A 41,518-nucleotide genomic window follows, 5' to 3' on the forward strand; every position below is an offset into this window, starting at 1 on the left:
CCGGGAAGGCGCATGAGGGCCTCCTTCTCCTCAGGCACCTCTCCCCCGTACTCCTCCACGAGCCTCCTCGCCAGGGCCACGAGGTTCTTCGCCTTGGTGCGGTAAAGCCCGATCCTCCGGATGTAGGGCTCCACCTCCTCGGGGGTGGCGGCCGCCAGGGCCTTGGCGTCGGGAAAGCGGGCGAAGAGGGCCGGGGTGGCCTCGTTCACGCTCTTATCGGTGGCCTGGGCCGAGAGGACCGTGGCCACGAGGAGCTGGAAGGGGTTCTCGTGCCTGAGTTCCGTGCGGGCCCCGGGGTAGGCGGCCTTGAGGGCCTTTAAGACCTCCCGGGCCCGGGCCTTCTTCTCCTTTCGCCCTTCCTTAGGGCACGCCACGCCCCCCACTCTACAATGAGGGGGTGGAAAGGCCCAAGCTCGGCCTCATCGTCCGGGAGCCCTACGCCAGCCTCATCGTGGACGGGAGGAAGGTCTGGGAGATCCGCAGGCGCAGAACCCGCCACCGGGGGCCCTTGGGCATCGTCACGGGGGGGAGGCTCATCGGCCAGGCGGACCTCGTGGGGGTGGAGGGGCCTTTCAGCGTGGAGGAGCTCCTCGCCCACCAGGAGAAGCACCAAGCGGAGGAGGCCTTCCTCCGGGCCTACGCCGAAGGGGCTCCCCTCTTCGCCTGGGTCCTGGAAAACGCCTTCCGCTACGAGAAGCCCCTCTACGTCCCCAAGGGAGCGGGCCGGGTCATGTTCGTGGACCTCTCCGAGGTACGGTGGTGAGCCCTCCGTAGCCCACGTAGACCAGGAGGTCCGGGTCCAGGGCGGCCACCACCTCGGGCTGGTGGGTGGCGGCCACCAGGGTGATCCCCGCCTCCCGGCAGAGCTTCCCCAGGCCCAGGGCCACCCGCCTCGCCGTGGGCACGTCCAGGTAGGCGGCGAACTCGTCTATGAGGAGGAGGTCGGGGCGCTGGGCGAGGAGGAGGGCCAGGCGGAAGCGCTCCCTCTGCCCGGTGGAAAGCTCCTTGGGCCTCGCCCGGTAAAGCACGGCGTCGGAAAGCCCCACCCGGTTCAGGACCTCTATGGCCGCCCCCACGTCCCTAAGCTTCCGGTAGAGGGCCTCGAGGATGAGCGCCTCCCCCAGCTCCACCTCCACCTCCCCCGGGATGTAGGCCACCACCCGCCCCCCGGGAAGGCGCACCTTGCCGAGGTCGGGGGCCTCCCCCAGGAGGAGGCGGAGCAGGGTGGTCTTTCCCGCCCCGCTCGCCCCCGCCAGGACCACGAGGCTTCCCGGAGGGATCTCCAGGCTCGCCTCCCCGGAGCACCGCCCGCTCCACCACCCGGGCCTTCACCCCGAAGGCGAGGAGGGCCTCCTGAACCTCTTCGGAAAGCCCCGAAAGGTCCAGGTGGCTCCGGTAGGCCTTGTGGACCCCGGCAAGGCGGATGGGGCCAGGAAGCCCCGAGACCCGCCCGAACCGGGGCCTATAGAGCCTTCCCCCGTGGGCTTTGGCGTAGGGGTCCTCCCGCAGGAAGCGCTCCAGGTAGGCCTCGGCTTCCTCCGTGAGAGGGTAGAAGAGGACGGGCCTTCCCGAGGCGGTGTCAAAGAGGTAGCGGAAGCCCACCTTCTCAAAGAAGGGGTGGTAGCGGGCCATCTGGGCAATGGTGTAAACGAGGTGCTTTGGCCTTCTCCCCTCCGGCGCCCCCCGCTCCCTCGCCCACTCCAGGGCCACCCGCACGAGAAGCGCCCCGAAGCCCTCGGAGCGGTAGTCGGGGTGGACCACCACCCGGGCGATGCGACAGGCGGCGGTCTCCACCCGGTCCAGGGCCCTCTGCCAGTCCGCCCCGCCCTCGTAGGTGGGGTGGAACCAGTCCCGGGGAAAGATCCTCTCCCGGATATCCCGCTCCCCGCCCTCGGGGGTCCTGCGGTGCATGCGGGGGATGGGGGGTCTAGGCGCAGGTAGCCCAGGATCCGGGGCTCAAAGGGGAGGCGCTCCAGGAGCTCCAAAACGAGAAAGCGGCTCGCCGGGGTGGAGCCCCGGATCTCTTTAAGCCTCGCCTCCCCGCCGCAGTCGCAGAGGGGCTTGGCGTTGGCGGGGAGGGTCTTGTGGCACCGGGTGCAGACCCAGAGGGCCACCACCTCCTTCTCCGAGGCGTAGTGGAACTGCTCCAGCTCGGCGATGGCTTCGTAATCCCCCTCGTAGGTGGCCTCCCGCACCTTGAGGCGGTAGCGGTAGGCCTCGCCCCCTAAGGGGCTTTCCCGCACGTGCTCTAGGGTCTTGGCGAAGGGGGGCCAGAGGGGGAAGGCGCCCTCCAAGGCGTACTCGTCAAAGCCGAGGACGGGCTTCTTGAGCTCGGTGCGAAGCCTCACCCTCTCCCCCGGCCTCAGCCACTTGGCGGCGTCCCCCGACATCCTGAGGAGGACCCCCCCGGAAAGAAGGGCCTCGCCGTACCAGCGCCAGTAGACTCGGCGTCCTAAAACCCGGAGCATTCAGTACGCCTTGGCGAAGACCACCCGCTTTCCGTAGGCGGAGGGCCTGCCGCAACGGACGCAGAAGCCGTCTTCGGGTTCGGCCTCAAAGGGCACGCAGCGGGTGGTGGCGGTGGTCTCCTCCTGGATGCGCTTCTCGCAGGCCTTGTCCCCGCAGTGGAAGGCCAGGGCGAACCCTTCCTGCACCGCCTCCTTGAAGGCCTCGTAGGTGTCCACCTTGCGGGTGTGGGCCTCCCGGAAGGCCAGGGCCCTCTGGTAAAGCTCCTCGTGGAAGGCGTCAAGCTTCCCGGGCAGGACCTCGAGGAGGGCGGTGAGGGGCAGGGTCTCCTTGCCCCCGAGGCGGCTCGCCAAGACCGCCTGGCCCCCTTCCAGGTCCTTGGGCCCGAGCTCCACGCGGAAGGGCACCCCCTTGAGCTCCCACTCGTGGAACTTGTAGCCCGGGGTGTGCTGGTCCCGATCGTCTAAGTGGACCCGAAGGCCCCGGGCCCTTAGGGCTTGATGGAGGTCCCAGGCGGCCTTCAGGACCCCCTCGCGGCTTTCCTCCTTGTAGATGGGGACGATGACCACCTGGATGGGGGCGAGGCGTGGGGGCAGAACAAGGCCCCGGTCGTCCCCGTGGGTCATGATGATGGCCCCGATGAAGCGCCAGGAGAGGCCCCAGCTCGTGGTGTGCACGTACTTCACCTGAAGGTCCTTGTCCTGGAACTTGATGTCAAAGGCCCGGGCGAAGTTCTCCCCCAGGTAGTGGCTGGTGCCCGCCTGGAGGGCCTTGCCGTCCTTCATCATGGCCTCGATGGTGGTGGTGTAGACCGCCCCGGCGAACTTCTCCTTCTCGGTCTTGAGGCCCTCTATCACCGGGATGGCGGCGTACTCCCGGGCGAGCTTGGCGTAAATGGAGAGCATCCGCCGCACCTCCTCTTCCGCCTCCTCCCGGGTGGCGTGGGCGGTGTGCCCCTCCTGCCAGAGGAACTCGCTCGTGCGGAGGAAAGGCCTCGTGCGCATCTCCCAGCGCACCACGTTTCCCCACTGGTTCAAAAGCTGGGGCAAGTCCCGGTAGCTTTTGATCCACTTGGACCACATGTAGCCGATGACCGTCTCCGAGGTGGGCCGCACCGCCAGGGGCTCCTCTAGCTCCTCCCCTCCCGCGTGGGTCACCACGGCGAGCTCGGGGGAGAAACCCTCCACGTGCTCGGCCTCCTTCTTGAGGAAGCTCATGGGGATGAAGAGGGGGAAGTAGGCGTTCTGGTGGCTGGTCTCCTTGAACATGCGGTCCAGAACCTGCTGGATGTTCTCCCAAATGGCGTACCCGTAGGGGCGGACCACGATGGTGCCCCGCACGGGCCCGTAGTCGGCGAGCTCGGCCCTTTGGATGACCTCGAGGTACCACTCGCTGAAGTCCTGGCTCTGGGGGGTTAGACCCTTCTCCTTCGCCATACCCGCCCATCTTACCCCAGTAAAATGGCGCCATGGACCTCTTCCCCGTCTTCAAGGAGCTCGCCCAGAAGACCCCGAGCAAAATCCTCCTCATCGTCTTGGACGGCGTGGGGGGGCTTCCCCTGGAGCCGGGGGGCCCCACGGAGCTGGAGGCCGCAAAGACGCCCAACCTAGACCGCCTGGCGGAGGAAAGCGCCCTGGGCCTCCTCACCCCCGTCTACCCCGGCCTCGCCCCGGGTTCCGGCCCAGGCCATCTCGCCCTATTCGGCTACGACCCCTTCCGCTACGTGGTGGGCCGGGGGGCGCTTTCCGCCTTGGGCCTTGGGGCCGACTTCCGGGAAGGGGACGTGGCCCTAAGGGGGAACTTCGCCACCTTAGACCCTGAGGGCAAGGTGGTGGACCGGAGGGCGGGAAGGCCCAGCACCGAGGAGAACCAAAGGGTCATCGCCAGGCTCAAGGAGGCCATCCCCCGCATAGAGGACGCGGAGGTCCACTTCTACACGGAAAGCGAGCACCGCTTCCTGGTGATCCTCCGGGGGGAGGGCCTGGAGGACAAGGTGACGGACACGGACCCCCAAAAGACGGGCCTACCCCCCCTAAAGGCCCAGGCCCTGGACGAGGCCTCGGAGAAGACGGCCAGGCTCGTCAACCTGCTTTCGGAGAGGATCCGCGAGGTCCTCAAGGACGAGCCCCGCATGAACGGGGCCCTCTTCCGGGGGGCCTCCAAGAAGCCCAGCTTCCCCCGGATGCAGGAGGTCTACAAGCTCACCCCCGCCGCCATCGCCAGCTACCCCATGTACAAGGGCCTGGCCAGCCTGGTGGGCATGGAGGTCCTTCCCGTGGAGGGGGAGGGGGACGCCCTGGAGGGGAAGCTCAAGGCCCTAAGGGAGAACTGGGGGCGGTACGACTTCTTCTACTTCCACGTGAAGAAGACGGACGCCATGGGGGAGGACGGGAACTTCTGGGGGAAGGTGGAGAAGATTGAGCTCTTTGACGCCCTCCTCCCCGAGATCCTGGCCCTAGGCCCGGACGTCCTCGCCATCACCGGGGACCACTCCACCCCCGCCCTCCTCAAGGCCCACTCCTGGCACCCCGTCCCCCTCCTCCTGAAGGCCCCCTACCTGCGGGCGGACGGGGCTAGGCGCTTCACGGAGAGGGAGGCCCTAAAGGGCAGCCTCGGCCACCTCCGGGGGGTGGAGCTCATGCCCCTTCTCCTCGCCCACGCGGGGAAGCTCCTCAAGTACGGGGCCTAAAATGGGAAGATGATCCGCCACCGCCTGAGCCTCGAGGAGTTCCAGGCCCTCTTGGAGAAGGCCCCGGAAGGGCTCCGCCTGGAGCTTCTGGAGGGTGAGGTCTACGAGATGGCTCCCATCGGCAGCGGACACGCCAGCCTGGTGACCTACCTAGCCAAGCAGCTGGAAAGGCTCTACGGGGACCGGGCCTTGGTCTACGTGCAAAATCCATTGCGCCTCTCCCCCCACTCCCTTCCCCAGCCGGACCTGGCCTTGCTCAAACCCCGGGAGGACTTTTACCGGGCGAAGCTCCCCGAGCCCGAGGACGCCCTCCTGGTGGTGGAGGTCAGCTTCTCCACCCGGGAGGTGGACCTTAAGAAGCTCGCCCTTTACGCCCAAAGCGGCATCCCCGAGGTGTGGTTGGTGGAGGAAGGGGGCAACCTGGAGGCGTACCGGGAACCCCGGGGGAGCCACTACCGCCACCGCCTCCTTTTGGAGCCGGGGGAGGAGGTGGCCCCCCTCCTCCTATCCCACCCCCCTCTCCTCTGGGACCCCCCTAGAGGTACCCCGCCCGCGTGAGCTCCTCCTTGACGGCCTCGAGGACCCTTTCGTAGGCCTGGTCCAGGTCCAGGCCCTTCAGGGTGGCCCCGGCGGCGGGGACGTGCCCGCCACCCCCGAGCTTCAGGGCGATGTTCTGGGCCGAGACCCCACCCCGGGAGCGGATGGAGACCTTCACCCCCTCTTCCCGCTTGCGGAGAAAGACCGAGACCACGCTCCCCTCCACGTAGCGGATGAGGCCCACGAAGTCGTCGGAGTCCTCCTCCTCCCGCTGGGCCTCTTCGGGGAGGTGGGCGGTGACCAGGAGCCCCCCGAAGTGGAAGGCCACCGTGGAGAGCACCTGCCCCATGAGGCGGAAGTAGGAGGGCGGGCGGAACTGCAGGCGGTCGGTGAGCTCGGCGAGCTTCACCCCGTAACCCAAAAGCTCCGCCGCCACCCGAAGGACCTCGGGGGTGGTGTTGGCGAAGCGGAAGTTCCCGGTGTCGGTGAGGATGCCCGTGAGGACGGGGGTGGCGATCTCCGCCGTCCACGCCACGCCCAAGAGGTCAATGAGGTCCTTCACCATCTGGGCGGTGGCCGCCTTGGAGGGGTCCACCACGTGGAGGTGGCCGAAGCGGGGGTTGGTGCCGTGGTGGTCTATGTTGATGACGAAGCCCTCCACGGGGACCCCCACGACCCGGGAAGGCTCGGCGCTGTCCAGGGCCACCAGGGTGGCCCCCACGGGAAACCGCTCCACGGGGTCGGAGTACTCCTCCTCCTTGGGCAGGAAGCGGAGGAACCTCGGGGGCTCGGCGACCCAATAGGCCTCCTTGCCCAGGGACTTGAGGGCCCGGTAAAGCCCCAGGGAGCTTCCGATGGCGTCCCCGTCCGGGTCCACGTGGGTGGCGATGTAGATGGGGCCCTCCACCGCCTTCAAGACCTCGGCCACCAGGCGCATCTTTTCCCAGTACTGGGGTTCAGGGGCGTTCCCGTCCACGAAGCTAAGGTATCACGCCCTAAAGGTTCCACCCCCCCGCCACCTCCAGCACCTGCCCCGTGAGGTAGGGCTCGCGGACGAAGAAGAGCACCGCCCGGGCGATCTCCTCCAGGAGGGCCAGGCGGGCCATGGGGATCTCGTGGAGGGGCTTGGAAACGGAGTTTTCCGCCACCCCCGGGGCCACCACGTTGGCGGTGATGCCCATGGCGGCGAAGCGCTTGGCAATGGCCTTGGTGTAGAGGATGACCCCCGTCTTGGCGATGGCGTAGGGGGTGGTATGGGTCCGGGCGAGAAGGTTACCCGCCCCGGCGTAGCCCAGGTTCACGATGCGGCCATGGCCCTGTTCCACCATGAGGGGAAGCACCTTCTGGGTGAGGAGGAAGGTGGCGGTGAGGTTGGTGTCCAGGATCCAGCGCCACTCCTTTAGGCTCACCTCCTCTATGGGCTTAAAGAGGTAGTCCCCCACGTTGTTCACCAGCACGCCCACGCCCCCTAAGTGGTAGCGGACCTCCTCCACCAAAGAGGCCACCTCCTCCTCCCGGGTGAGGTCGGCCCGCACCTTGATGGCCTTGACGCCCAAGGCCTCCGCTTCTTGACGGGTGGCCTCGGCCAGGGCCTCGGAGGTGCGGTAGTGGACGGCCACGGCGTAGCCTTCCCGGGCCAGGGCCAGGAGGATGGCCCGGCCGATGCCCTTGGCGCTTCCCGTCACCAACGCGGTCCTCATCCTCCCTCCAGGTAGCGCTCCAGAAGGACCCGGGTGAAGGTGTTCAAGGGGTAGGCCAGCCCCGCCTCGGGTTCCACCCAGGCCCACTCCAGGATCTCCTCGCCCGGGCGCACCTCCCCTTCCGCCTGGGCGAAGTAGTTGAGGAGGAGCATGTGGGTGGGCTTGTGGAACTCGAGGCTAAAGCGGGCTTCCTGCACCAAGGCGAAGCGGATATGGGCAAGCTCCAACCCCACCTCCTCTCGGAACTCCCGCCTCAGGGCCTCCTCCAGGCCCTCCCCCCACTCCACCTTCCCCCCGGGCACCCCCCAAAGCCCCCGCCACTTGGCGGTGCGCACCAGGAGCACCCGCCCCTCCCGCTCCACCAGGGCCCCTACCGTGGGGATGGGATACTGCGGGCGATCCTCCATAGGTACCAAAGCCCAAGATACACGCCCTGGAGGAGGACGAAGGTGAGGTAGGCCGCAGGCTGGTGGAGGGCCAGGAACACCCCCAGGAAGAAGAGCTGGGTGGAAAGCCCTAGGTTCACCACCCCGCTCAAGGCCCACTCGTCCCAAAAGCGGTGGGGGGCGAGGCCGAGCCGCCTCACCAAAAACTCCTCCAGGGCGGCGATGCCCCGGTCCTGGGGCAGGAAGAGGAGGCGGTAAACCCCCCGCAAGAGGGCGAGGAGGGGGGTCTCGGGGTCCGGGGGCTCCTGGGGAAGGGGAAGCCCCCGGTGAAGGCGGTAGAGCCTCTCCAGGTTGAAGTCGTAGGACTGGACGAAGGTGAAGACCAGAAAGGCCAAGAGGGCCTCTTCCCACTCCCCCGTCCTCCCCCCGAGGGCCAGGAAGAGGAAGAGGTTCCCCAAGAAGTCCAGCTCGGTGTCCAGGTACCGCCCGAGCTCCGTGACCTCCCCTCTCAGGCGGGCCAGCTGCCCATCGGCGTTGTCCAGCACGGTCTTGACCTGCAGGAGGAGGGCCGCAAGCAGGTCCTCTCCCCTAAGGAGGAGCCCGGCGGCGAGGAGGACCAAGAGGGTGTGGAAGAGGACCAGGTGGGGGGGCCGGACGGGGGTGGGGAGGAGGAGGCGCACCACCAGGTGGGCCAGGGGGCGGTAGAGGACCAGGTTCAAGAACTCCTGGACGGGTCTTTCCTTGGCCCCGGGGACCATGGCTAGTCCCTCACGCGCTCCAGGATCCAGGCCACCACCTCCTCCAGGGTGAGGTCGCTGGTGTCCAGGAGGAGGGCGTCGGGGGCGGGGGCGCTTTGGGCCTTGTCCTTTTCGTCCCTCCTGAGGAGGTCCTGAAGGATGGCCTCGTAGGCCTGAGGCCGCTCCTTGGCCCGCCTCTTTGCCCGCACCTCCGGCCGGGCGGTGAGGTAAAACTTGTGGGGGGCCTGGGGAAAGACCGCCGTGCCCATGTCCCGGCCCTCGGCCACGAAGGGGGGGGGCACCTCCTTGAGCCGCTGGTTCACCCAGGCCCGCACCCCAGGAAGCCGGGCCACTTCCGAGACCACGCGGTCCACCTCGAGGGTGTGGAGGAAGGGGGTGAGGTCCTCCCCGTCCGCCAAGACCCGGTTCTCCCTTCCCGGGACCAGGCGCACCTGAAACCGCCGCAAAAGCCCCAGGAGCCCCGCCTCGTCCCCCGGGTCCACCCCCGCCCTCAGGGCGAGGAAAGCGGCCGCCCGGTAGAGGAGGCCGCTGGAGAGGTAAGGCACCCCTAGAGCCTCCGCCACCCGCCGGGCCACGGAGCTTTTTCCCGAGGCCGAGGGGCCGTCTATGGTCACGATGCCGCGCATAACCCCTTCAGGTCCCGGAAGAAGCCAGGGTAGGAGATCTCGGCCCACTCCGGCTCCCAGACCCTGACCCCCACGGGCAGGCCCGCCACGGCGAAGGCCATGGCGATGCGGTGGTCGTGGAAGGGCTCCACCTCTCCGGGCCGCACCCCCCCGCCCCGGATCCTAAGCCAGTCTGGCCCCTCCTCCACCTCCACCCCCAGGGCCCGGAGGTTCCTGGCGATGGCCGAAAGGCGGTCCGACTCCTTCACCCGGAGTTCGGAAAGGCCCGGGATATGGGTCTCCCCTTCCGCCCAGGCGGCGGCGGCGGCCAGGGCAGGCACCTCGTCCACCATGAGGGGGATGAGGCCGGGGTCCACGGCCACGCCCTTCAGGGGGCTATGCCGGGCCCGCACCCACCCCACGGGCTCCCCCGCCTCTCCCTCGAGGACCCGCCACTCCAGGTCCGCCCCCATGGACCTTAGCACCTGGAGGAGCCCGGTGCGGGTGGGGTTCAGACCCACCCCCTCCACCACCACCTCCGAGCCCGGGGTGACGAGGGCCGCCACCAGAAAGAAAGCGGCCGAGGAGAAGTCCCCGGGCACCACCAGGTCCCTTGCGGGAAAGGGCCCGGTCCTACGGGTGCGGATGCGGTTCCCCTCCACCCCAAGGGGCAGGCCGAAGTGGCGGAAAAGCCTCTCCGTGTGGTCCCGGGTGGGGACGGGCTCCACCACCTCCGTCTCCCCCTCGGCGAAAAGGCCCGCCAGGAGGAGGGCGCTCTTCACCTGGGCGCTGGGCACGGGGAGGGTGTAGCGGATGCCCCTCAAGGGGCCGCCCCGCACGGCGAGGGGCGCCCTTTCCCCTCCCTCGCGCCCGTCCACCCTGGCCCCCATGGCCCTCAAGGGTTCCACCACCCGGCCCATGGGCCTCCGGCGCAGGGAGGCGTCCCCGGTGAGGACGGCGAAAAGCCCCTCTTGCCCGGCGAGAAGGCCCAGGAGGAGGCGCATAAGGGTCCCGGCGTTGCCGCAGTCCAAGACGTCCTCGGGCTCCTTCAGGCGGAGGCCCCGCCCCCGCACGAGGAAGTGGGGGCCCTCCTCCACGATCTCCGCCCCCAGGGCCCGGAGGGCTCGGGCGGTGGAGAGGGTGTCCCCCGCCTTCAAGGGGTAAAGGAGCCTCCCCTCCCCCTCGGCCAAGGCCAGGAGCATGAGGCCCCGGTGGGTCACGGACTTGTCCCCCGGGACCCGCAAAACCCCCCGTAGGGGACCGCAGGGGGCGAGGTCTAAAAAGGGCCGGTCCATGACTCCATAGTCTTGGGGCGGGAAGGGGGTCTGGTCAAGGGCGGGCCTTGGTTAGAATAGAGATCAAGCATGGCCCTGGCCTGGTCAAGCCCGGTCTACCTGGAAAGGAAAAGGCTTTTAGACCTCCTCCCCGAGGAGCCGGGCTTTTGCGTCCACCTCGAGGCCCCGGCGGGCTTTGGCAAGAGCGTCCTGGCGGGGCAGCTTGCCTCTAGGCTAGGCCTCCGCACCCTCTGGGCCAGCGCCCTTTTGGGGGAGCCAAGGGCCCTCCTGGCCCAGGCCCTGGGCCTTCCCCGGGAGGCCCCCTGGGGGGCGGTGGCGGCCGCCCTGGGGGAGGCACCCACCCTGGTGGTCCTCGAGGACCTCACCGGGGAGGAGGCCCTTTCCCCCCTCCTCCGCACCCTCCCCTGCCTTCTGGTTCTGACGAGCCGCAAGCCCCTCCCCTACCCCGAGCTTCCCAAGCTCCTGGCCGTGGGGAGGCTGGTCCACCTAAAGGCCCCGGACCTGGCCTTCACCGAGGAGGAGGCGGAGGCCCTCTTCGGGGGGCGGGAGGGGTGGCGGGAGGCCCACCGGGCCACGGGGGGATGGGCCCTTCCCCTCTTCCTCTCCGCCTTCACCGGAAGGCCCCCGGAGGCCCAGGCCCTCCTCCAGGGCCTAAGGGAAAGCCTTTCAGAGGAGGAGTTCCAAGAAGGGCTCCTCCTCGCCGCCCTCCCCCTTTTGCCTCTCTCCTGCGCCCTCCCCCACACGGAAGCCCTCTTCCAGAAGGGCCTTCTCCAGAAGGTGCCTGCGGGCTACCGGCTCCACCCCCTGCTCAAGGAGATGGCCCTAGGCCTCCTCAAGGAGGAGGTGCGGGGGGCGGTGCGCCGGGCAGAAGGGAGGCTTCCCCCGGAGCTTTGGGCCGAGGCCCTCTTTGGGGCCGGGCTTGAGGAGGAGCTCCTCCGCCTCCTGGAAAGGCCCCTCACCCTTCCCCTCCCGGCGGAGCGCCTCCTGGCCTGGCGCCCCCTCCTGGAACGGGGAGGACCCCGGGCCCGGCTCCGCCTGGGAGAGGCTCTCCTTCAGGTGGGGAGGAGGGAGGGGTTCGGCCTCCTCGCCCCCCTGGCGGCCTCCCCGGACCCGGGCGTGGCCCTTTACGCCCTGGGCCAGCTGGCCTACTACCAGGCCGAGCCCCTCCTGGGGAAGAACCTCCTCGAGGCCCGCGCCCACCTGGAAAAGGGCCTCGCCCTCCTGGACCGGGTGGAGGGGGAGCTCGCCGGGCGCTTCCTCAACGACGCCGCCCGCGTCCCCTACGAGGAGGGGAACCTAGAGGAAGCCCAGGCCCTCCTGGAAGAGGCCCTAAGGCGGCTTCCCATGGGAAGCCCCTACCGCCTCGCCCCCCTCACCAACCTGGCCTTCCTGCGCTTTGAGCGGGAAGGAAGCCTCCTCGGGCGCATCGCCGCCTTGGAGGAGGCGGTGGGGCTTTTAGGCCCCCTCGCCCCCGCCAACCTGGCGGGGCACCTCCGGGACCTGGGGCGGCTTTACCTCCTCTTGGGAGAAGGGGAAAAGGCCCGGGGCTACCTGGAAAGGGCCCTGGAGGCCGAGGGCCACCCCTTGGCCGCCCTCGAGGCCCGGATGCTCCTCGCCCACCTGGAGAAAGACGCCGAGGCGCTTTCCCGCCTGGTGGCCCAGGCGGAGCTCTGGGAAAGCCCCTACCTGGTGGAGCGGGGAAAGGCCCTCCTCGCCGAGCTCCGCCGGGAGGCAAGCCTCCTCGAGGGCCTCACGGGCTTTTTCCCCTCCCTCGCCCGGGCCCTCCTCCAGGAAGACCCGGCCCTCCTTCCCCCCTACCCCGAGGAGCGGGAGGAGCGCCTCCTTTGGCACGCCGCCCGCTACCGCCTCTTGCGGCGAGAGGAAGACCTCGAGGCCCTCCTCTCCCTCACGGACGCCGGAGAAAGGGTCCTGGTGGGCCTCGTGCCCCTAGGGCTCCTCCCCCGGAAGCGGCCGGAGCTCGCCCGGCGCTACCCCCTCCTGGAGGTGCTCCAAAGCGGCTGGAAGGAGGCCATCCTCCTGAGGCTTCCGGAGATCCCGCCCCTTAAGGTCTTCGCGCTGGGCCGCTATCGGGTGGAAACCCCCTTGGGAGAGGTGGCCCTGAGGGGCAGGGCCAGGGAGGTCTTCGCCCTCCTCCTCCTCGGGCTTCCCCGGGAGGAGATCGCCTTCGCCCTCTGGCCCGACCTCTCCGAGGAGGCGGCCCTCAACAACCTCTACGTGTGGCTCGCCCGGCTCAAGAAGCTCCTGGAACCCTGGGGGGTGCCCACCTACCTCCTGGAGGAGGGCCTAAAGCGGGTGGACTGCGACCTCCACGCCCTGGAGGAGGCCCTGGAGAAGGAGGAGGCGGAGAGGGTCCACGCCCTCTACCAAGAGCCCCTTTTCCCCGGCCTGGACCACCCCCTTCTGGACCGGAAGCGGGAGGAGGTCTTCCACCGGGTGCGGGCCCTTTTCCTCAAGAAAGGGGAGCCCAGGTACCTGGAGCGCCTCCTGGAGCTGGACCCCCTGGACGAGGAGGCCCTCCTCCCCCTGGTGGAAGGGTGCCTGGCCCGGGGGCAGCGGGCCCGGGCCCAAGCCCACCTGGAGCGCTACCGGAAGAGGCTCTGGGAAGAGCTCCGGGAAAGGCCTTCCCCCCGGGTGGAAGCCCTCATCCAGCGCCTCCAGGGCTAGCCCCCAGGAGAAGCCCCTCCCCTTCCAGAAGGGCCTCCTCCCCAGGCTCCAGGAGAAAGGTGGCGAAGGGCCGCAAGACCCTCTCCCCCAGGCGGGCCTCCCCCTCTAGGAGGGTGAGGAGGGAGGGAGCTTCCGGCCTCAGGGCAAGCCGCCCCCTCAAGGGGTAACGGCAGAGGCGGAAATAAGGCGTTAGAAGAAGCCTCTCCCCGCCTTCCACCGGCTGGAGGCGGACCTGAGGGATGGGGGTAGGCTCCAGAAGGGCCACCTCCAGGGCCTTTTCCAGGTGGAGCTCCCGGGGACGGCCGTAATCGTAAAGGCGGTAGGTGAGGTCCGAGGGGGTCTGCACCTCGTAGACCCTGACCCCGGGCCCCAGGGCATGGACGGTACCGGCGGGTAGGTAGACCACCTGGCCGGGCTCCACCCACACCCGGTTCAAGACCTCGTCCAGGGTGCCCGCCTGGGCCCGCCATAGCACCTCCTCCCGGGTCACGGGACGGCTAAAGCCGTAGACGATCTCCCCGGGGAAGAGGACGTACCAGGCCTCGTACTTCCCCGGCTTTCCTTCCACCCTCAGGGCGTAGGCGTGGGGCGGGTGGACCTGGACGGAAAGCCACGCCTTGGGGTCTAGGAGCTTGACCAGGAGGGGCTCCTCAGCCAGCCACACCTCGCCGATGCCGGGGCCAAAACCCAGGCTCTCCCCGCCCCAGATGCGGGGCACGGGTTGGGGCTCAAAGAAGCGCACGGGGTTTAGCATAAGGGACATGCGCGACCTGGACCGCGAGGAAACCTACCTGGTGGACCGCAGGGGCCTGGCCCTGGAGCTACGGGACCTGGTGGGCACGGGCCCCGTGCCCCCCGCCCCTTACCCCGGCCCCCACGGGGTCTTGGCCTACGGGGAAGGGTGGTTCGCCGCCCGGCTCCTCTCCCTCCCGGAATGGGTGGAGGAAGGAACCCTCTTCCTCCTGGAAGGAGGGTACGACCTAGGGGAGGCGGCGGCCATGGGCCTCTTGGCGGAGACGGGAAAGGCCGGGGTGGTGCGGGTGGGCTTCCGGGAAGGGGTGGAGGTCTACCTCCCCCCAAGCCCCCTAAGCCCCTACCGCTACCTGCGCTTCCTCCTCCTGGCCACGGGGCAGGAGGGGGCCCTAAAGGAGGTGGACGGGGCCCTGCTCCAGGAAAGGCGCCGCCTGACCCCCGAGGTCCCCCTTGGGGAAAACCCCGCCAAGTTCCTGGCCTACACCCTCCTGGAAAGGCTTCCCCTCTTCTATAGCCCCTTCTTCCGCCCCCTAGAGGAGGCCGCCCAGAGCCTCTTCGCCCGCATCGGCAAAAGCCTCTCCTTGACCCCGCCCCATAGCGCCCTGGAGTTCTTCCTCACGGGCCTCGAGGCCCGCCACGAGCAAGGTGACCCCCTGGCGGCGGTCCTCCTGGGAGGGGGGGAGGCCGCCTCCCTGGCCAAGGAGATTCTGGAGACCCGGGTGGACGCCATGGCCGAGGTGCCCGCCCCGGAGGGGAGCCGCCTCGCCCAGGCCGTGGCCCTGTGGTACCGCCTGGCCTGGACCGCCTACTACCTGGCCCTGCTCTACGGGGTGGACCCTTCGGACCAAGAGGTGCTGGAAAGGCTGAGAGAGGTGAGCTAGTGGAAGTTCCCCCCTTCCCTAGGCCGGAGAGCCTGGAGGAGGCCCTGGCCCTGCAACGGGCCCTGGCCCGTCGGGTAAAGGTGGAGGGGAGCCTGGCCGGGGCCAGGCGCATCGCCGCCCTGGACGCCTCCCACAAGCGGGGGAAGCCCCTTTTGGCCGTGGCCCTCCTTTACCACCGGGAAAGGGGGCCCCTCTTCGTGGGGAAGGGCCTTCTCCTCGAGGCGGAGCTCTTCCCCTACATCCCGGGCTTTCTCTCCTTCCGGGAGGCCCCCGCCTACTTGGAGGCCTTGAAGGCCCTCCCCGAGACCCCAGAGGCCCTCCTGGTGGACGGGCAGGGCATCGCCCATCCCAGGGGCCTGGGCATCGCCAGCCACCTGGGGGTCCACCTGGACCTGCCCAGCATCGGCGTGGCCAAAAGCCTCCTCTTTGGCCGCCTGGAGAGGCCCCTCCCTCGCGAAGCGGGAAGCGCCGTCCGCCTCCTCGCCCCGGATGGCAGGCCCATAGGCTACGCCTACCGGAGCCGGACCGGGGTCAAACCCCTCTACGTCTCCCCGGGGCACCGGGTGGGGCTGGAGGAGGCCCTGGACTTCGTCCGAAGCCTTCCCACCCGCTACCGCCTTCCCGAGCCCCTGAGGCTCGCCCACCTGGAAGCCCTCCGCGCCTTGCGCGCCTTAGACTGAGGACCGTGGAGGCCACGAAGCCCAACCCCGTCTACCGGGCCGCCTGGTACCTGGCCCGGTCCCTCCTCCACCTCCTTTTCGGCTACCGGGTAGAGGGCGCAGAAAAGGTGCCCAAGGTAGGCCCGGTGATCCTAGCGGCCAACCACCTCTCCATCCTGGACCCCATCGCCATCGGGGCAGGGGTAGGGCGGCCGGTGAGCTTCCTCGCCCGGGCCGACGTTTTCCGGCTCCCCTTCCTTTCCTGGCTCCTTCCCCGCTTGTACGCCATCCCCGTAGAGCGGGGCACGGGAGACCTCGCCGCCGTGAAAAACGCCATCCGGGCCCTGGAGAAGGGCATGGCCTTCGGCATCTTCCCCGAGGGCACCCGGAGCCGCAGCGGGAAGCTCCAGCCTTTCAAAACCGGGGTGGCGGCCATCGCCTTGCGCACGGGCGCATGGGTGGTGCCCGTGGCGGTCATGGGCACAGAGGAGGCCTGGCCCGTGGGGAAAAAGTTCTTCCGGTTTCGCCGCCCCATCCGGGTGGTCTACGGGGAACCCATCCCCGTTCCAAGGAAAAGCAGGGTCACCCATCAGGAGCTAGAAAACCTCACCCGAGAGATAGAGGCCCGGGTACGGGAACTTCTCCTCTCCCGCTACCGCTAGAGCCAATGCTTTCGTTATCATACATAGCTATACACAAGTATAAAAATGGGCAGGGGTATTGCGGAAAGCTCCTCAAGCGTGATATATTCCGCCCGGAAGGGAAAAGAGGAAGGAGGTGAAGAATGGCAGCAAAGAAGACGGTAACCAAAGCGGATCTGGTGGACCAGGTGGCTGCGGCCACGGGCCTCAAGAAGAAGGACGTGAAGGCGGCGGTGGACGCCCTCTTGGGCAAGGTGGAAGAAGCCCTGGCGGTCGGCAACAAGGTGCAGCTCACCGGCTTCGGCACCTTTGAGGTGCGCAAGCGCAAGGCCCGCACCGGCGTGAAGCCCGGCACCAAGGAGAAGATCAAGATCCCCGCCACCCAGTACCCCGCCTTCAAGCCGGGTAAGGCCCTCAAGGAAAAGGTCAAGAAGTAAGCTATTCCCTTCCCCCGGGGAGGAAGCCCTCCCCGGGTTATGCCTTCTAGCACCTACGTGCCCCACTTAGGCCCCGCCCAGGGCCCCGCCGGGCTTGACCTTGGGCACCACGCGGGGGGCCTCCTTCTCCTCCTTGGGCTCCAGGGCCTTGGGCTCCTCCAGGGGCAGTCCCTCCACCACCTTTTGGAACTCCTCGGCGGTAAGGGTTTCCCGCTCCAGGAGGGTTTCCGCCACCCGCTCCAAGACCTCCCGCTTTTCCAGGAGGAGGCTTTTCACCCTCTGGTACTGCTCCTCGATGAGGCGCCGCACCGCCTCGTCAATGCGCTTGGCCGTCTCCTCGGAGTACTGGCGGACATCGTACCCGCCCAAGTAGGTATCCTCCCGCACGGCGTAGGCCACGGGGCCGAACTCGGGGTGCATGCCCCACTCGGTGATCATCCGACGGGCGAGCTCCGTGGCCTGGCGGAAGTCGTTCTCCGCCCCCGTGGTCACGTCCTCGAAGACCAGCTCCTCCGCCGCCCTTCCCGCCAGGGCCACGGCGATCTGGTCCAGAAGCCGCTTCCTGGACCAGTGGAGCATGTCCTCCCGCCTGGGCATCATGAAGCCCAAGGCCCTTCCCCGGGGCACGATGGTCACCTTGTGCACCCCGTCGGCGTGCTCCAGGAAGTGGGCCGCCAGAGCGTGCCCGGCCTCGTGGTAGGCGGTGATCCTGCGGTCGCGGGGGGTGAGGACCAGGCTCTTCTTGGCCGGGCCCATCATCACCCGGTCGGCGGCCTCCTCGAGGTCTTTCATGGTGATCTTCTTCCGCCCCTCCCGGGCGGCGAGGAGGGCGGCCTCGTTCAGGAGGTTCTCCAGGTCCGCCCCCACGAAGCCCGGGGTGCGCTTGGCGAGAAGGGCCAGGTCCACGTCCTCCGCCAGGGGCTTTCCCCGGGCGTGGATCCTCAGGATCTGTTCCCTTCCCCGCACATCGGGGGCGTCGATGGCCACCTGGCGGTCAAAGCGCCCGGGGCGGAGGAGGGCCGGGTCCAGGACGTCCGGGCGATTGGTAGCGGCCATCACAATGATAGTGGAGTCCTTCTCAAAACCGTCCATCTCCACCAGGAGCTGGTTTAAGGTCTGCTCCCGCTCGTCGTTCCCGCCCCCCACCCCGCTTCCCCGCTTCCTCCCTACGGCGTCAATCTCGTCAATGAAGACGATGCAGGGAGCGTGGCGCTTGGCGGTCTCAAAGAGGTCCCTGACCCTGGCCGCCCCCACGCCCACGAACATCTCCACGAAGTCGGAGCCCGAGGCGGTGATGAAGGGCACCCGGGCCTCCCCCGCCACCGCCCGGGCGATGTGGGTCTTCCCCACCCCCGGGGGCCCCACCAGAAGCACCCCCTTGGGGATGCGGGCCCCCATCTCGTGGAAGCGGCCGGGGTTTTTCAGGAACTCCACGATCTCCCTAAGCTCCTCCTTGGCCTCCTCCGCCCCGGCCACGTCCTTGAAGGTGACCTTGGGGGCCTCGGTGAGGACCTTGGCCCGGCTCTTGGTGAAGCTGAAGGCCGAGTCCGAGGGCCCCGCCCGCCCGGAGCGGGAGAAGTAGAAGAGCGCCCCGATGAGGAGGCCCACCAGGAGAAGGGGCCAGAGAAAGCCCAAAGGGTTTTGCCCCTGGGGGGGTTCCACCCGCACGCTCACCCCCTGGCGCATCCAGGCCTCGAGGGCGGCGTTGTCGGGGGGGCTTGCGGCGTAGGTGGTGAAGGAAGAGCCGTCCACCAGGGTCCCCTGGATGCGGGTCTCCCCCGAGCGCACCACCACCTCCTTCACCCGGCCCGCCTTGAGGTCCTCGAGGAAGGTGGTGTAGTTCACCCCACCCCCGGAGCCGCCCGTGGTTCCCGCCAGGCTGAAGGCCCACGCCAGGAAGAGAAGGCCCAAGAGGAAGATCAGAAAGTTAAGAGGCAAACGGGACATGTCTATCCCTAAGGTACACGAAAGGGAGGAGGCCCGGGTAGCCTGGGGCACCATGATACAAATACGCTCAACTCTCTTGACAAGGTTATTCCGAATCCCTTACGCTAGAAGGGAGAGGTGCGTTATGGCCAAGGCAGTGGGCATTGACCTGGGTACCACCAACAGCGTGATCGCCGTCCTGGAAGGCGGCAAGCCCGTGGTGTTGGAGAACGCCGAAGGGGAAAGGGTCACCCCTAGCGTGGTGGCCTTCCGCGACGGGGAGACCCTGGTGGGCCGCATGGCCAAGCGCCAGGCGGTCCTGAACCCCGAGGGGACGATCTTTGAGATCAAGCGCTTCATCGGCCGCCGCTTTGAGGAGGTCCAGGAGGAGGCCAAGCGGGTCCCCTACAAGGTGGTCCCCGGGCCCGATGGGGGCGTGCGGGTGGAGGTCAAGGGCAAGCTCTACACCCCCGAGGAGATCAGCGCCATGATCCTCCGCAAGCTGGTGGAGGACGCCTCCAAGAAGCTCGGGGAAAGGATCACCAAGGCGGTGATCACCGTGCCCGCCTACTTCAACAACGCCCAGCGGGAGGCCACGGCCAACGCCGGCAGGATCGCGGGGCTGGAGGTCTTGCGCATCATCAACGAGCCCACCGCCGCCGCTTTGGCCTACGGCCTGGACAAGAAGGGGAACGAGACCGTCCTCGTCTTTGACCTGGGGGGCGGGACCTTTGACGTCACCATCCTGGAGATCGGCGAGGGGGTCTTTGAGGTGAAGGCCACCTCCGGGGACACCCACCTGGGCGGGTCGGACATGGACCACGCCATCGTCAACTGGCTCGCCGAGGAGTTCAAGAAGGAGCACGGCGTGGACCTCAAGGCCGACCGCCAGGCCCTGCAACGGCTCATTGAGGCGGCGGAGAAGGCCAAGATTGAGCTCTCCAGCACCCTGGAGACCACCATCAGCCTACCCTTCATCGCCCTGGACCCGGCCAGCAAGACCCCCCTCCACCTGGAGAAGAAGCTCACCCGGGCCAAGTTTGAGGAGCTGATCCAGCCCCTCCTCAAGCGCCTCAGGGGCCCCGTGGAGCAGGCCCTGAAGGACGCGGGCCTCACCCCCGCCCAGATTGACGAGGTGATCCTCGTGGGCGGGGCCACCCGGGTGCCCGCCGTCCAGCGGGTGGTGAAGGAGCTTTTGGGCAAGGAGCCCAACCGCTCCGTGAACCCCGACGAGGTGGTGGCCATGGGGGCCGCCATCCAGGCCGGGGTGCTCATGGGCGAGGTCCAGGACGTGGTCCTTCTGGACGTCACCCCCCTCTCCCTGGGCGTGGAGACCAAGGGCGGGGTGATGACCGTCCTCATCCCCCGGAACACCACCATCCCCACCCGCAAGTGCGAGATCTTCACCACCGCCGAGCACAACCAGACCGCCGTGGAGATCCACGTCCTCCAGGGGGAGCGCCCCATGGCCCAAGACAACAAGAGCCTGGGCCGCTTCCGCCTCGAGGGCATCCCCCCCATGCCCGCGGGCGTTCCCCAGATCGAGGTCTGCTTTGACATCGACGCCAACGGCATCCTCCACGTGACCGCCAGGGAGAAGTCCACGGGGCGCGAGGCCTCCATCACCATCCAGAACACCACCACCCTCTCCGAGGAGGAGATCCAGCGGATCATTGAGGAGGCCAAGCGCCACGCCGAGGAGGACCGCAAGCGCAAGGAGCACGCCGAGCTCAAGAACGCCTTGGACTCGGCCCGCGTCCAGGCGGAAAGGGTCCTCCAGGAGAAGCAGGGGGCCCCGGAGGCCAGGGCCCGCCTCGAGGCCGCCATCCAAAGGGCCAAGGAGCTCGTGGAGCGGGACGCCCCCGACCCCGAGCTCAAGGCGGCCACGGAGGAGCTCCTTAAGGCGGTGGAGGAGTACGAGAGGGGCGCCCAGGCGGCCTCGGGCAGGGGACCGGACGACGTGATCGACGCCGACTACAAGCCCGCGGACTAAGGCGCAAGGCCGGGGCCCCGCCCCTCTTAGGGTGGGGCCCTTTTAGGGAGGGCCCATGGAGGAGCGGAACCACGAGAACACCCTGGAGAAAGACCTAGAGGCCGTGGGCCAGGAGGCCCAGGCCCTGGAGGAGCGCCTGAAGGCGGCGGAGGAGGAGCTGAAGGGCCTCAAGGACAAGTACCTCCGCCTCCTCGCCGACTTCGACAACTACCGCAAGCGCATGGAGGAGGAGCTCAGGGCGCGGGAGCGGGAGGGCGTGCTCAAGGCCCTGAGGGCCCTCCTTCCCGTCCTGGACGACCTGGACCGGGCCCTGGAGTTCGCCGAGGCGAGCCCCGAGAGCATCCGCCAAGGGGTGAAGGCGGTCCGGGACGGCTTCTTCCGCATCCTGGCCGGTCTCGGCGTGGAGGAGGTGCCCGGGGAAGGGGAGGCCTTTGACCCCAGGTACCACGAGGCCGTGGGCCTCCTCCCGGGGGAGCCGGGGAAGGTGGCCAAGGTCTTCCAGCGGGGCTTCCGCCTGGGCGAGGCCCTGGTGCGCCCGGCCCGGGTGGCCGTGGGCGAGGAGAAGCGGGAAGAGGCGGACCTGGAGTAGCCTATGGCGGCCAAGAAGGACTACTACGCCATCCTCGGGGTGCCCCGGAACGCCACCCAGGAGGAGATCAAGCGGGCCTACAAACGCCTGGCCCGCCAGTACCACCCGGACGTCAACAAGAGCCCCGAGGCGGAGGAGAGGTTCAAGGAGATCAACGAGGCCTACGCCGTCCTCTCCGACCCCGAGAAGCGCCGGATCTACGACGCCTACGGCACCACCACCCCGCCTCCCCCTCCACCCCCTGGGGGGTACGACTTCTCCGGGTTTGAGGTGGAGGACTTCTCCGAGTTCTTCCAGGAGCTCTTCGGCCCTGGCCTTTTCGGCGGCTTCGGGCGGCGGAGCCGCAAGGGGCGGGACCTTAGGGCCGAGCTTCCCCTCACCCTGGAGGAGGCCTTCCACGGCGGGGAGAGGGTGGTGGAGGTGGCGGGTAGGCGCGTTTCCGTCCGCATCCCGCCCGGGGTGCGGGAGGGGAGCGCGATCCGGGTGCCGGGGATGGGGGGACCTGGGGAGCCCCCGGGGGACCTCCTCCTCACCGTGCGCCTCCTCCCACACCCCCGCTTCCGCCTCGAGGGCCAGGACCTCTACGCCACCCTGGACGTGCCCGCCCCCATCGCCGTGGTGGGGGGAAAGGTGCGGGCCATGACCCTGGAGGGCCCCGTGGAGGTCACCGTCCCCCCAAGGACCCAGGCGGGCAGGAAGCTCCGGCTCAAGGGCAAGGGCTTCCCCGGGCCCGCGGGCCGGGGGGACCTCTACCTCGAGGTGCGGGTCACCATCCCCGAGCGCCCCACCCCCGAGGAGGAGGCCCTTTGGAAGAAGCTGGCGGAGGCCTACTATGCTCGTGCGTAGCGGCTGGCTTTCCCTCGAGGCCCTCTCCGAGTACGGCCTTTCCTTGGCGGCCGTGCGGGCCTACGTGGCGATCGGCTTCGTGGAGCCCTTGGAGGTAGAAGGCACCTGGTACTTCCGGGAGGAGGACCTCCTGCGCATGGCCAGGGCCGAGCGCATCCGCAAGGACCTGGGGGCCAACCTCATCGGGGCGGCCTTGGTGGTGGAGATCCTGGAAAACCGCTAGGGACATCCTTCCCCCCCGGCATCCCTTACAATCAGGGTAGCCTTTCCCTTCCTCTCCTTCGGGCTCAGGCATTTGGGGCTTCTTTCCTCATATCTCTTGACAATGCATTTGTCAAGAGATATGCTAAGAGCAGCAAGGGAGGGCAGGAGGGTATGAACCTGGAACGCTGGACCCAAGCTGCACGGGAAGCCCTGGCCCAGGCCCAGGTCTTGGCCCGGGAGATGAAGCACCAGGCCATAGACCTACCCCACCTTTGGAGGGTGCTCCTCAAGGAGCCGGGAAGCCTGGCCTGGCGCCTCTTGGAAAAGGCCGGGGCCGATCCCCAGGCCCTTAAGGAGCTCCAGGAGAAGGAGCTCGCCCGGCTGCCCCGGGTGGAGGGAGCCGAGGTGGGCCAGTACCTCACCCCCAGGCTTTCCGGGGCCCTGAACCGGGCCGAGGCCCTCATGGAGGAACTCAAGGACCGGTACGTGGCCCTGGACACCCTGGTCCTGGCCTTGGGGGAAGCCACCCCGGGGCTACCCGGACTGGAGGCCCTAAAGAAGGCCCTTTGGGAATTGAGAGGAGGGAAAAACGTGCAAACGGAACACGCGGAGAGCACTTACAACGCCTTGGAGCAGTACGGCATTGACCTGACCAAGCTGGCCGCCGAGGGCAAGCTGGACCCGGTGATCGGGCGGGACGAGGAGATCCGCCGCACCATCCAGATCCTCCTTCGGCGCACCAAGAACAACCCGGTGCTCATCGGCGAGCCCGGCGTGGGCAAGACGGCCATCGTGGAGGGCCTGGCCCAGCGCATCGTCAAGGGGGACGTGCCCGAGGGCCTCAAGGGCAAGCGCATCGTCTCCTTGCAGATGGGCTCCCTCCTGGCCGGGGCCAAGTACCGGGGCGAGTTTGAGGAGCGCTTGAAGGCGGTGATCCAGGAGGTGGTGGGGAGCCAAGGGGAGATCATCCTCTTCATCGACGAGCTCCACACCGTGGTGGGGGCGGGCAGGGCCGAGGGCGCCGTGGACGCCGGCAACATGCTCAAGCCCCCTCTCGCCCGGGGGGAGCTCAGGCTCATCGGGGCCACCACCCTGGACGAGTACCGGGAGATCGAGAAGGACCCCGCCTTGGAGCGGCGGTTCCAGCCGGTCTACGTGGACGAGCCCAGCGTGGAGGACACCATCTCCATCCTCCGGGGCATCAAGGAGAAATACGAGGTGCACCACGGGGTGCGCATCTCCGACCCGGCCCTGGTGGCGGCGGCGGTCCTCTCCCACCGCTACATCCCAGAAAGGCGCCTCCCCGACAAGGCCATCGACCTGGTGGACGAGGCGGCGGCCCGCCTGCGCATGGCTTTGGAGAGCGCTCCCGAGGAGATTGACGCCCTGGAGCGCAAGAAGCTCCAGCTGGAGATCGAGCGGGAGGCCCTGAGGAAGGAGAAGGACCCCGATTCCTTGGAGCGCCTCAAGGCCATTGAGGAGGAAATCGCCGGGCTCGCCAAGGAGATAGAGAAGCTCAAGGCGGAGTGGGAGGCCGAGAGGGAGATCCTGAGGAAGCTCCGGGAAGCCCAGCACCGCCTGGACGAGGTTAGGCGGGAGATTGAACTCGCCGAGCGGCAGTACGACCTGAACCGGGCCGCCGAACTCCGCTACGGGGAGCTTCCCCGCCTCGAGGCCGAGGTGGAGGCCCTTTCGGAAAAGCTCCGGGGCGCCCGCTTCGTGCGCCTCGAGGTCACCGAGGAGGACATCGCCGAGATCGTCTCCCGCTGGACGGGGATCCCCGTGGCGAAGCTTTTGGAAGGGGAAAGGGAGAAGCTCTTGAGGCTCGAGGAGGAGCTCCACAAGCGGGTGGTGGGCCAAGAGGAGGCCATAGGGGCGGTGGCCGACGCCATCCGCCGGGCCCGGGCCGGCCTCAAGGACCCCAACCGTCCCATCGGGAGCTTCCTCTTCCTGGGGCCCACGGGGGTGGGGAAGACCGAGCTGGCCAAGACCCTGGCCGCCACCCTCTTTGACACCGAGGAGGCCATGGTGCGCATCGACATGACGGAGTACATGGAAAAGCACGCCGTAAGCCGCCTCATCGGGGCCCCGCCCGGCTACGTGGGCTACGAGGAGGGGGGCCAGCTCACCGAGGTGGTGCGAAGGAGGCCCTACACGGTCATCCTCTTTGACGAGATGGAGAAGGCCCACCCCGACGTCTTCAACATCCTCTTGCAGATCCTGGACGACGGCCGCCTCACCGACAGCCATGGCCGCACCGTGGACTTCCGCAACAGCGTCATCATCCTCACCTCCAACCTCGGAAGCCCATTGATCTTGGAGGGGATTCAGAAAGGCTGGCCCTACGAAAGGATCCGGGAGGAGGTCTTTAGGGTCTTGCAACAGCACTTCCGCCCCGAGTTCCTGAACCGCCTGGACGAGATCGTGGTCTTCCGGCCCCTTTCCCAGGAGCAGATCCGCCAGATCGTGGAGATCCAGCTCTCTTACCTCCGGGCACGGCTCGCCGAGAAGCGCATCTCCCTGGAGCTCACCGAGTCCGCCAAGGACTTCCTGGCGGAAAGGGGCTACGACCCGGTCTTCGGGGCCAGGCCCCTCAAGCGGGTCATCCAGCGGGAGCTGGAGACGCCTCTGGCCAAGAAGATCCTGGCGGGCGAGGTCAAGGAAGGCGACCGGGTGGTGGTGGAGGCCGGGCCCACGGGCCTCATCTTCCAGACCGCCGAGCGCCTGGTGGCCTGAGGGGAGGAAGCCATGAGGGTAGAGGAGGTTTTGCAGAAGGCTTACCAGGACGAGCTCCTGGACGCCCTCAGGGCGGAGAGGGCGGCGGAAGGGATCCCTTATCCCCACCTCAAGGCCTTGGTCCTGGAGGTGGCGGAAAGGGAGCGCGCCCACGCCCAGGCCATCGCCGAGGCCCTGCGGCGCCTAAAGGCCCCCCTTCCCCCCGCCCCCAAGCCCGAGGAAGAAGGCCCTGAAGCCCTCCTCCGCCTCCTCTCCGAGGAGGGGTTTGACCGGACCTACTACCTGGAAAGCACCCTCCCCGACCCCGAGCTGGAGGCCCTCTTCACCCGGCTAGGCCAGGAGGAGCGGCTCAACCAGGAAGCGGTGCGCAAGGCCATCGCCCTTCTAGGAGGTAGCCTATGATTGGCAAAGAGGAGATCCGCCGCATCAAGGAAAGCCTGGAAGGCCTCAAGACCCCCACCCTTTCCCTCTACGTGGACCTGAACCCCGCCAAGCCGGAAAACGCCGGCCGGGCCTACGCCCTTAGGGCCAAGGACGCCATGAAGGCCCTCCGGGTGCCCGAGGACCTGGCGGAAAGGGTGCTGGAACTCCTCAAGCACGAGGTCATCCAGGCCAAAACCCTGGCCCTCTTCGCCGATGAGGCCCGCATGGAGCTTTACCCCTTGCAGGTGGAGCTGCCCTTGGTGAGCGCCCTCAAGACCACCTTCGTGGACGAAAAGGCAAGCCGCCTCCTCACCGACGGGGTCCTGGCCCACTGGGGCGAGCCCTTCCTCCTCCCCCTGGTCTACGCCCTGGACGAGTACGAGCGCTACGGCGTGGTCTACGTGGACCGGGAGAAGTGGCGGGTCTTTGAAATCTTCCTGGGGGAGATCGCCGAGGTCCAGGACGCCTTCCTGGCCCTGGACACCGAGGCCTGGCGCCGCCTTTCCCTGGACGCCCCGGGCCGCCGGTTCAACCTGGGGGGCATCGCCCGGGGCGGGGCGGGCCAGGACCTCTTCGCCAAGCGCCTCGAGGCTTGGGAGGGCCGCTTCTACAAGGCCCTGGCGGGCGAGCTGGAAAAGCTCTGGGCGGAGCGGGGCTTCACCCGCCTCGTCCTCATGGGCCCCGAGGAGCACACCAAGCTCTTCCTGGGCCACCTGCCCAAGCGCTTGCGGGAAAAGGTGGTGGCCGAGCTCCCCTCCCTCCCCCACCCCGGGGCCTCCCCAGGGGAGGTGCTCAAGCGCCTGGAGCCGGTCTTGGAGGAGGTGGAGCGCCAGGCCGAGGTAAGGCTTCTCCAAAGCCTGGAGGAGGCCTACCCCAAGGTGGCCTTCGGCCGGGAGGCCCTGGCCCGCCTGCAGGAAGGCCGGGTGGAGCTTTGGGTCCTTCCCTGGAACCTGGAAGAGAGCGTCTACGCCTGCCACGGCCTCTACTTCGCCGATGAGGCCGAGGCTTTGGGCTTTTGCGAAAGCCTCGAGGCCAAGCCCCTGGCCCTGGTGGCGCCGGAGCTGGCCGCGGGGTACGCCGCCAAGCTGGAGTTCGTGCGGGGAGAGGCCGAAAGAAGGCTTCTTGAGCGTGGCGGTATGGCCGCGCTCTTGAGGTGGTGAAGGAGGTGATGGAGGATGATCCGCTTTGACCCCTTTAAGGAACTGGAGGAGCTTCAGGAGAGGCTGGCGAGGACCCTCGGCGCCCCCCAGCAGGGGCCCAGGGTTTACGCGCCCCCGGTGGACATCCTGGAGGACGCCGAGGGGCTTCACCTCCTGGTCTACCTCCCGGGGGTGGAGCCCGAGAAGGTGGAGGTGGTGGCGGAAGAGGGGGTGCTCTCCGTGAAGGCGGAAAGGCCCTTTGAGAAGCGGGAAGGGGTGGCCTACCACCGCCTGGAGGGCCCCTACGGCACCTTCGCCCGGAGCTTCAACGTGCCCAGCGTCTACGACCTCTCCCGGGTGGAAGCCCGCTTCCGCCACGGGGTCTTGCACCTGAGGGTGCCCAAGGCCGAGGCCACCAAGCCGAAGAAGATCCAGGTGCAGGTGGAGTAAGGGGGTGAGGCTATGCGGCGCACGGTAAGGTACATCCTCGCCACCTCCAACCCCATGGGGGACCTGGAGGCCCTGGAGAAGTTCGTCAAGCTGGCCCCCGACACCGGGGCGGACGCCATCGCCCTCATCGGCAACCTCATGCCCCAGACGGCGGGGAGCCGGGACTACGCCGCCTTCTTCCGCGTGCTCTCGGAGGCCCACCTGCCCACGGCCTACATCCCTGGCCCCTTGGACGCCCCCATCTGGGAGTACCTCCGGGAGGCAGCCAACATCGAGCTGGTCCGCCCCGAGATGCGCAACGTCCACGAGGCCTTCACCTTCTGGAAAGGCCCCTACCTGGTGGCGGGCATCGGCGGGGAGATCACCGATGAGGGCGAACCCGAGGAGAAGGAGGCCCTTCGCTACCCCGCCTGGGTTGCCGAGTACCACTTGAAGGCCCTCTGGGAGCTCAAGGACTACCCCAAGATCTTCCTCTTCCACACCCCGCCCTACCACAAGGGCCTGGGGGAGGAAGGCTCCCACGAGGTGGCCCACCTCATCAAGACCCACAACCCCCTTCTGGTCCTGGTAGCCGGAAAGGGCCAGAAGCACGAGGCTCTGGGGGCGAGCTGGGTGGTGGTGCCGGGGGACCTCTCGGAGGGCGAGTACAGCCTCCTGGACCTAAGGGCCAGGAAGCTGGAAACGGGGAACGTGCGCTAAGCAAGCGCCGCATCAAGGGGGGTGAGCCATGCTGGAGAAGCTTTGGCCCTTCGGCCGGTCCCGCTTCCGCAAGGCGGTGGAAGAGGCCCTGGAGAAGGCCTTTCAGGAGACGGGAGAGGTGCTGGAACCCCTCTCCGAGCTTCAGGAGCACGAGGACCACTACCTCCTCCGGGTGGAGGTGCCCGGGCTTGGCCCGGAGAACCTCGAGGTGCGCCTGGAAGGGGACCAGCTGGTCATAGAAGGGGAGAAACGGGAGGAGAAGCGCACCAAGCACCTCGCCGAGATCGTTTACGGGCGGGTCTACCGGGCCTACCTCCTCCCCAAGGACGCCAAGAAGGAGGGCCTAGAGGCCCGCTTGGCCAAGGGGGTGCTGGAGGTGCGGATCCCTCGGGAGAAGCGCCCCGAGGAGCCCCCGGTGAAGATTCCGGTCCAGGAAGGGTAACCCCCGGAGGCCCGGCCGCCCCCGGGCCTCCTCTTTCATAGCGCAACTTTCTTGACACGAAGACGCTAACTGAATAGATAACCTGGAAACGGGGAGGACCTATGTTGATGAAGATCGCCGAGTTCGAGAAGCTCTTCCGGATGGCCGCCAGCCTGGACGTGGACAAGGACGACCTCAAGCGGCTTTCCGAGTTCCTCCGCAACAAGCTCTACGATCTCCTGGTGGTGGCGGAGCGGAACGCCAAGTACAACGGGCGCGACCTGATCTTTGAGCCCGACCTGCCCATCACCAAGGGGCTTCAGGAGACCCTGCAGGAGTTCCGCCGGATGGACACCACCTTGGAGCTCAAGCCCGTGCTGGATGCCTTGGCGGCCTTGCCGCCTCTGGACCTCGAGGTGGCCGAGGACGTGCGGAACCTCCTTCCCGAGCTCGCCGGGGCCCTGGTGGTGGCCTACGCCAAGGTGCTTAAGGAGCTGGACCCCGCCCTCAAGAACCCCCAGGCGGAGCACCACCAGCGGGCCGAGCGGGTGTTCAACCTCCTGCTTTAGGATGCGCCAGGACCTGCTTCTAAGGGTTTACCGGGGGGCCACGCAGCTGGTCCTCAACCTGGTGCTGGTGGCCCTCCTGGTGGGGCTTTTCGTGGGGGTAGGGCGCACCTTTTTGGAACTTGGCCTCACCTTCACCGAACCCACGGTGCGCTTAGGGCTCAAGGACCTCATCACCAACGTTCTTTCCTTGGTCATCGTTCTGGAGCTCGTCCGGGTCTTCGTGGAGTACTTTGAGTTTGAGCGGGTCCGCCTGGAGGTGCTTCTGGAAGTGGGCATCGCCCTGGCCCTGAGGGAGCTCCTCCTCTTGCTCTTCGCCGAGAAGTTTTCTGGAATGGATCTCTTCCTGTGGAGTCTGGGAATCCTGGCCCTGGTGGCCGGGCGCACCCTGGCCGTACGCTTCCCTCCGGAAAGGAGAAGGCCATGAGGGTAGAGGAAGTGGTCCTGCCCGGGGTGGGCCGCAAGTTCACCATCACCGTGCAAAGCGGCGACCGCTTGGTCATCGTGGTCCACCACTCGGGGAAGCGGGAAGTCCAGTACTTTGAGGCCGGGGAGGAGGACGAGCCCACCATGGCCCTGGACCTCACCGACGAGGAAGCCCGGGAGATCGGGGCCATCCTCTCCGGGGTCCTCTTCCACCCCGAGGCGGTGGGGGACACCCAGAGCAAGCTAGGCCAGAAGGTCCTCGAGTGGATCAAGGTCCTGCCCGGCTCTAAGCTCGCGGGCAAGCGGGTGGGGGACCTCCACCTTCCCCCCGGGGTCCACCTCCTGGCCGTGGACCGTCCCGGGGCCCCCCTCCTTCCCCACCCCGGGCCCGGGGTGGTCCTGGAGGTGGGGGACACCCTGGTGGTGGCGGGCATCCGGGAAGCGGTGGAGGCCTTCAAGAGGAACCTCTGATGCACCCTTCCCTGGAGGCCTTTACCCTGGCCGCGGGGCTTTTGGCCCTGGGGGCAGCCCTGGTCCACCGCTTCGGTTTTCCTCCCCTCCCCGTCTACCTCCTCGCGGGGCTTTGGGTGGGGGAAAGGCTCCCCGTGGAGGAGCTGGAGCCCCTCCCCTCCTTGGGGCTTTTGCTCCTCCTCTTCTCCGTGGGCCTGGAGTTCGGCCCCGACCGCCTTAAGGGCCTTTCGGGGAAGGCCCTAAGGGCAGGCCTTTTTGACGCTTTCGCTCTGCCTTTGGGCTTCCTATTGGGGCTTCTTTCCGGCCTGGACGCCCGGGGAGCGGCCCTCCTGGCCGGGATCCTTTACATCAGCTCCAGCGCGGTCATCGTCAAGCTCATCGTGGACCTGCGCCGGGCCGCCAACCCCGAGAGCGAGGTGGTCCTGGGGGTCCTGGTCCTGGAGGACCTGGTCGTCGCCCTCCTCCTTGCCCTCCTGGGGGGCCACGGGCCCACCGGCTTCCTGGGTGGAGTGGCCCTGGCCCTCCTTTACCTCCTCTTCGCCCGCTTCTTGGGGCCCCTCCTGGTGCGCCTCATGGAAACCCTCTCCGACGAGCTGGTCCTCCTCCTGGGGGCCGCCTTCACCACGGGCACCGCCCTCCTCTTCCACGCCGCTGGGGCCTCGGAGGGCGTGGGGGCTTTCCTCTCCGGGGTCATCGCCGCAAGCCTGGGCCTTCGGGAACGGTTGGAGCACCTCTTCGGCCCCGTGCGGGACCTGGGGGTGGCCCTCTTTTTCCTGGTGGTGGGGGCCCAGGCCCTGGAGCTCCTCACAGGGCTTACGCCCTGGGCCCTGACCCTCGCCCTTCTGAGCATCGCCCTCAAACTTCCCCTCAACCACCTGGGCGGGGCCCAGGCGGGGCTAGGGCGGAAGCGGCGCCTCTACAGCGCCCTCTACCTGGTTCCCCGGGGGGAGTTCAACCTGGTCCTGGGGGGCCTAGCCCTGGATCAGGGCTACCCCCTGGTGGCCCAGGTGGCCGTCCTTCTGGTCTTGGTCTCCATTCCCTTGGGGGCCCTCCTCATTCGCTTCGCCCCAGAACTCGGCCAGCGCCTTTATCGGGAGGCCTCGAGGAAGCAGTCTCCGAAAAAGCCTCCAGCCTCCCTTTGAGGCCACCGATCCCGTATACTCCCCTTGGAGGCGCATATGGAGATCTTCTTCCAACTCTTTTGGCTTTTCTTCATCCTGTCGGCCCTGAGCCCTTACCTGCAGCAGCAGATGCTCCTCGGGGCCCGGGCCCGGAAGATCGCCGAGCTGGAAAGGAAGCGGCAAAGCCGGGTCATCACCCTCATCCATCGGCAGGAAGCGGTAAGCTTTCTCGGCATCCCCATCTCCCGCTTCATCAACATAGACGACTCCGAGCAGGTCCTGAGGGCCATCCGCCTCACCGACAAGAACGTGCCCATTGACCTCATCCTCCACACCCCGGGAGGCCTAGTGCTCGCGGCGGAGCAGATCGCCGAGGCCCTCTTGCGCCATCCCGCAAAGGTGACGGTCTTCGTGCCCCACTACGCCATGTCCGGGGGTACCCTCATCGCCCTGGCCGCCGACGAGATCGTCATGGACGAAAACGCCGTTTTGGGCCCCGTGGACCCCCAGCTCGGCCAGTACCCGGCGGCGAGCATCGTCAAGGTCCTGGAGAAGAAGCCCCTTTCCGAGATAGACGACCAGACCCTGATCCTCGCCGACGTGGCGGAGAAGGCTCTTAGGCAGGTGAAGGCCACGGTGAAGAACCTCCTCAGGAAACACATGCCCGAGGAAAAGGCGGAGGAGGTGGCCCACCTCCTCTCCCAGGGCACCTGGACCCACGACTACCCCATTGACGTGGCCCAGGCCCGGGAGATGGGGCTTAGGGTCTCCACGGAGATGCCCCTGGAGGTCTACGAGCTCATGGACCTCTACCCCCAGGCCCAGGGGCAAAAGCCCAGCGTCCAGTACGTGCCCCTTCCCTACCGCCAAGGAGGGGGGCGGTAGGTGTTTCCCCTCTACGACCTAAACCGCGCCCACAGGCCCGCCTACGTGGTGCGGGGCCTGGTCTTGGCCAACGCCTTGGCTTTCCTCTGGGAGCTCGCCGCAGGCCTCGAGGCCGTGGTACAGGCCTTCGGCTTCGTCCCCGCTCTCTTCTTTCAAGATCCCTTGGGGCAGAGCTTTCGCCTCCTCACCAGCATGTTCCTCCACGGGGGGTTCTTCCACCTTCTTTCCAACATGTGGTTCCTATGGGTCTTCGGGGACAACGTGGAGGACCGCATGGGCCACGGGCGCTTCCTCCTCTTTTACCTCCTGGGAGGGGTGGCCGCCGCCTTGGCCCAAGGGGTTTTCACCCCCGGTAGCCCCACGCCCATGATCGGGGCCAGCGGGGCGGTTTCGGCGGTGCTCGGAGCCTACTACGTCCTCTTCCCCCGGGCCTACGTGGTCTCCGTGGTCCTCTTCATCTTCCCCCTCTTCGTGACCTTCCCCGCCGCGGTCTACCTGGGGTATTGGGCTTTTCTGCAGTTATTCCAGGGTCTACTGGGCCTCCCCGGGGTGGCCTGGTGGGCCCACCTGGGGGGCTTCCTCTTCGGCCTCCTCTTCGCCCCGCGCTTGGCCCGGAGGTGGCGGCGCTGGTAGACTCTAGGCCATGAACGTGGCCGAGGTGATGACCCCTAGCCCCGAGACCATCGGCCCCGAGGCCACCCTCGAGGAGGCCGCCCGGCGCCTTCTGGAAACCCGCTACGGGAGTTTGCCCGTGGTGGACAAAGAGGGCCACCTCCTTGGGCTTCTGCAGGTGGAAGAACTCCTGCCCAGGCCAGAGAACGTCCCCTTCTCCGACGTGGAAGCCCTGCAACTTTTCGGGGAGTGGGTGGACGAAGAGGTGCTCCAGGAGATCTACCGCCGCTACCAGAAGACGCCCGTGAAGGCGGTGATGCGCACCGACCTCCCCCGGGTCCATCCGGAAACCCCCTTGGGCAAGGCCTTGGAGATCCTCCTCACCAGCGAGATCCGCCACCTCCCGGTGGTGGACTCGGGAAACCGGGTGGTGGGCATCCTCACCCGGAGCGACTTCCTCAAGCTCATCCTCGGGAGGGGCTGATGCACGGGGCGGAACACCTGTTGGAGATCTTCTATCTTCTCCTCGCGGCCCAGGTCATGGCCTTCCTCTTCAAGCGCCTGAACCAGCCCGTGGTCATCGGGGAGGTGCTTGCGGGCGTTTTGGTAGGGCCCGCCCTCCTCGGCCTGGTGCACGAGGGGGAGATCATGGAGTTTTTGGCGGAGCTTGGGGCCGTCTTCCTCCTCTTCATGGTGGGCCTGGAGACCCGGCTTCGGGACATCCTGGCCGTGGGGAAGGAAGCCTTTCTGGTGGCCGTTTTGGGGGTGGCCTTCCCCTTCGTGGGGGGATACTTTTATGGCCTAGAGATCGGCTTCCAGACCCTGCCCGCCCTCTTCCTCGGCACCGCCCTCGTGGCCACCAGCGTGGGCATCACCGCCAGGGTCCTCCAGGAGCTCGGGGTCCTCTCCCGCCCCTACTCCCGCATCATCCTGGGGGCGGCGGTGATCGACGACGTGCTGGGCCTCATCGTCCTCGCGGTGGTGAACGGTGTGGCGGAGACGGGCCAGGTGGAGGTGGGGGCCATCGCCCGGCTCATCGTCCTCTCCGTGGTTTTTGTGGGGCTTGCCGTCCTCTTTTCCACCCTCATCGCCCGCCTCCCCGTGGAGCGGCTTCCCGTGGGAAGCCCCTTGGGCTTCGCCCTGGCCCTTGGGGTGGGGATGGCGGCCCTGGCGGCCAGCATCGGGCTTGCGCCCATCGTGGGAGCCTTCCTCGGGGGGATGCTCCTTTCCGAGGTGCGGGAGAAGTACCGCCTCGAGGAGCCCATCTTCGCCATAGAGAGCTTCCTCGCCCCCATCTTCTTCGCCATGGTGGGGGTGAGGCTGGAGCTCGCCGCCTTGGCGAGCCCCGTGGTGCTGGTGGCGGGGACGGTGGTCACGGTCATCGCCATCCTGGGCAAGGTCCTGGGCGGCTTCCTCGGGGCCCTCACCCAAGGGGTGCGGAGCGCCCTCACCGTGGGGGTGGGCATGGCCCCCCGGGGGGAGGTGGGCCTCATCGTGGCCGCCTTGGGCCTCAAGGCGGGGGCGGTGAACGAGGAGGAGTACGCCATCGTCCTCTTCATGGTGGTCTTCACCACCCTCTTCGCCCCCTTGGCCCTGAAGCCCCTCATCGCCTGGACCGAGCGGGGGCGCGCCGCTAAGGAATAGCCTTGTAGGCGGCGTAGGCGGAGAGCACCTTGGCCAGGTACTCCCGGGGCTCGTCCCGCTCCTGGAAGCGGAGGAAGGCGTAGAGCCCCCCCTCCCGGGCGATGCCCCTTAGGGTGTAGCCGATGCCCCCGTTGTAGGCGGTGAGGGCGCAGGCGAGCCTTTCCGTGCCTTGGAAGGCGGCGCACCGCTCCAGGAGCCAGCGGAGGTAGCGGGCGGCGTAGCGGATGGCGCTTTCCGGGTCCAAGGGGTCGGCGGGGGCTTCCCCCAGCATCCTAGCCACGTCCGCCCAGGTGCTCCTCAGGAACTGGGCGAGGCCCAGGGCCCCCGTGGGGCTTACGGCCCGGGGGTCAAAGCGGCTTTCCACGTGGAGGAGGGCGAAGAGGAGGTCGGGGTCCAGGCCCTCCTTCCCCGCGTAGGCCTCCACCCACTCCCGGTAGGCCCTGGGGTAGGCGAGGGCCGTGGGCCAGGCGGCCCGGATCCCCTCCCGGTAAGCCCCCAGGCGGTAGAGGAGGGGGACGAGGGCGGGCCAGTCCGCAGGGCGCCTCCAGAGGGCGTAGCGCACCTCCCCCCGGGCCCAGGCCGCCTTTCCACCCTGGACCAGGGCCTCCACCAGGGGAAGGACCTCGGGCGGAGGGGCCTCGGGGGCTTTGGGGGGCGGGCCCGGCTCCTTGCCCACCAGAAGCCCCAGCCCCCCCTCGAGGCGGGCGTAGGCCTCCCGCCTTGCCTCCCCTTTCCCAAGCTCCCCGGCAAGGAGGTAGGCGCGGAGGGCGGCGTCATCGGCGTAGGGGCTTTCCCCCCGGGCGAGGCGGAGGTAGACCCCTAAGGCCTCCTCCTTCCGCCCCAGGCGTTCCAGCAGGGCCGTGGCCCGCCACAGCCCCTCCGGGGTGCTTTCCAGGTAGCGGGCGAGGGCCTCCTCCCTCCTCCCCATCCCCTCCAAGAGGCGGCCTTGGGCCAGGCGGCTTTCCGGGTGGTCGTAGCGGGCGAAGGCCTGAAGGGCCTCCTCCCGCCTTCCCAAGCGCCATAGGGCGTGGCCCAGGCCCAGGTAGCCCCTGGGGTCTTCTTCCGCCCAGGCCCGGTAGTGGGGGAGGGCCTCCTCGTAGCGCCCCAGGCGGTAGAGGGCCTGGGCGCGGAGGTCGGGCCTTTCCCCCTCGGGGAGGGCCTTGAGGAGGGGTTCGTACGCCCGGCCCCTAAAAAGCGCCTCCCAAAGCCTCTCCCCCTCTCCCAGGCGGAGGAGGGCCTGGACGGCCTCCTCCTTGGGGAGGAGCCTCGCCCAGGCGGAGAAGGCTCTTGCGTCTTCCGCCGCCTCCAAGAGGGGCGCCGCCACCCGCCAGGCCGCCTCCGCCTCCCACCCCGGCTCAAAGGCCCGCACCTCCTCCAGGAAGAGGGCGTAGCGCCAGGCGTACTCCGCCCGCTCGGCGAGGGGAAGGCCCTCCTCGCCCACGAGGAGCCACCCGGCCAGGAGCCGGGCGTACCCTTCGCCCCCCAGGGCCACCTGGCGGAGGGCTTCCCTTCCGCCCCCCTCCAGGGCGGCGTAGGGCTCGAGCAGGCCCTGGGCCCGGCAGGCGGAAAGGAGGAGGAGAAGGAGAAGCCAGCGCACGCCTTAGAGCCTACCCTCTCCCCCTGAGAGGCGGAAAAGAGCCAATCCTTCCCACAAGGGAAGGACCCTGGCGCAGGGAAGGGGGGCGGGCGTAGCCTGGTGGGGTCTATGGGTTCGGAGGGCCGTATTCCCCCCCACAGCCTCGAGGCCGAGCAGAGCGTGCTCGGGTCCATCCTCCTGGATTCCGACGTGATGGACGAGCTGGAAAGCCTCCTCCCCTCCCCCGAGGCCTTTTACATGGAGGCCCACCGCAAGATCTACGCCGCCATGCAGGCCTTGAGGGCAGGGGGGAGGCCCGTGGACCTGGTAACCCTGGCCGAGGAGCTTTCCCGCAAAGGGGAGCTCGAGGGCGTGGGCGGGGTGAGCTACCTGGTGCAGCTTTCCGAGGCCACCCCCACCGCCGCCTACGCCGAGCACTACGCCCGCATCGTGGCCGAGAAGTGGACCTTGAGAAAGCTCATCCAGGTGGCCGGGGAGGCCATGCGCCTGGCCTACGAGGAGGCGGGAAGCCTGGACGAGATCCTGGACCAAGCGGGGAAGCGGATCCTCGAGGTGGCCCTCACCCAGACCGAGACCGAGGCCCGGCCCATGCGGGAGCTGGTCCACGAGACCTTTGAGCACATCGAGGCCCTCTTCCAGAACAAGGGGGAGATAGCCGGGGTGCGCACCGGCTTCAAGGAGCTGGACGAGCTCATCGGCACCCTCTCCCCCGGCTCCCTGAACATCATCGCCGCCCGCCCGGCCATGGGCAAGACCGCCTTCGCCCTCACCATCGCCCAGCACGCCGCCCTGAAGGAAGGGGTGGGGGTGGGGATCTACTCCCTGGAGATGCCCGCCGCCCAGCTGACCCTGCGCATGATGTGCTCCGAGGCCCGCATCGACATGAACCGGGTGCGGCTCGGGCAGCTCACGGACCGGGACTTCTCCCGCCTGGTGGACGTGGCGGGCCGCCTCTCCGAGGCCCCCATCTTCATCGACGACACCCCGGACCTCACCCTCATGGAGCTTCGCGCCCGGGCGAGGAGGCTCAGGAGCCAACACGGGGTGGGGCTCATCGTCATCGACTACCTGCAGCTGATGTCGGGGCCCGGCGGAGGCAAAAGCGGAGAAAACCGGCAACAGGAGATCGCCGCCATCTCCCGAGGGCTCAAGGCCTTGGCCCGGGAGCTCGGCGTGCCGGTGGTGGCCCTAAGCCAGCTCTCCCGGGCGGTGGAGGCCAGGCCCAACAAGCGCCCCATGCTCTCCGACCTCAGGGAGTCGGGGTCCATTGAGCAGGACGCCGACCTGGTGATGTTCATCTACCGGGACGAGTACTACAACCCCCACTCGGAGAAGGCGGGCATCGCCGAGATCATCGTGGGCAAGCAGCGCAACGGCCCCACGGGCACCGTGGAGCTCCAGTTCCACGCCCAGCACGTGCGCTTCAACGACCTGGCCAAGGAGCCCTAAGCCCGGGAGAGGAGGGCCGAGGCGCCCTCCTTGAGGGCCTGGGTGAGGTCCCGGTGGCCCAGGGAAAGGCCCAAGGAGAGGGCCTCGAGGTAGCTCTCCTCAATCAGGGCCACCTCTATGGCGACGATCTTCTCAAAAGCTTCCACGGCGCTGTAGACCTCATGCCCCCTTAGGGCCGTGCGCAGGTGCTCCAGGGAAAGCTCTTGGACGATGCCCATGGCGGGGATCATGGCCTTGGGACCGATGCCCAGGCGGGCGTGCACCAGGCCGATCCGCCGCCTCCTTTCCGCATAGGCCCGGTCGTACACCCCCGAGAAGAGCTCGCCGTACCAGCGGGCGAAGGTCCGGTAAAGCCGCTCCACCCGCCCCGGCTCGGCGTGGAGGATGGCGCCGAGCTCCGGGTCCCGCCCCAGGTAGTCGTAAAAGGCCAGGGCCACCTCGTGGGCGATGGGGGTCATGACCGCACCGAGCTCCCTGAGGAAGGCGGCATGGGCCTCGGTGAAGCCCGTGCGGCGCTTGAGAAGTTCCAAAAGCTCCCCGGGGTCCACGGGACAAATGTACCTCCTCACCCCTCCGGTCGTCTAGAAAGGCCCCGGGCCTGAGCCCGGGGCCTTGGGTACCCAAGGCGCTACGCCTCTTCTTTAAGACCTAACCGGGTAGCCACCTGGCGGCGCAAGGCTTCGGAATCCTGCCTCCGGCGGGCCGCTTCCAGCGCCTGCCGCGCCACCTCCTGGGCGTGGGCGGGATCGTCGGGGCTGAGGAGGGCCATGCGGGGACCCGTGCTCATGTAAGCTCCAGGAGGCACGTGGGTGATATCGTGGCCGACCTTCACCATGCGCACCCGGGTTCCCGTGAACGCCGGGCCGTCGGCGAGGAAAACGCCCTCCCTTGCACGAAGGCTTACTCCGTGCTCACCCCCTGCTCCACCTGCTGGCCCACGGGTTCCACCATACGGAAGTGCCGCGCAGGGTCCTCCAGGAGGGTCTCCAGCCTCCTGGCTTTCTCCTCCCGCTTGGCCTCCCTAAGCACCCGGATGTAGGCGGAAAGAAGCTCCCGCACGTCCTCCACCCCACGGGCGTCCAGGGGCTTCACCGCCACCTTGGCCCCCTTGGCCAGGCGGCGCCTCATGGCCTCCTCGGTGAGGCCCATCTCCGGCCAGTGGCGCAGGTAAACCCGGCCTCCCGTCATGCCCGAGCAGATCCAGGGCCCGGGGTCCCCGAGGACCAGGGCCCGGCCCCGCGTCATGTACTCAAAGGCGAAGCCCTTGGCCTGGGCCCGGGCGGCCAGGTTGCCGAGGTCGTCCCGCAAGGGCCGCTCGGGCTCCCCGCCCAGCACCACGTCCGCCCCGGAAAGCCGGATGCAGAAACGGCTGTCGGCCATCCCCTCCACCACCAAGAACCCCCCGATGGCCCCGTAGGCGAAGCTCTTGCCCACCGAGCCGTCCACGTAGGCCCCGTAAGGGTTCCGCCCCTTGAGGACGGCCACGGTCCCGCCGAAAGCGCCCTTGGCCACCCCATCCTGGGCACCGCCCTCCACCACCACCTTCACCCCCTCCACGTTGAAGGCGGCGAGGCCGTTCCCGGCCACGCTCCCCGCGTCCAGACGGAGTTCCACCTCGGCGTCAAAGCCCTTGCCGTAGAGGCGCCTCCGGGCGATCTCCCCGGAAAGGTGGGCCCCCAGGGCCCGGTCGGTGGAGTTCACCGGGCCCTCCTGGAAAAGGAGGCGCTTGCTCCCCTCCTGGTAGGCCGCCATGACCACCTCGGTGATGGTGCGGGTGAGCTGGTTCAGGGGCTTCCTGAGGACGTGGGCGGAGGTGTCCTTAAGCCACTCGGGCTCCTCCACCAGCTGGAAGAAGTAGCCGAGGTCCAGTTCCTCCAGGTGGTCCCGCTGGTAAAGGAGGTCCACCCGGCCCCGAAGCTCCCTAAGGGAGCGGGCCCCCAAGGCGGCCACCAGTTCCCGCAAGGCCTCCCCTTTGGCCTCAAAGAAGCGAGTAAGCTGCTCCACCGCCCGTTCCGTGTCCTGGGGGACAAAGCGCTTGAGACCGTGGGCCAGGGCCTCCTCCACCGTCTCTATCTGGGTGGTGATGCCCACGTGGCAGGTGTCCAGCTGGCATCCCCGGCAGATGGTGCAGCCGATGGCCACCATGGCCATGGTGGCCATGCCCACCCGGTCCGCGCCCAAAAGCACCATGCGCAAAACGTCGTAGGCCGTCTTCAGGCCGCCATCGGCCCAGATCTCCACCCGGTCGCGAAGCCCAGCCCGCACCAGGGCCCGGTGGGCCCGGCGCACGCCGAGCTCCACGGGCAAGCCGGCGTACTTCAGGGCGTGGAGCCTGGCCGCCCCCGTGCCCCCCTCAAAGCCGGAGAGGGTGATGACGTCGGCCCCCGCCTTGGCGATGCCCACGGCGATGGTGCCGATGCCCGGGATCACGGGCACCTTCACCGAGACCATGGCCTTGGGGTTCACCGTCTTCAGCTCCTCAATGAGCTGGGCCAGGTCCTCGATGGAGTAGAGGTCGTGGTTGTTGGAGGGGCTGATGAGGTCCACCCCGGGGACGGCGTTTCTCGCGGCCGCCACCTTGGCCGAGACCTTCTTGCCGGGGAGGTGCCCTCCTTCCCCGGGCTTCGCCCCCTGGCCGATCTTGATCTCTATGACGCTGGCTGAGTTCAGCATGTAGGCGTGGACCCCGAAGCGGCCCGAGGCCACCTGCTGGCCCCGCCAGGGGGTGTACTTGCCCAGCATGTCGGGGATCTCCCCGCCTTCCCCGTTGACGCAGAGCATGTTGAGGCGCTTGGCCGCCTCCACGTAGGCCCTGAAGGCGGCCTCCCCCTGGGAGCCGAAGCTCATGGCGCTGATGACGAAGGGCAGGGAGTGGGCCCCCACGGAGAGGTCCACCTCCTCCGGGGCCACCTCGCTCCTTTCGGGAAAACGCACCTCCAGAAGCTGCCGTGCGGCCACGGGGTTTTCCCTTTCCAAGGCGCGGACCTTCTCCTGGAAGTGGGCGTAAGGGGCCTGTCCCGTGGCCACCTCCTGGGCGGCCTTATAGATGCGGGGGTTAAAGCGGAAATCCTTGGCCGGGAGGACCTTCTCCGCCCGGAGGAAGCCTTCCCGCTCCAAAAGGGTCCGCTCCAGCTCCAAGAGTCCGTACCCGGCGTTCTCCGAGCCCAAGAAGTTTCGGGTGCCGAAGTACTCGGCGAGCTCGGGCTTGAGGCCGATGGCGCTGAAGATCCGGCCGTAGCCCCGGAGCTCGTGGATGCCCATGGTGGAGATGACCTTCTCTAGGCCCTTGCGGAGGGCCTCGAGGACGCCCGCCACCCCCTTCCGCCCCTCCAGGGCCCGGGCCTTCTCCTCCATGAGCCAGGGGGCCACGGCCTCGGCGCCCAGGCCCAGGAGGAAGGCCACGTCGTGGAGGTTCCGCACACCCCCAGAGTGGACCAGGAGGGAGGTCCTGCGCCTTAGGGCCACCCCCTCGGCGTCCCGTTGGAGGAGGGCCCGGTTCACCGCCGCCACGGCGAGCCCGATGTCGATCCAAACGCCCCCCTGGAAGGCCTCCCGGTCGGAGAGGAGGAGGACCTCGGCCCCCTCCTCCACCGCCCGCACCGCCTCCTCCTCCAGGCGCCTAAGGCCGGCCAGAAGCCCCTCCTCCACGGTGAACTGGGGGACGAGGGTCTTGGTCTTGAAGCGGGCCCGGACCTCGGAGAGGGTCAGGGTGCCGAAGCTTTCCGCCAGACCCTGGTCCGCTTCCAAGACGATGGGCAGAAGGAGCTCCTCCACCCTTCCCCCACCCCGGCCGTCGGGCAAGGGGCGGCGGCCCAGGAGGACGCGGGTGGAGAAATGCTCAATCTCCCGCTCCCGGTCAATGGCGGGGTTGGTCACCACCGCCACCGTCTCCTTGAAGAACTCGGAGAGGTTGGGCTTCTCCGGATTCAGGGCCGCCAGGGGGCCATCGTAGCCCAAAGAGCCGATGGGCTCGTTCCCCGTCTTGGCCAGGGCCTCGAGGTAGGCCTGGTCCCAGCGGTCCCAGCCGTAGGCCCGCTCCAGCCCCAGAGGAGGCGGGGCGGGCTTCTCCTCCACCTCCACCCCGCTTCCCCCGCTCACGGGGGGTGGCCCCTGCCTTAGGGGGCCTCCCAGGTGCACCCGGTAGCCCTCCACCGGGGTACGGGCGGCCATCCGCTCCAGCACCAGGCGCTGGTGCCGGTCAAAGGGCAGGACTTTGGGGCCTTCCGGGGTAAGGCGCAGGTAGACCTTTTCCCCCGGGGCCAAAGGCTTGGGCTCGGAAACGAACTCCTCGGCGCTGAACACCCCCCTTTCCGAGGAAAACACCAGCTCGTAAGGGGTTTCAAACTGCCAGAGGGGCCGCAGGCCCATGGCGTCGGTGGCGAAAACCGCCTCATCCCGGTGGCGGCTCACGATGGCCGCAGGACCCTGGGCCAAGGGCCCGAAACGCTGGCGCAGGGCCATGTAGAGGTCCTGCAGCTCCGGGGCGAGCCCCTTGATCTCCCCCAGGATAGGGGGAAAGACCAGGTCCATGGCCTCAGGGAGGGAGAGGCCGTAGCGGTAGATGAGCCCCTCCAGCATGCGGTTCAGGTCCTGGGAGTCCGAACCCCCAGTGCGGGGGATGCCCAGGTGGTCCATCTCCCGCCTTAGCCTCTCGATGGTGTTGATCTCGCCGTTGTGGCCCAGAAGGCCGAAGGGCTGCACCTGCTCAAAGGTGGAAAGGGTGTTGGTGGAGTAGCGGTTGTGGCCCAGGGCGATGGTGCTCTTAAACTCGGGCCGGGACAGCTCGGGGTAGTAGCGCTTGAGAAGCTCCGCCGCTCCTCGCACCTTGT

The 41,518-nt window shown here is 68.2% G+C and carries 41 protein-coding genes and 1 pseudogene (2 of these 42 cut by a window edge); 27 read left to right on the forward strand and 15 right to left on the reverse strand.

What is annotated here, in order from left to right; genetic code table 11:
* Positions 1 to 383, reverse strand: the 5' portion of a protein-coding gene (gene nth / locus ACY5J6_RS09755) for an endonuclease III (RefSeq protein ID WP_462844766.1). Its footprint begins 280 nt before the window's first position; 383 of the gene's 663 nt are visible here — the first part of the coding sequence; the start codon lies at positions 381 to 383; the stop codon falls past the left edge of the window.
* A gap of 14 nt (positions 384 to 397) precedes the next feature.
* Between nth and ACY5J6_RS09760 the strand changes: the two genes are divergently transcribed.
* Positions 398 to 763 carry an ASCH domain-containing protein gene (locus ACY5J6_RS09760; protein WP_462844768.1) on the forward strand — a complete coding sequence of 122 codons (366 nt, stop codon included), beginning with the start codon at positions 398 to 400 and terminating at the stop codon, positions 761 to 763.
* Here ACY5J6_RS09760 and ACY5J6_RS09765 read toward each other — a convergent pair.
* Positions 729 to 2,468, reverse strand: a pseudogene (locus ACY5J6_RS09765) (GNAT family N-acetyltransferase). The gene ACY5J6_RS09760 and the pseudogene ACY5J6_RS09765 sit on opposite strands and share 35 nt — an antisense overlap.
* Entirely contained in the window at positions 2,469 to 3,902 is a 1,434-nt protein-coding gene (gene proS, locus ACY5J6_RS09770; protein ID WP_462844770.1) for a proline--tRNA ligase, read from the reverse strand. It lies immediately after the preceding pseudogene.
* Between the two features lie 32 nt (positions 3,903 to 3,934).
* Between proS and ACY5J6_RS09775 the strand changes: the two genes are divergently transcribed.
* Together ACY5J6_RS09775 and ACY5J6_RS09780 are read left to right on the forward strand one after the other, a co-directional pair.
* A complete protein-coding gene (locus tag ACY5J6_RS09775; RefSeq protein ID WP_462844771.1) occupies positions 3,935 to 5,155 on the forward strand; it encodes a 2,3-bisphosphoglycerate-independent phosphoglycerate mutase in 1,221 nt (406 codons plus the stop codon).
* A gap of 9 nt (positions 5,156 to 5,164) precedes the next feature.
* Entirely contained in the window at positions 5,165 to 5,713 is a 549-nt protein-coding gene (locus ACY5J6_RS09780) for a Uma2 family endonuclease (protein ID WP_462844772.1), read from the forward strand.
* On the opposite strand, the gene ACY5J6_RS09785 is transcribed toward ACY5J6_RS09780, so the two are convergent.
* From ACY5J6_RS09785 to aroA, 6 genes are read right to left on the reverse strand one after another with little or no spacing between them, the layout of a single operon-like run.
* On the reverse strand, positions 5,691 to 6,668 hold the full coding sequence (locus tag ACY5J6_RS09785) for a DHH family phosphoesterase (RefSeq protein ID WP_462844773.1): 978 nt from the start codon (positions 6,666 to 6,668) through the stop codon (positions 5,691 to 5,693). The genes ACY5J6_RS09780 and ACY5J6_RS09785 overlap by 23 nt on opposite strands.
* 19 nt (positions 6,669 to 6,687) lie before the next feature.
* Entirely contained in the window at positions 6,688 to 7,392 is a 705-nt protein-coding gene (tmpR, locus tag ACY5J6_RS09790; protein WP_462844774.1) for a bifunctional dihydropteridine reductase/dihydrofolate reductase TmpR, read from the reverse strand.
* Entirely contained in the window at positions 7,389 to 7,799 is a 411-nt protein-coding gene (locus ACY5J6_RS09795; protein ID WP_462844775.1) for an NUDIX domain-containing protein, read from the reverse strand. The genes tmpR and ACY5J6_RS09795 overlap by 4 nt, the downstream gene beginning before the upstream one ends.
* Complete coding sequence (locus tag ACY5J6_RS09800) at positions 7,763 to 8,536, reverse strand: CDP-alcohol phosphatidyltransferase family protein (protein ID WP_462844776.1); 774 nt, start codon at positions 8,534 to 8,536, stop codon at positions 7,763 to 7,765. Before ACY5J6_RS09800 ends, ACY5J6_RS09795 begins: the two co-directional genes overlap by 37 nt.
* A gap of 2 nt (positions 8,537 to 8,538) precedes the next feature.
* Positions 8,539 to 9,162, reverse strand: a complete 624-nt coding sequence (cmk, locus tag ACY5J6_RS09805; RefSeq protein ID WP_462844778.1) for a (d)CMP kinase — start codon at positions 9,160 to 9,162, stop codon at positions 8,539 to 8,541.
* On the reverse strand, positions 9,147 to 10,436 hold the full coding sequence (gene aroA, locus ACY5J6_RS09810) for a 3-phosphoshikimate 1-carboxyvinyltransferase (RefSeq protein ID WP_462844780.1): 1,290 nt from the start codon (positions 10,434 to 10,436) through the stop codon (positions 9,147 to 9,149). Before aroA ends, cmk begins: the two co-directional genes overlap by 16 nt.
* Positions 10,437 to 10,505: 69 nt before the next feature.
* Here aroA and ACY5J6_RS09815 point away from each other — a divergent pair, with 69 nt between their 5' ends.
* On the forward strand, positions 10,506 to 13,121 hold the full coding sequence (locus ACY5J6_RS09815; protein WP_462844782.1) for a transcriptional regulator: 2,616 nt from the start codon (positions 10,506 to 10,508) through the stop codon (positions 13,119 to 13,121).
* Here the strand turns inward: ACY5J6_RS09815 and ACY5J6_RS09820 are convergent.
* Positions 13,099 to 13,863 (reverse strand): class I mannose-6-phosphate isomerase, encoded by a 765-nt coding sequence (locus ACY5J6_RS09820; protein ID WP_462844784.1) that lies wholly within the window; start codon positions 13,861 to 13,863, stop codon positions 13,099 to 13,101. The genes ACY5J6_RS09815 and ACY5J6_RS09820 overlap by 23 nt on opposite strands.
* Before the next feature lie 19 nt (positions 13,864 to 13,882).
* Between ACY5J6_RS09820 and ACY5J6_RS09825 the strand changes: the two genes are divergently transcribed.
* The 4 genes from ACY5J6_RS09825 (at position 13,883) to ACY5J6_RS09840 (ending at position 16,492) form a co-directional block, all read left to right on the forward strand.
* Complete coding sequence (locus ACY5J6_RS09825) at positions 13,883 to 14,755, forward strand: SIS domain-containing protein (protein ID WP_462844786.1); 873 nt, start codon at positions 13,883 to 13,885, stop codon at positions 14,753 to 14,755.
* Complete coding sequence (locus ACY5J6_RS09830) at positions 14,755 to 15,435, forward strand: endonuclease V (protein WP_462844788.1); 681 nt, start codon at positions 14,755 to 14,757, stop codon at positions 15,433 to 15,435. Before ACY5J6_RS09825 ends, ACY5J6_RS09830 begins: the two co-directional genes overlap by 1 nt.
* A 5-nt stretch (positions 15,436 to 15,440) precedes the next feature.
* A complete protein-coding gene (locus ACY5J6_RS09835) occupies positions 15,441 to 16,076 on the forward strand; it encodes a lysophospholipid acyltransferase family protein (RefSeq protein ID WP_462844790.1) in 636 nt (211 codons plus the stop codon).
* 122 nt (positions 16,077 to 16,198) lie between these two features.
* Positions 16,199 to 16,492 (forward strand): HU family DNA-binding protein, encoded by a 294-nt coding sequence (locus tag ACY5J6_RS09840; protein WP_462844792.1) that lies wholly within the window; start codon positions 16,199 to 16,201, stop codon positions 16,490 to 16,492.
* A gap of 66 nt (positions 16,493 to 16,558) precedes the next feature.
* Here ACY5J6_RS09840 and ftsH read toward each other — a convergent pair whose 3' ends face one another.
* A complete protein-coding gene (gene ftsH, locus ACY5J6_RS09845; RefSeq protein WP_462844794.1) occupies positions 16,559 to 18,439 on the reverse strand; it encodes an ATP-dependent zinc metalloprotease FtsH in 1,881 nt (626 codons plus the stop codon).
* A gap of 124 nt (positions 18,440 to 18,563) precedes the next feature.
* Between ftsH and dnaK the strand changes: the two genes are divergently transcribed.
* The 18 genes from dnaK to ACY5J6_RS09935 all read left to right on the forward strand — a co-directional run bounded on the left by dnaK (position 18,564) and on the right by ACY5J6_RS09935 (position 33,643).
* Positions 18,564 to 20,411 (forward strand): molecular chaperone DnaK, encoded by a 1,848-nt coding sequence (gene dnaK / locus ACY5J6_RS09850; protein ID WP_462844796.1) that lies wholly within the window; start codon positions 18,564 to 18,566, stop codon positions 20,409 to 20,411.
* Between the two features lie 55 nt (positions 20,412 to 20,466).
* On the forward strand, positions 20,467 to 21,000 hold the full coding sequence (gene gprE / locus ACY5J6_RS09855; RefSeq protein ID WP_462844798.1) for a nucleotide exchange factor GrpE: 534 nt from the start codon (positions 20,467 to 20,469) through the stop codon (positions 20,998 to 21,000).
* Positions 21,001 to 21,003: 3 nt separating this feature from the next.
* Positions 21,004 to 21,846, forward strand: a complete 843-nt coding sequence (gene dnaJ2 / locus ACY5J6_RS09860; protein ID WP_462844800.1) for a molecular chaperone DnaJ2 — start codon at positions 21,004 to 21,006, stop codon at positions 21,844 to 21,846.
* Positions 21,833 to 22,069: a chaperone modulator CbpM gene (locus ACY5J6_RS09865; RefSeq protein WP_462844802.1), complete on the forward strand. Its 237-nt coding sequence runs from the start codon at positions 21,833 to 21,835 to the stop codon at positions 22,067 to 22,069. The genes dnaJ2 and ACY5J6_RS09865 overlap by 14 nt, the downstream gene beginning before the upstream one ends.
* A gap of 152 nt (positions 22,070 to 22,221) precedes the next feature.
* On the forward strand, positions 22,222 to 24,786 hold the full coding sequence (clpB, locus tag ACY5J6_RS09870) for an ATP-dependent chaperone ClpB (RefSeq protein ID WP_462844804.1): 2,565 nt from the start codon (positions 22,222 to 22,224) through the stop codon (positions 24,784 to 24,786).
* Positions 24,787 to 24,798: 12 nt separating this feature from the next.
* Positions 24,799 to 25,188 carry a ferritin family protein gene (locus tag ACY5J6_RS09875; protein ID WP_462844806.1) on the forward strand — a complete coding sequence of 130 codons (390 nt, stop codon included), beginning with the start codon at positions 24,799 to 24,801 and terminating at the stop codon, positions 25,186 to 25,188.
* The gene (locus tag ACY5J6_RS09880; RefSeq protein WP_462844808.1) at positions 25,185 to 26,369 is read left to right on the forward strand and encodes a VLRF1 family aeRF1-type release factor; all 1,185 of its coding nucleotides are present in this window, start codon (positions 25,185 to 25,187) and stop codon (positions 26,367 to 26,369) included. The genes ACY5J6_RS09875 and ACY5J6_RS09880 overlap by 4 nt, the downstream gene beginning before the upstream one ends.
* Before the next feature lie 15 nt (positions 26,370 to 26,384).
* Positions 26,385 to 26,798, forward strand: coding sequence for an Hsp20/alpha crystallin family protein (locus tag ACY5J6_RS09885; protein WP_462844810.1), 414 nt, complete (start codon positions 26,385 to 26,387; stop codon positions 26,796 to 26,798).
* Positions 26,799 to 26,810: 12 nt separating this feature from the next.
* Positions 26,811 to 27,497, forward strand: coding sequence for a metallophosphoesterase (locus ACY5J6_RS09890; RefSeq protein ID WP_462844812.1), 687 nt, complete (start codon positions 26,811 to 26,813; stop codon positions 27,495 to 27,497).
* A gap of 28 nt (positions 27,498 to 27,525) precedes the next feature.
* Positions 27,526 to 27,939 carry an Hsp20/alpha crystallin family protein gene (locus ACY5J6_RS09895; protein WP_462844814.1) on the forward strand — a complete coding sequence of 138 codons (414 nt, stop codon included), beginning with the start codon at positions 27,526 to 27,528 and terminating at the stop codon, positions 27,937 to 27,939.
* 101 nt (positions 27,940 to 28,040) lie between these two features.
* Positions 28,041 to 28,487 (forward strand): DUF1931 family protein, encoded by a 447-nt coding sequence (locus ACY5J6_RS09900; RefSeq protein WP_462844816.1) that lies wholly within the window; start codon positions 28,041 to 28,043, stop codon positions 28,485 to 28,487.
* Position 28,488: 1 nt separating this feature from the next.
* Positions 28,489 to 28,911 carry a phosphate-starvation-inducible PsiE family protein gene (locus tag ACY5J6_RS09905; protein WP_462844818.1) on the forward strand — a complete coding sequence of 141 codons (423 nt, stop codon included), beginning with the start codon at positions 28,489 to 28,491 and terminating at the stop codon, positions 28,909 to 28,911.
* Complete coding sequence (locus ACY5J6_RS09910; RefSeq protein WP_462844820.1) at positions 28,908 to 29,381, forward strand: cation:proton antiporter regulatory subunit; 474 nt, start codon at positions 28,908 to 28,910, stop codon at positions 29,379 to 29,381. The genes ACY5J6_RS09905 and ACY5J6_RS09910 overlap by 4 nt, the downstream gene beginning before the upstream one ends.
* Complete coding sequence (locus ACY5J6_RS09915) at positions 29,381 to 30,523, forward strand: cation:proton antiporter (protein ID WP_462844823.1); 1,143 nt, start codon at positions 29,381 to 29,383, stop codon at positions 30,521 to 30,523. Before ACY5J6_RS09910 ends, ACY5J6_RS09915 begins: the two co-directional genes overlap by 1 nt.
* A gap of 36 nt (positions 30,524 to 30,559) precedes the next feature.
* A complete protein-coding gene (locus ACY5J6_RS09920) occupies positions 30,560 to 31,387 on the forward strand; it encodes an SDH family Clp fold serine proteinase (RefSeq protein WP_462844825.1) in 828 nt (275 codons plus the stop codon).
* The gene (locus ACY5J6_RS09925; protein WP_462844827.1) at positions 31,388 to 32,020 is read left to right on the forward strand and encodes a rhomboid family intramembrane serine protease; all 633 of its coding nucleotides are present in this window, start codon (positions 31,388 to 31,390) and stop codon (positions 32,018 to 32,020) included. It abuts the gene before it with no gap.
* A gap of 10 nt (positions 32,021 to 32,030) precedes the next feature.
* Entirely contained in the window at positions 32,031 to 32,483 is a 453-nt protein-coding gene (locus ACY5J6_RS09930) for a CBS domain-containing protein (RefSeq protein ID WP_462844829.1), read from the forward strand.
* Positions 32,483 to 33,643 carry a cation:proton antiporter gene (locus tag ACY5J6_RS09935; RefSeq protein WP_462844831.1) on the forward strand — a complete coding sequence of 387 codons (1,161 nt, stop codon included), beginning with the start codon at positions 32,483 to 32,485 and terminating at the stop codon, positions 33,641 to 33,643. Before ACY5J6_RS09930 ends, ACY5J6_RS09935 begins: the two co-directional genes overlap by 1 nt.
* Here the strand turns inward: ACY5J6_RS09935 and ACY5J6_RS09940 are convergent.
* The gene (locus ACY5J6_RS09940; protein WP_462844833.1) at positions 33,633 to 35,240 is read right to left on the reverse strand and encodes a lytic transglycosylase domain-containing protein; all 1,608 of its coding nucleotides are present in this window, start codon (positions 35,238 to 35,240) and stop codon (positions 33,633 to 33,635) included. The two genes, ACY5J6_RS09935 and ACY5J6_RS09940, sit on opposite strands and share 11 nt — an antisense overlap.
* Positions 35,241 to 35,348: 108 nt before the next feature.
* Between ACY5J6_RS09940 and dnaB the strand changes: the two genes are divergently transcribed.
* Entirely contained in the window at positions 35,349 to 36,689 is a 1,341-nt protein-coding gene (dnaB, locus tag ACY5J6_RS09945) for a replicative DNA helicase (RefSeq protein WP_462844835.1), read from the forward strand.
* On the opposite strand, the gene ACY5J6_RS09950 is transcribed toward dnaB, so the two are convergent.
* The 3 genes from ACY5J6_RS09950 to ACY5J6_RS09960 form a co-directional block, all read right to left on the reverse strand.
* Positions 36,686 to 37,237 (reverse strand): protoglobin domain-containing protein, encoded by a 552-nt coding sequence (locus tag ACY5J6_RS09950; protein ID WP_462846522.1) that lies wholly within the window; start codon positions 37,235 to 37,237, stop codon positions 36,686 to 36,688. The genes dnaB and ACY5J6_RS09950 overlap by 4 nt on opposite strands.
* 80 nt (positions 37,238 to 37,317) lie before the next feature.
* Positions 37,318 to 37,476 carry a hypothetical protein gene (locus ACY5J6_RS09955; RefSeq protein WP_462844837.1) on the reverse strand — a complete coding sequence of 53 codons (159 nt, stop codon included), beginning with the start codon at positions 37,474 to 37,476 and terminating at the stop codon, positions 37,318 to 37,320.
* Between the two features lie 113 nt (positions 37,477 to 37,589).
* Positions 37,590 to 41,518 carry the 3' portion of a glutamate synthase-related protein gene (locus tag ACY5J6_RS09960; protein WP_462844839.1) on the reverse strand. It continues 550 nt past the right edge of the window, so 3,929 of the gene's 4,479 nt are visible here — the last part of the coding sequence; its start codon lies beyond the right edge, outside the window; it ends in the stop codon at positions 37,590 to 37,592.

The sequence above is a fragment of the Thermus sp. H19.2 genome (genome assembly GCF_054979525.1).

What these genes read in the sequence shown, in the direction of transcription:
- proS (WP_462844770.1), bottom strand. Translation starts at nt 3,902, where the DNA reads ATGGCGAAGGAGAAGGGTCTAACCCCCCAGAGCCAGGACTTCAGCGAG.
- ACY5J6_RS09775 (WP_462844771.1), top strand. Translation starts at nt 3,935, where the DNA reads ATGGACCTCTTCCCCGTCTTCAAGGAGCTCGCCCAGAAGACCCCGAGC.
- ACY5J6_RS09780 (WP_462844772.1), top strand. Translation starts at nt 5,165, where the DNA reads ATGATCCGCCACCGCCTGAGCCTCGAGGAGTTCCAGGCCCTCTTGGAG.
- tmpR (WP_462844774.1), bottom strand. Translation starts at nt 7,392, where the DNA reads ATGAGGACCGCGTTGGTGACGGGAAGCGCCAAGGGCATCGGCCGGGCC.
- ACY5J6_RS09795 (WP_462844775.1), bottom strand. Translation starts at nt 7,799, where the DNA reads ATGGAGGATCGCCCGCAGTATCCCATCCCCACGGTAGGGGCCCTGGTG.
- ACY5J6_RS09800 (WP_462844776.1), bottom strand. Translation starts at nt 8,536, where the DNA reads ATGGTCCCCGGGGCCAAGGAAAGACCCGTCCAGGAGTTCTTGAACCTG.
- cmk (WP_462844778.1), bottom strand. Translation starts at nt 9,162, where the DNA reads ATGCGCGGCATCGTGACCATAGACGGCCCCTCGGCCTCGGGAAAAAGC.
- aroA (WP_462844780.1), bottom strand. Translation starts at nt 10,436, where the DNA reads ATGGACCGGCCCTTTTTAGACCTCGCCCCCTGCGGTCCCCTACGGGGG.
- ACY5J6_RS09815 (WP_462844782.1), top strand. Translation starts at nt 10,506, where the DNA reads ATGGCCCTGGCCTGGTCAAGCCCGGTCTACCTGGAAAGGAAAAGGCTT.
- ACY5J6_RS09825 (WP_462844786.1), top strand. Translation starts at nt 13,883, where the DNA reads ATGCGCGACCTGGACCGCGAGGAAACCTACCTGGTGGACCGCAGGGGC.
- ACY5J6_RS09840 (WP_462844792.1), top strand. Translation starts at nt 16,199, where the DNA reads ATGGCAGCAAAGAAGACGGTAACCAAAGCGGATCTGGTGGACCAGGTG.
- ftsH (WP_462844794.1), bottom strand. Translation starts at nt 18,439, where the DNA reads ATGTCCCGTTTGCCTCTTAACTTTCTGATCTTCCTCTTGGGCCTTCTC.
- dnaK (WP_462844796.1), top strand. Translation starts at nt 18,564, where the DNA reads ATGGCCAAGGCAGTGGGCATTGACCTGGGTACCACCAACAGCGTGATC.
- gprE (WP_462844798.1), top strand. Translation starts at nt 20,467, where the DNA reads ATGGAGGAGCGGAACCACGAGAACACCCTGGAGAAAGACCTAGAGGCC.
- dnaJ2 (WP_462844800.1), top strand. Translation starts at nt 21,004, where the DNA reads ATGGCGGCCAAGAAGGACTACTACGCCATCCTCGGGGTGCCCCGGAAC.
- ACY5J6_RS09865 (WP_462844802.1), top strand. Translation starts at nt 21,833, where the DNA reads ATGCTCGTGCGTAGCGGCTGGCTTTCCCTCGAGGCCCTCTCCGAGTAC.
- clpB (WP_462844804.1), top strand. Translation starts at nt 22,222, where the DNA reads ATGAACCTGGAACGCTGGACCCAAGCTGCACGGGAAGCCCTGGCCCAG.
- ACY5J6_RS09875 (WP_462844806.1), top strand. Translation starts at nt 24,799, where the DNA reads ATGAGGGTAGAGGAGGTTTTGCAGAAGGCTTACCAGGACGAGCTCCTG.
- ACY5J6_RS09880 (WP_462844808.1), top strand. Translation starts at nt 25,185, where the DNA reads ATGATTGGCAAAGAGGAGATCCGCCGCATCAAGGAAAGCCTGGAAGGC.
- ACY5J6_RS09885 (WP_462844810.1), top strand. Translation starts at nt 26,385, where the DNA reads ATGATCCGCTTTGACCCCTTTAAGGAACTGGAGGAGCTTCAGGAGAGG.
- ACY5J6_RS09890 (WP_462844812.1), top strand. Translation starts at nt 26,811, where the DNA reads ATGCGGCGCACGGTAAGGTACATCCTCGCCACCTCCAACCCCATGGGG.
- ACY5J6_RS09895 (WP_462844814.1), top strand. Translation starts at nt 27,526, where the DNA reads ATGCTGGAGAAGCTTTGGCCCTTCGGCCGGTCCCGCTTCCGCAAGGCG.
- ACY5J6_RS09900 (WP_462844816.1), top strand. Translation starts at nt 28,041, where the DNA reads ATGTTGATGAAGATCGCCGAGTTCGAGAAGCTCTTCCGGATGGCCGCC.
- ACY5J6_RS09905 (WP_462844818.1), top strand. Translation starts at nt 28,489, where the DNA reads ATGCGCCAGGACCTGCTTCTAAGGGTTTACCGGGGGGCCACGCAGCTG.
- ACY5J6_RS09910 (WP_462844820.1), top strand. Translation starts at nt 28,908, where the DNA reads ATGAGGGTAGAGGAAGTGGTCCTGCCCGGGGTGGGCCGCAAGTTCACC.
- ACY5J6_RS09915 (WP_462844823.1), top strand. Translation starts at nt 29,381, where the DNA reads ATGCACCCTTCCCTGGAGGCCTTTACCCTGGCCGCGGGGCTTTTGGCC.
- ACY5J6_RS09920 (WP_462844825.1), top strand. Translation starts at nt 30,560, where the DNA reads ATGGAGATCTTCTTCCAACTCTTTTGGCTTTTCTTCATCCTGTCGGCC.
- ACY5J6_RS09930 (WP_462844829.1), top strand. Translation starts at nt 32,031, where the DNA reads ATGAACGTGGCCGAGGTGATGACCCCTAGCCCCGAGACCATCGGCCCC.
- ACY5J6_RS09935 (WP_462844831.1), top strand. Translation starts at nt 32,483, where the DNA reads ATGCACGGGGCGGAACACCTGTTGGAGATCTTCTATCTTCTCCTCGCG.
- dnaB (WP_462844835.1), top strand. Translation starts at nt 35,349, where the DNA reads ATGGGTTCGGAGGGCCGTATTCCCCCCCACAGCCTCGAGGCCGAGCAG.
- ACY5J6_RS09955 (WP_462844837.1), bottom strand. Translation starts at nt 37,476, where the DNA reads ATGAGCACGGGTCCCCGCATGGCCCTCCTCAGCCCCGACGATCCCGCC.